The organism is Actinomycetospora callitridis (assembly GCF_028737265.1).
Classification (GTDB): Bacteria; Actinomycetota; Actinomycetes; order Mycobacteriales; family Pseudonocardiaceae; genus Actinomycetospora; species Actinomycetospora callitridis.
In genome coordinates, this window is record NZ_JAQZAK010000007.1 from 115,343 (window position 1) to 172,695 (window position 57,353).

52 protein-coding genes and 1 pseudogene (2 of these 53 running past the window's edge) are annotated in these 57,353 nt (G+C 71.5%); 18 read left to right on the plus strand and 35 right to left on the minus strand.

The genetic code is table 11. The features are described from left to right. The 8 genes from PH191_RS21020 to PH191_RS21055 form a co-directional block, all read right to left on the minus strand. Positions 1-1,808, minus strand: the 5' portion of a protein-coding gene (locus tag PH191_RS21020) for a helix-turn-helix domain-containing protein (protein WP_274196580.1). It extends 301 nt beyond the left edge of the window; 1,808 of the gene's 2,109 nt are visible here — the first part of the coding sequence; its start codon is at positions 1,806-1,808; the stop codon falls past the left edge of the window. Between the two features lie 25 nt (positions 1,809-1,833). Further along, positions 1,834-2,877, minus strand: a complete 1,044-nt coding sequence (locus PH191_RS21025; RefSeq protein ID WP_274196581.1) for an alcohol dehydrogenase catalytic domain-containing protein — start codon at positions 2,875-2,877, stop codon at positions 1,834-1,836. Beyond that, positions 2,874-4,214: a malate dehydrogenase gene (locus PH191_RS21030; protein WP_274196582.1), complete on the minus strand. Its 1,341-nt coding sequence runs from the start codon at positions 4,212-4,214 to the stop codon at positions 2,874-2,876. Before PH191_RS21030 ends, PH191_RS21025 begins: the two co-directional genes overlap by 4 nt. Further along, the gene (locus PH191_RS21035; RefSeq protein WP_274196583.1) at positions 4,211-4,849 is read right to left on the minus strand and encodes a BMC domain-containing protein; all 639 of its coding nucleotides are present in this window, start codon (positions 4,847-4,849) and stop codon (positions 4,211-4,213) included. Before PH191_RS21035 ends, PH191_RS21030 begins: the two co-directional genes overlap by 4 nt. Next, the gene (gene eutJ, locus PH191_RS21040) at positions 4,846-5,733 is read right to left on the minus strand and encodes an ethanolamine utilization protein EutJ (RefSeq protein ID WP_274196584.1); all 888 of its coding nucleotides are present in this window, start codon (positions 5,731-5,733) and stop codon (positions 4,846-4,848) included. Before eutJ ends, PH191_RS21035 begins: the two co-directional genes overlap by 4 nt. Next, entirely contained in the window at positions 5,700-7,112 is a 1,413-nt protein-coding gene (locus tag PH191_RS21045) for an aldehyde dehydrogenase family protein (protein WP_274196585.1), read from the minus strand. The genes eutJ and PH191_RS21045 overlap by 34 nt, the downstream gene beginning before the upstream one ends. A 42-nt stretch (positions 7,113-7,154) precedes the next feature. Next, a complete protein-coding gene (locus PH191_RS21050; protein WP_116708163.1) occupies positions 7,155-7,442 on the minus strand; it encodes a BMC domain-containing protein in 288 nt (95 codons plus the stop codon). 96 nt (positions 7,443-7,538) lie between these two features. Further along, positions 7,539-7,823: a EutN/CcmL family microcompartment protein gene (locus tag PH191_RS21055; RefSeq protein ID WP_274196586.1), complete on the minus strand. Its 285-nt coding sequence runs from the start codon at positions 7,821-7,823 to the stop codon at positions 7,539-7,541. A 215-nt stretch (positions 7,824-8,038) separates the two neighbouring features. On the opposite strand from PH191_RS21055, the gene PH191_RS21060 reads away from it, so the two are divergent. Genes PH191_RS21060 through PH191_RS21070 form a run of 3 tightly spaced genes read left to right on the plus strand, consistent with a single transcriptional unit; the run spans position 8,039 to position 10,170 of the window. Continuing rightward, positions 8,039-9,031 carry a DUF7064 domain-containing protein gene (locus PH191_RS21060; protein WP_274196587.1) on the plus strand — a complete coding sequence of 331 codons (993 nt, stop codon included), beginning with the start codon at positions 8,039-8,041 and terminating at the stop codon, positions 9,029-9,031. Then, on the plus strand, positions 9,028-9,999 hold the full coding sequence (locus PH191_RS21065) for an HAD family hydrolase (protein WP_274196588.1): 972 nt from the start codon (positions 9,028-9,030) through the stop codon (positions 9,997-9,999). Before PH191_RS21060 ends, PH191_RS21065 begins: the two co-directional genes overlap by 4 nt. A gap of 21 nt (positions 10,000-10,020) precedes the next feature. Beyond that, on the plus strand, positions 10,021-10,170 hold the full coding sequence (locus PH191_RS21070) for a tyrosine-protein phosphatase (protein ID WP_274196750.1): 150 nt from the start codon (positions 10,021-10,023) through the stop codon (positions 10,168-10,170). A 3-nt stretch (positions 10,171-10,173) separates the two neighbouring features. On the opposite strand, the gene PH191_RS21075 is transcribed toward PH191_RS21070, so the two are convergent. From PH191_RS21075 to PH191_RS21100, 6 genes are all read right to left on the minus strand, one after another. Continuing rightward, on the minus strand, positions 10,174-12,639 hold the full coding sequence (locus PH191_RS21075; protein ID WP_274196589.1) for a pyruvate, phosphate dikinase: 2,466 nt from the start codon (positions 12,637-12,639) through the stop codon (positions 10,174-10,176). After that, positions 12,636-13,256 carry a hypothetical protein gene (locus PH191_RS21080; protein WP_274196590.1) on the minus strand — a complete coding sequence of 207 codons (621 nt, stop codon included), beginning with the start codon at positions 13,254-13,256 and terminating at the stop codon, positions 12,636-12,638. Before PH191_RS21080 ends, PH191_RS21075 begins: the two co-directional genes overlap by 4 nt. Positions 13,257-13,342: 86 nt before the next feature. Further along, positions 13,343-14,776, minus strand: a complete 1,434-nt coding sequence (locus PH191_RS21085) for a hypothetical protein (protein ID WP_274196591.1) — start codon at positions 14,774-14,776, stop codon at positions 13,343-13,345. 76 nt (positions 14,777-14,852) lie between these two features. Further along, on the minus strand, positions 14,853-15,269 hold the full coding sequence (locus PH191_RS21090; protein WP_274196592.1) for a PEP-utilizing enzyme: 417 nt from the start codon (positions 15,267-15,269) through the stop codon (positions 14,853-14,855). Between the two features lie 644 nt (positions 15,270-15,913). Beyond that, positions 15,914-16,618: a DUF4386 family protein gene (locus PH191_RS21095; protein ID WP_274196593.1), complete on the minus strand. Its 705-nt coding sequence runs from the start codon at positions 16,616-16,618 to the stop codon at positions 15,914-15,916. A gap of 16 nt (positions 16,619-16,634) precedes the next feature. Beyond that, on the minus strand, positions 16,635-16,964 hold the full coding sequence (locus PH191_RS21100) for a hypothetical protein (protein WP_274196594.1): 330 nt from the start codon (positions 16,962-16,964) through the stop codon (positions 16,635-16,637). Between the two features lie 67 nt (positions 16,965-17,031). Between PH191_RS21100 and PH191_RS21105 the strand changes: the two genes are divergently transcribed. Next, a complete protein-coding gene (locus PH191_RS21105; RefSeq protein ID WP_274196595.1) occupies positions 17,032-19,857 on the plus strand; it encodes an AfsR/SARP family transcriptional regulator in 2,826 nt (941 codons plus the stop codon). A 123-nt stretch (positions 19,858-19,980) separates the two neighbouring features. Here PH191_RS21105 and PH191_RS21110 read toward each other — a convergent pair whose 3' ends face one another. The 3 genes from PH191_RS21110 to PH191_RS21120 all read right to left on the minus strand — a co-directional run bounded on the left by PH191_RS21110 (position 19,981) and on the right by PH191_RS21120 (position 22,897). After that, the gene (locus PH191_RS21110) at positions 19,981-20,664 is read right to left on the minus strand and encodes a hypothetical protein (RefSeq protein ID WP_274196596.1); all 684 of its coding nucleotides are present in this window, start codon (positions 20,662-20,664) and stop codon (positions 19,981-19,983) included. Beyond that, on the minus strand, positions 20,661-21,188 hold the full coding sequence (locus tag PH191_RS21115) for a TetR/AcrR family transcriptional regulator (protein ID WP_274196597.1): 528 nt from the start codon (positions 21,186-21,188) through the stop codon (positions 20,661-20,663). Before PH191_RS21115 ends, PH191_RS21110 begins: the two co-directional genes overlap by 4 nt. A 74-nt stretch (positions 21,189-21,262) precedes the next feature. Then, a complete protein-coding gene (locus PH191_RS21120; RefSeq protein ID WP_274196598.1) occupies positions 21,263-22,897 on the minus strand; it encodes an FAD-dependent oxidoreductase in 1,635 nt (544 codons plus the stop codon). 59 nt (positions 22,898-22,956) lie between these two features. Between PH191_RS21120 and PH191_RS21125 the strand changes: the two genes are divergently transcribed. From PH191_RS21125 to PH191_RS21145, 5 genes are all read left to right on the plus strand, one after another. Then, complete coding sequence (locus tag PH191_RS21125; protein ID WP_274196599.1) at positions 22,957-23,454, plus strand: MarR family transcriptional regulator; 498 nt, start codon at positions 22,957-22,959, stop codon at positions 23,452-23,454. Between the two features lie 205 nt (positions 23,455-23,659). After that, positions 23,660-24,370 carry a DUF3159 domain-containing protein gene (locus PH191_RS21130; protein ID WP_274196600.1) on the plus strand — a complete coding sequence of 237 codons (711 nt, stop codon included), beginning with the start codon at positions 23,660-23,662 and terminating at the stop codon, positions 24,368-24,370. A 44-nt stretch (positions 24,371-24,414) separates the two neighbouring features. Further along, positions 24,415-24,705 (plus strand): SDR family NAD(P)-dependent oxidoreductase, encoded by a 291-nt coding sequence (locus PH191_RS21135; protein WP_274196601.1) that lies wholly within the window; start codon positions 24,415-24,417, stop codon positions 24,703-24,705. Beyond that, entirely contained in the window at positions 24,612-25,454 is an 843-nt protein-coding gene (locus PH191_RS21140; protein WP_274196602.1) for an SDR family oxidoreductase, read from the plus strand. Before PH191_RS21135 ends, PH191_RS21140 begins: the two co-directional genes overlap by 94 nt. Beyond that, positions 25,451-26,206, plus strand: a complete 756-nt coding sequence (locus tag PH191_RS21145; protein ID WP_274196603.1) for an SDR family NAD(P)-dependent oxidoreductase — start codon at positions 25,451-25,453, stop codon at positions 26,204-26,206. Before PH191_RS21140 ends, PH191_RS21145 begins: the two co-directional genes overlap by 4 nt. A 71-nt stretch (positions 26,207-26,277) precedes the next feature. Here PH191_RS21145 and PH191_RS21150 read toward each other — a convergent pair whose 3' ends face one another. The 4 genes and pseudogenes from PH191_RS21150 to PH191_RS21165 form a co-directional block, all read right to left on the minus strand. Next, positions 26,278-26,712, minus strand: coding sequence for a TIGR03618 family F420-dependent PPOX class oxidoreductase (locus PH191_RS21150; protein WP_274196604.1), 435 nt, complete (start codon positions 26,710-26,712; stop codon positions 26,278-26,280). Positions 26,713-26,899: 187 nt separating this feature from the next. After that, the gene (locus PH191_RS21155) at positions 26,900-27,349 is read right to left on the minus strand and encodes a hypothetical protein (RefSeq protein WP_274196605.1); all 450 of its coding nucleotides are present in this window, start codon (positions 27,347-27,349) and stop codon (positions 26,900-26,902) included. A gap of 269 nt (positions 27,350-27,618) precedes the next feature. Continuing rightward, a complete protein-coding gene (locus tag PH191_RS21160; protein ID WP_274196606.1) occupies positions 27,619-28,491 on the minus strand; it encodes a mechanosensitive ion channel family protein in 873 nt (290 codons plus the stop codon). 222 nt (positions 28,492-28,713) lie between these two features. Then, a pseudogene (locus tag PH191_RS21165) lies at positions 28,714-29,392 on the minus strand (MIP/aquaporin family protein). A 327-nt stretch (positions 29,393-29,719) separates the two neighbouring features. On the opposite strand from PH191_RS21165, the gene PH191_RS21170 reads away from it, so the two are divergent. The 6 genes from PH191_RS21170 to PH191_RS21195 all read left to right on the plus strand — a co-directional run bounded on the left by PH191_RS21170 (position 29,720) and on the right by PH191_RS21195 (position 36,224). Continuing rightward, on the plus strand, positions 29,720-30,397 hold the full coding sequence (locus PH191_RS21170) for an OmpA family protein (RefSeq protein ID WP_274196607.1): 678 nt from the start codon (positions 29,720-29,722) through the stop codon (positions 30,395-30,397). Between the two features lie 211 nt (positions 30,398-30,608). After that, positions 30,609-31,055: a phage holin family protein gene (locus PH191_RS21175; protein ID WP_274196608.1), complete on the plus strand. Its 447-nt coding sequence runs from the start codon at positions 30,609-30,611 to the stop codon at positions 31,053-31,055. Continuing rightward, the gene (locus PH191_RS21180) at positions 31,033-31,410 is read left to right on the plus strand and encodes a DUF3618 domain-containing protein (RefSeq protein ID WP_274196609.1); all 378 of its coding nucleotides are present in this window, start codon (positions 31,033-31,035) and stop codon (positions 31,408-31,410) included. The genes PH191_RS21175 and PH191_RS21180 overlap by 23 nt, the downstream gene beginning before the upstream one ends. Beyond that, positions 31,407-31,712, plus strand: a complete 306-nt coding sequence (locus tag PH191_RS21185; protein WP_274196610.1) for a DUF4235 domain-containing protein — start codon at positions 31,407-31,409, stop codon at positions 31,710-31,712. The genes PH191_RS21180 and PH191_RS21185 overlap by 4 nt, the downstream gene beginning before the upstream one ends. A gap of 1,481 nt (positions 31,713-33,193) precedes the next feature. Then, positions 33,194-34,027 carry a hypothetical protein gene (locus tag PH191_RS21190; RefSeq protein ID WP_274196611.1) on the plus strand — a complete coding sequence of 278 codons (834 nt, stop codon included), beginning with the start codon at positions 33,194-33,196 and terminating at the stop codon, positions 34,025-34,027. Positions 34,028-35,486: 1,459 nt separating this feature from the next. Further along, entirely contained in the window at positions 35,487-36,224 is a 738-nt protein-coding gene (locus tag PH191_RS21195; protein WP_274196612.1) for a class I SAM-dependent methyltransferase, read from the plus strand. A 57-nt stretch (positions 36,225-36,281) separates the two neighbouring features. Here the strand turns inward: PH191_RS21195 and PH191_RS21200 are convergent, their stop codons facing one another. Further along, a complete protein-coding gene (locus PH191_RS21200) occupies positions 36,282-38,309 on the minus strand; it encodes a DUF6541 family protein (RefSeq protein WP_274196613.1) in 2,028 nt (675 codons plus the stop codon). Positions 38,310-38,630: 321 nt separating this feature from the next. Then, a complete protein-coding gene (locus PH191_RS21205; RefSeq protein WP_274196614.1) occupies positions 38,631-39,923 on the minus strand; it encodes a lipopolysaccharide biosynthesis protein in 1,293 nt (430 codons plus the stop codon). 144 nt (positions 39,924-40,067) lie between these two features. On the opposite strand from PH191_RS21205, the gene PH191_RS21210 reads away from it, so the two are divergent. Next, entirely contained in the window at positions 40,068-41,195 is a 1,128-nt protein-coding gene (locus PH191_RS21210) for a glycosyltransferase (RefSeq protein ID WP_274196615.1), read from the plus strand. A 1-nt stretch (position 41,196) separates the two neighbouring features. Here the strand turns inward: PH191_RS21210 and PH191_RS21215 are convergent, their stop codons facing one another. The 7 genes from PH191_RS21215 to PH191_RS21245 form a co-directional block, all read right to left on the minus strand. Continuing rightward, positions 41,197-41,718, minus strand: a complete 522-nt coding sequence (locus PH191_RS21215; protein WP_274196616.1) for a DUF2304 domain-containing protein — start codon at positions 41,716-41,718, stop codon at positions 41,197-41,199. Position 41,719: 1 nt separating this feature from the next. Continuing rightward, positions 41,720-42,496 carry a glycosyltransferase family 2 protein gene (locus PH191_RS21220; RefSeq protein WP_274196617.1) on the minus strand — a complete coding sequence of 259 codons (777 nt, stop codon included), beginning with the start codon at positions 42,494-42,496 and terminating at the stop codon, positions 41,720-41,722. Between the two features lie 442 nt (positions 42,497-42,938). Further along, complete coding sequence (locus PH191_RS21225) at positions 42,939-44,018, minus strand: sulfite oxidase (protein WP_274196618.1); 1,080 nt, start codon at positions 44,016-44,018, stop codon at positions 42,939-42,941. Between the two features lie 45 nt (positions 44,019-44,063). Beyond that, positions 44,064-44,924 (minus strand): enoyl-CoA hydratase/isomerase family protein, encoded by an 861-nt coding sequence (locus PH191_RS21230; RefSeq protein ID WP_274196619.1) that lies wholly within the window; start codon positions 44,922-44,924, stop codon positions 44,064-44,066. A 47-nt stretch (positions 44,925-44,971) separates the two neighbouring features. Further along, the gene (locus PH191_RS21235) at positions 44,972-46,309 is read right to left on the minus strand and encodes a Dyp-type peroxidase (RefSeq protein WP_274196620.1); all 1,338 of its coding nucleotides are present in this window, start codon (positions 46,307-46,309) and stop codon (positions 44,972-44,974) included. A gap of 23 nt (positions 46,310-46,332) precedes the next feature. Next, positions 46,333-47,454: a DUF4331 family protein gene (locus tag PH191_RS21240; protein WP_274196621.1), complete on the minus strand. Its 1,122-nt coding sequence runs from the start codon at positions 47,452-47,454 to the stop codon at positions 46,333-46,335. Positions 47,455-47,488: 34 nt separating this feature from the next. Continuing rightward, positions 47,489-48,037 (minus strand): hypothetical protein, encoded by a 549-nt coding sequence (locus PH191_RS21245; protein ID WP_274196622.1) that lies wholly within the window; start codon positions 48,035-48,037, stop codon positions 47,489-47,491. 432 nt (positions 48,038-48,469) lie between these two features. Here PH191_RS21245 and PH191_RS21250 point away from each other — a divergent pair, with 432 nt between their 5' ends. Then, positions 48,470-49,522 carry an AI-2E family transporter gene (locus tag PH191_RS21250; RefSeq protein WP_274196623.1) on the plus strand — a complete coding sequence of 351 codons (1,053 nt, stop codon included), beginning with the start codon at positions 48,470-48,472 and terminating at the stop codon, positions 49,520-49,522. Positions 49,523-49,785: 263 nt separating this feature from the next. Here the strand turns inward: PH191_RS21250 and PH191_RS21255 are convergent, their stop codons facing one another. The 3 genes from PH191_RS21255 to PH191_RS21265 form a co-directional block, all read right to left on the minus strand. Next, entirely contained in the window at positions 49,786-52,578 is a 2,793-nt protein-coding gene (locus PH191_RS21255; RefSeq protein WP_274196624.1) for a cation-translocating P-type ATPase, read from the minus strand. 111 nt (positions 52,579-52,689) lie between these two features. After that, positions 52,690-53,082: a SpoIIAA family protein gene (locus tag PH191_RS21260; RefSeq protein WP_274196625.1), complete on the minus strand. Its 393-nt coding sequence runs from the start codon at positions 53,080-53,082 to the stop codon at positions 52,690-52,692. Positions 53,083-53,117: 35 nt separating this feature from the next. Continuing rightward, positions 53,118-53,396 (minus strand): hypothetical protein, encoded by a 279-nt coding sequence (locus tag PH191_RS21265; RefSeq protein ID WP_274196626.1) that lies wholly within the window; start codon positions 53,394-53,396, stop codon positions 53,118-53,120. Positions 53,397-53,700: 304 nt separating this feature from the next. Here PH191_RS21265 and PH191_RS21270 point away from each other — a divergent pair, with 304 nt between their 5' ends. Then, positions 53,701-54,993 (plus strand): cation:proton antiporter domain-containing protein, encoded by a 1,293-nt coding sequence (locus tag PH191_RS21270; protein WP_274196627.1) that lies wholly within the window; start codon positions 53,701-53,703, stop codon positions 54,991-54,993. A gap of 217 nt (positions 54,994-55,210) precedes the next feature. On the opposite strand, the gene asnB is transcribed toward PH191_RS21270, so the two are convergent. Both asnB and PH191_RS21280 read right to left on the minus strand, forming a co-directional pair. Beyond that, complete coding sequence (asnB, locus tag PH191_RS21275) at positions 55,211-56,752, minus strand: asparagine synthase (glutamine-hydrolyzing) (RefSeq protein WP_274196628.1); 1,542 nt, start codon at positions 56,750-56,752, stop codon at positions 55,211-55,213. 185 nt (positions 56,753-56,937) lie between these two features. Further along, positions 56,938-57,353, minus strand: the 3' portion of a protein-coding gene (locus PH191_RS21280) for a hypothetical protein (protein WP_274196629.1). Its footprint extends 112 nt past the window's final position; the window shows 416 of its 528 coding nt (coding positions 113-528); the start codon falls outside the window, past its right edge; its stop codon occupies positions 56,938-56,940.

Here is a 57,353-nt window from a genome sequence, read left to right on the forward strand (position 1 = left end):
AGCAGCAGCCTCACCACCCCGAGCTCCTCGTAGAGCGAGACGTTGTCCCCGCCGAGACGGTGGGAGGCCGAGAGCGCGGTCTGCGCCTCGTTGAACGCCGCCGGGAGAGCATCCACCTCGTTGTGCGCACGACTCACGCCCCAGGACGACCGCAGTTCCGGCACCTCACGGCGAACCGTGTCGACGATGTCCTGCACCAACCTCTTGGCGGCGGCCGAGTCGAGGCCCTCGGCGACCGCGACGACGAGGTCCCCCCGGAGCGCGACCAGCGCGAGCCGGGGGCCTTCCTCACGATCCCGCAGGGCACGCACCAGGTCGCGCCGGAGCCGGTCGCTACGCGAGGTCTCCCACCCGTGTCGGGTCGCGAGCTCCTCCACGTTGTCCAGGTGCCCGTGCACGACCCGCATCCGGCACCCGAGTGACACGCCCATCTGCTGCGCGCGCGCCCGCGCGGCCGTCCGGTGCTCGGGCGCGCCCTGCACGAGGTCCCAGAGCACCTCGCTGAGCGCCTCGTGCCGCGCGCGGCTGGCGGCACGTTCGCGCAGGAGCGAGAGGGAGCAGGCCATCGCAATCTGTGCGACGACCGCGTCGAGGATCTCCTCCCCGGTCTGCGCGTCGTCGTCGGCCGGGAGCAGGCACACCCATCCGACCTCGTCGCCGTCGGCGTACACCCGTTGGAGGCGGGCGGCGGGCGGGAGGCCCGCCGCCCGACGCAGGGCCCGTCCCTTCCCTGAACGCGTAGGAAGCCGCAAGGGCAGTGTCGGTCCCCCGTGCGCGGCGAGCACGGCTCCGGCTCCGTCGTAGATGCCCACCTGGCACCCGAGCTCGGTCGCGACCCGCCGCGCGAGCGCGGGCAGACCGCCGCCCTCGAGCACGGTGGTGAGCAGGGCGTGCTGGAGTTCGGCGGTCCTCCCGAGCACGCCGACCTGGTGCTTGAGCGCGGTGTGGGCCTTCTCGAGGTCGATGTTGGCGCGGACCTGCTCGTCGTGCAGGCGGGCGCTCCGCAGGGCGATCGTGGCGAAGTTCGCCAGGGTGACCATCCGGCGGACGTCCTGGTCGGTGAACACCGAGGGGCGTCGGCGCCACACCTCGAGCACCCCGAGGAACTCACCGGGCAGCGCCAGCGGAACGGCCAGGGCCGATTCGGTCTGCTCGCGCTCGGCGAGGCCGACGAAGTCGCGGCTGATCGTCCGGTCCTCGACGTAGCGATCGACCTTGGCCGGCTCTCCGGTCTCGAACACGAGCCCCGCGACCCCCATCCCCCGTTTCATGCGCAGGCGAGCCGTGTCGATGACACGGTGCCCGACGCAGGACCGCATCGCGACCTCGTCGCCCTCGCGCAGGAGCACTCCGCAGATGTCGGCGTCCAGGAGACCCAAGGTCCGGGTCGCGATCGAGAGCAGGAGCTGGTCGACGTCGTGCACCGACAGCAGGCGCTCGACGACCTCGGTGACGATCACCGTCTCCTGCGCGGCGTCGTCGCCGGCGCGGACCGCGTCGCCGCGCTCGAGCACGAGCGTCGCCCACGCGCAGCCCTGGGCGACCAGGGCGCGCAGCTCGTCGGGCACCCGAGGGCACTCGATGGTCCAGCAGACGGTGACCCGCCCGACCTGCACCGCGCGACCCGCCGGAGGCGGTGTGCCGGGGTCGACGTCGACGGTCACCTCGCTCCCCAGGGCGGCGGCGACCATGCGCTCCAGGTCATCGAGGGCCTCTTCGGCACACGTCGGCAGCGTCGTCAGCAGATCGCGCAGGCGCTGCGTCCCGTCGGCGGCCGCGGGAGCACGACCCGCATCGACCGGCTCCATCGGATCCACCTCCGCCACCGACCGTCTACGGGCGGATCAGCGTCTTGAGCGTAAGGCGGTCGGCCGTGCGCCGATACGCCTCGACGGCCCCGTCGAGACCGACCCGATCGGTGGCGACGACGCTCGGGTCGAGCACTCCGGCCCGCACCAGGGCCAGGAGGGGTCCGGCGTCGCGCATGAGGTCACCGATGGTGAACGAGAACGCCAGCTCGTCGCTGAACGCACGCGCGGCCGGTAGCTCGACCGTCTCCCCCGGCACGCCGACCGAGGCGACGCGGCCGCGGCGACGCACGAGGTCGAGGGCCAGCGCGAGACCCCGCTCGCCGCCCACCGCGTCGACGACGACATCGGCGCCACGTCCGTCCGTCGCCGCGTCGACGACCTTGCGGGCGTCGTCGGGGCTCGCCGTCAGGGCGCCCTCGCGCGCTGCGGCGTCCCGGCGGTCCGCGACGGGCTCCACCACGACGACGACCCCGGCGCCGACCGCCTGGGCCACCAGGCTGGCGACCTGCCCGACCGGTCCCCCGCCGAGCACCGCGACGGTGTCCCCCGGCTCGGTGCCGGCCCGGCGCAGCGCCGCGTACCCGGTGGCCGCGGTGTCGCCGAGGAAGACGGCGGCGTCGAGATCGATGCCGGGGGGCAGCGGGACGAGGACCGTGTCGGCGTGCGGGACGCGCACCAGCTCGGCCTGGGACCCGGCCAGCGGCGGGCCGAACACCGAGCCGGTGCCGAAGAATCGGCGGTCGGAGCACTGCCAGTGATCGCCGCGGCGGCACCACCAGCACCGGCCGCAGGCGGTGTAGTCGGCGCCGACCACCATGTCGCCGAGCGCGTGCTCGCGCACCTGGTCGCCGCGCTCGACGACCTCGCCGGCGAACTCGTGGCCCAGGACGAAGCCGCGCGGGAGCTGGTCGGGGTGGGCAGCAGCGCGGGACAGGACGTGGAGGTCGGTCCCGCACACCGCGGCCCGCCGCACCCGCACGATCGCATCGGTGGGCGCACACAGGCGGGGATCGGCCACGTCCTCGACGCGGACCTGCCCGTGCCCGGCGTGCACCACGGCCTTCACGATGCCTCCGGCACGGCCGTGAGTCGCCGGCGGATGCGCTCCCCCGCCTCCCGGAGTGCGGCCAGTTCCTCGGGCGTCAGGGGGATCGTGACGATCTCGCGGAGCCCGCTGCGGCCGAGCCGCACGGGCAGGCCGAGGTAGACGTCGCGGATGCCGTAGCTGCCGTCGGCGAGGACAGCCGCCGACATCACCTCGTCGCTGTCGCGCACCATCGCGAGCACCATCCGGGCGGCGGATGTGCCGGGCGCCATGAACGCGCTGCCGGTCTTGAGCAGTCCCACCACCTCGGCACCCGACCCGCGGGCCCGGTCCACCGCCGCATTCAGCCGGCCCGGGGACACCAGCGCATCGAGCGACCGACCGTCATGAGTCGCGCGGGACAGTGGGATGACCATCTCCTCGCCGTGGCTGCCCAGCGCGATGGCGTCGACCGCCGGGGCACGTACCCCGCCGTCCAGCGCGATCAGGGCCTGGAAGCGAGCGGTATCGAGGACACCGGCCATCCCCAGCACACGTGAGGACGGGAAACCCGAGCTCGTCCAGGCGTGCTGGGTCATCTCGTCGAGCGGGTTGGTGACGACGACGATCACCGCATGCGGCGAGGTGGCCGCGACACGCCACGCCAGGTCGCCGACGATCTCGGCGTTGGTGCCGGCGAGGTCGGCGCGCGACATGCCGGGCTGTCGCGGCCGGCCCGCGGTGATCACGACGTAGTCCGCCGGACCGGCGTCCTCCACGCTGCCAACACCCCGCACGCACGTGGCGAAGTCCGAGAGCGGCGCGGTGTGCTGCAGGTCCAGGGCGATGCCCGCCGCCCGGCCCTCATCGATGTCGACGAGCACCACCTCGCCGAAGACGTCGGCGTCGGCCAGGCGCATCCCGGCGATCATCCCGACGTGGCCGGCGCCGACGACCACGGCGCGTCCGGTGCGGCTCGGGCCGCTGCCGAGGCCGCCCGGCAGGGGCGCACCCCGGCGGAAGAGCGCCGGTGACGGCGGGCGCATGGACCGCACCGGGCCGCCGGTGCCCGGCGAGCCGACCGACCCCGGAGGCAGGGGGGTCGCCGGCGACGGAGCACGCTGCGGGGAACCGTTGCGCCGGATGCCGGCCGTCGCCCCTGAGCCGCTCGTCGACGACGACCGGTCCGTCGTCGCGGAGGAGACCGAAGGCGCGGAGGACGGCGGCCGGTCGAGGGCGTCGGCGGACGTGATGGCGACCCCGAGCTCCTGGGCGCGGTCGCGGGCGAGCGGGGTCACGACGTCACCGGGCGACGTCCGCAGCGCGACGCCACGGGTCGCGGCCGCGTCGACGTCCGAGGTCCCCCACACCGTGCTCACCGAGTGGCCTCCTGCCCCTTCATCTCCTCGAGCGCGGCCACCGCGGCGTCGCGGGCGGACTGGACCTCGCTCTCGGTGCCGGAGAGGAACATCCGTCCGAAGCGGCCGACGGCGCGGAGCTCGATGACGGTGATCGACGCGGCCTTCTCGGCCTCGTTGGCGGCGACCGAGATGTAGGCGGCCGGGGCGACCTCCATGATGAACAGGCTCTGCCCCGGCATGAGCATGCTGCCCTTGCGCCACTTGTTGAGCAGCTGCGCCTGGTAGGGGTGCACGTTGGTGATGAACTGCGTCGACGCGATGGCGGGCCGGAGGCGGTCGCTCTCGAGGAGCCCGTACTCGTCGAGGATCGCCTGCCCGGACGCGAGCACCTCGGCCTGTTGCTCCGAGTGGATCTCGAGCAGGCCGAACTCGCGCTCGATGATCTGCAGAGCCGGTCGGACTCCGGCGGCCTTGAGGGCGATGTCGGCGGCCCGGAACACCTCGTTGCCGGGAGCCATCTCGATGTAGAGCTCGGCCATGCCGGCGAGGGGTACGTCGCCGGGGCTGGTCGCCGCGATGTGGGCCGCGCACTGCGGCTGCATGCGGTCGACGAACGCGTAGGTACGCAGGGACGGGGTGCTCGCTGACGTCACGGCGCCGACCTCGCGATCCCCAGCGGGGTGATGAGCAGGGCGTGCGGATGGGTCACGACGGTCCTCTGCAGGTACTGCGCCAGCACGTCGCCGGCGCGGGGGATCATCAGGGCGCCGCCCGCCAGGTGGAGCGGGAGGTCGGCATCGGTGCCGTGGGTCATGGCGCGGATCGACTCGGCGATGCGGTGCAGGCCGGGGACGAGGATCGGCAGCGCGTCGGCGGGTCTCTCCCGCTTGAAACGCTCGGCCTCGGCGACGTCGACGCCGAGGGCGCCGGCCAGCACGAGGTCGAGGTGGTGACCGCCGCCGGGACGGTCGTCCAGTCGCTCCAGCCGCCCGTCGCGGAAGACGCCGACGCCGGTGGAGCCGCCGCCGACGTCGACCACGGCGCCCTCGCTGATCTCGAGGGTCCGCTGGGCGGCGGTGACCTCGTCGACCAGCGTGACCTCGTCGAAGCCGGCCGCCTCGCAGACGTACGTGCAGGCTCGGGCGTCGGCCACCGGGATGCACGGCGGGTGGGCGGTGGCCGCCCTGGTCAGCTCCGTCCCGAGGGCATCGCAGGCGCGTTCGCGCAGCTCACGGACCGTCGCGACCGCTCGGGCGAAGTCGACGACCACGCCGTCGTGGAGGGCCCCCGAGCCGGCCGACTCGACCCATACGGGCCGGTCGGTGCGGTCGGCGCTGTCGAGGACGACGAGCACACAGCTCGCGGTCCCCAGGTCCACCCCGACGCGGGGCCGCACCGGTGTGCCTCCAGGCGGGGCCCCGATCCGTTCCGCAGCGGCGGCGAGCAGCTCGTGGGAGCCCGCAGAGCGTCCGTCCCCGTCGCTCCGCTCGCCCCCCACAGGGCTCAGACCTCGACGCGGTCGTAGACGCTGCGCCATGGCCGGACCTCGTGGGCGACTCGTTTGATGTTGATCAGATGGAGGGGCGTGACGTTGTCCGAGCAGATCGAGCCGCTCCACGTTCCCGTGCCGAGCTGGAAGGACGGGTCGACGTCGGTCGAGTAGCCCATCCCGCCGAAGAGCGCGGGTGTGTTGACGACGATCCGCCCGGCGGGCAGGGCGGCGAACGGCGCGAGTTCGGCGGGGTCGGCAGCGTGCACCGCGGTCGTGTGGCCCTCGCCCCCGAGGGCGAGGATCTCCCGGCAGCGGGCGAGTCCGGCCCGGGGGTCGCGGGCGCGGTAGACCGAGAGGACAGGGCCGAGGATCTCGCGCGAGAGGGGGGTCGTCTCACCGACGGTGTCGAGCTCACAGGCGAGCACACGGGTGGAGTCCGCCACGACGAACCCTGCGAGCTCGGCGAGCCGGCGGGCGCTCTGGCCCACGGCCGCCGGGCGCACGGCGCCGCGATCGTCGAACAGCACCTCGACCAGCGCCGCTTGCTGGGCCGCGTCCATCCAGTGGGCGCCGCCCCGGGCGAAGGCGCTCAGGAAGGCGTCGGCGACCGCGTCGACGACGACGACCGACTGCTCGGCGACGCAGGCCGTGCCGTTGTCGAAGGACTTCGAGGTGATGATCATCTCCGCCGCTTCGGCGACGTCGGGCACGCTCGCGCCGACGTAGGCCGGCACGTTCCCGGCACCCACGGCGATGGTCGGCTTGCCGCTGGAGTAGGCGGCGCGCACCATGCCCGGTCCGCCGGTCGCGAGGACGAGGGCGATCTCGTCGCGGCGCATCAGCTCGGCGGTCGCCGCGAGCGTGGGCGCCTCCAGACAGGAGACGACGCCCTCCGGCGCACCGGCGTCGACCGCGGCCTCAGCCATGATCTCGGCGGCACGCAGGGTGCAGCGCGCGGCGCGGGGGTGCGGTGCGTGGACGACCGCGTTGCCCGACTTCACTGCCGCGAGGCTCTTGAACAGCGCCGTCGACGTCGGGTTGGTGACCGGGATGATCGCCGCGATCACGCCCATGGGGCTACCGATCGCGGTGACCCGGGACGCCTCGTCGGTCCAGAGCACGCCCACGGCGCGGCGCTCGAGCATCCAGCGCGCGACGAACCCGGTGTTGTACCGGTTCTTGTGGATCTTGTGCTCGTAGACGCCGTAGCCCGTCTCGTCGACGGCGAGGCGGGCCAGCTCCTCGGCGGCCTTCGTACCGGCCCGCGCCATGGCCCGCACGTAGCCGTCCAGGGTCTCCTGGTCGACGCCCTCGAGCCGGCGCACGGCCTCGCGCGCCGCCCGGGCCTTGGCGCGGACGTCGGCCAGCCCGGCGAGGTCCGCGTCGAGTCCGCCCGACGGACCCCGGTCCAGGGTCGCGGTCATCTCCCCACCTCTCTCCGTGCTCGGTCCTGACGGTGGCGGGGATCAGCCCTTCGGGCGGGCGAGGACGGTGAGGATGCCCTCGGTCTCGTCGTGCGGGCGGGGGATGACGTGCACCGAGACGACCTCGCCGGCCTTGCCGGCGGCGACCGCCCCGGCGTCGGTGGCCGCCTTCACCGCGCCGACGTCCCCGCGCACCATCACGGTCACGAGGCCGCCCCCGATCTCGCGGTGCCCGAGGACCTGCACGTTGGCCGCCTTCACCATCGCGTCGGCCGCCTCGATCGCGCCGACGAGACCCTTCGTCTCGATCAGCCCGAGGGCGCCGCGCATCGCGACCGCACCGTTCGTGCTCGACCCGGCCGAGGTCGCCGCCGTGGATGTCATGTCGTCCTCCGTGTCGTGTGGTGCTGGGTCTGGAGCGCGGGCCTATGCGGTCCGGTGGATCGCGCTTCTGTGCCGGATGACCGAGTCGGCGATCGCGACGACGGCCCGGTCGGTGGGGGTGCTGTCCCCGGCGGCGACTCGGGCGGCGCTCCCCGTCGTCATCAGGACGACGTCGCCCTCCCCCGCCCCGATCAGGTCGACCGCGACGCAGGTCGGCCCGGCCTCGTCGTCCTCGGTGACGTCCTGCACGAGCAGGAGCGAGACGTTCTGGAAGCCGGGCGAGCGGACGGTGGCCACGACCTGGCCCACCACTCGACCGAGCTGCATCTCCGCGCCTCCCGACCTCGTCGTCCGCACGACCCTGTGAGCCAGGTCTCGTACCGTGGTCGGGACGGTAGGGCGCCGGGACGGTCGTGGGCCCTATCCCCGTCGGACAACGTGAGCGGGCGCCGCTGTCCCGGGTCGCCCTGGCTCGCCCTGTCGCGACGGCGGAGGCTTCTCGTGATCCACGACACAACCGTGCCGCGCCCTGGAGGTCATCGGTGATCCGCGACGAGGACGCCCAGTTCCACCCGCCGACCGGCGACGACCCCGCCCAAGATCAAAGACTCTGGGCCGAGACCAACTACTTCGGCCTCTACGCCGGGCAGGACACCGAGCGTCCGGTGAACATCGGGCTCTACGCACTGCACCGCAAGACGATGGGCATGGTCGGGACCACCGTGTCGATCAACTCCCGCCGCGTGCGCGAGCCCTGGGCCGCGGAGTACTGGGACGCCCAGAACCTGCCGGCGCCGGACAGCCTGCTCGACTACGAGCTGCTCAACGGGCTCAAGGTCGTCTCCACGAAGCCGAACCAGGTCTGGGACGTCGACTACTCCGACCCTGCCACCGGCGTCGAGATCCACTTCCGTTACACGGCGATCATGCCGGCCTACGACATCAACGACCCCGACCAGGACCCGCTCGCGGCCGACCGCGACATGGCCAAGACGTGGGGCCACGCCTACGCCGGGCACTTCGACCAATCCGGGCGGTACGAGGGCGAGGTCTCCGTCCGTGGACGCACCCTGCCGATCGACTGCGTCGCGACGATGGACCACAGCTGGGGAGTCCGCGCGGAGCGGCAGACGTCCCGTCTGTCCTGGATGCACGCCCACTTCGGCGAGGACCTCGTCGTCCACGGCCTCTTCGACTTCGACACCTCGAACGGCCCCGACGGCGAGTCGGCGCTGCGCCTCACGCACGGCTACCTCGTGGAGAGCGGGCAGCTGCACGGCCTCACGGGCGGCCACGGGTCGACACGACGCCGAGGCCTCTACCCGGAGCGCATCGAGATCGAGGTGAGCGCCGGCGACCGGACGATCACGGTCGCGGGGGACGCACTCACGACGTTCCCGTGGCAGTCGCAGCCCGGCGTGGTCGGGCACAACGTCCTGCTGCGCTGGACGAACGACCGCGATGAGCGCGTCGGTTTCGGCGAGTGCATGGACTTCATCGGACTCGGTGAGCTCGGGGAGATCCACAGCCGATGACGAGCCCTGTGCGTGCGGTCGTCTTCGACCTCGACGGGACGCTCGTGCAGACCCGTGTCGCCTCCTGGGAGGTCTTCGAGCCGATCAGCCGACGTCACGGGCTGGGGGTGGACACCCCCGCGCAGTACTTCGAGCTCTTCCGGGGCAACGTGTTCACCTCGATCCGCGGGCTGTGCTCCGACGACGGGCAGGCCCGGGCGGCCACCGAGGACTTCCTGGCCGCACTCAGAGCGGACTACACCCCGCCGCTGGTGCCCGGGATGCATGCCGTCGTCCGTCGGCTCGCGTCGGACCGGACCCTCGCGGTGATGTCGTCGAACGCGATGGAGGTCCTGCGCCGCGTCCTGGTCGACAACGAGCTCGCGTACTGCTTCGCGCACGTCTTCGGTGGTGACGTGGCTCCGGACAAGCGCGCGGCGCTGCGGGCCTTCCTGGCCGACGCCGGCAGCGGATACGGCCGACGGTGCTCGGCCGACTACGACGAGGCGGGCGAGGCGGAGCGACCCGACCCGGCCACGACGGTGCTGGTCACCGACACCGCAGGCGACGTCCGCGACGCCCGCGAGGTCGGGGTCCGCGTCATCGGCGTCAGCTGGGGCATGCACACGGCAGCCGAGCTCACCGAGGCCGGCGCGGAGTTCGTCGCGCTGTGGCCCCAGGAAATCCTCTCCCACCTTCTCGGCGACGACGCCGCCCGCGGGCCGACCGGTGCCTGCGCGGTGCCGGGCTCTGCGGTCCCTGCCACGCGCACCGGAAGCGCGGGGTGCGGCTGCGGGTGCAGCACCGGGACCGAGGAGCCCCCGGAGGACCCGGGCGGACGCCGACGCCGACGCCGACGCGACGCGACGGTGGCCCTGCAGGGCAGCGCTGCAGAGCTCGCGGTGGAGGCGCACCGACCGAACGGCCACCGTCCGGGCGCGTCCGACGACGTGCTCGAGGCGATGCGCCGGATCTGCCGTGCCCGATGAGTTCCTCACCCGACCGGCACGCTGAGCTTCCGTGATCTCGGCGGCCTGCCCGCCGGTGCGGGGCGCCGCACCCGGCGGGGGCTGCCGTTCCGCAGCGACACCCTCCAGGAGGCATCGACGCCGCCCTGCTCGCCCGCTTCCCGGACCTCCTCACCGAAGACCGCGGCCTGATACCTACCGGGACAGCGCCGCCCGACCGAGCCCCAGCAACAGGGGACGGACCTCGGGCAGGTCGACCGCGTAGCGCCGGAACCCGAGCCGGTGCAACGTCGCCGCGACCTCGTCGGAGACCGTCCCGCTGAGGCGCACCCCGGTACCCGGAGGAACGTCCTGGAGGAGGTGCACCACCACGGGATCGAGCTCGTGGCGGGGGTCGACGGCGAGGAGCCCCCGCGCGACGTAGGCGTCGAGGGGCTCGGCGGTGAGGAACTGCCGGGCCGGGATCCCGAACATGGCCGCTTGCAACGCGCGGACCTCGAGCCACACGACGCCGCTGTGGGCCGCCAGCTCGGTCGCGCCCAGCACGGCACGAGGGCTCGTCAGGTAGGTCCCGACGGCCGGTGCGTCGGGACCGTCATCGAGCGCGGCGAGAGCCCGCGCCTCCGCGGGGTCGGACACGTGGCGCACGGCCAGGCGCAGCCGGCCTGCGTAACCGGCGACACCCGCGGCGCGGACGAGGCCTCCGCGCTGCGCGCGGATCAGGTCGGGCACCCCGAGCGGCAGCGCCAGCTCCGGGTGGCGCGTCGTCACCGCGGTCTGCTGGAGCAGCTCGCGGGACTCGTCAGCGAGCAGGTCGATCGCCCGGACGTCGACGTCCTCCACCCCGCCGTCGCGCGCCGCGGCGAGCAGCGGCGCCAGGTGCTCGGCCACGGCATCGCGCACCTCGGAGAGCGCCCCGACCCCGTTGAGGCCCTTCTCCAGCAGCATCTCGACCAACCGATCGAGGTCGCCGGACGCCGCGAGCACGTCGTCGATCGCGGTGACCACCCCGATCGCGCCCGCCCCGCGGGCGGTGTCGACGTCGCCGGGCAAGGTCACGCGTGCCAGCACCTCGCTGCCGGCGGCGTCCGCGGCCGCGGCCAGCAGGGTGTCCATGGCCTCGTTGGCCGCCGCCGGCGTCGTCGTCGGGAGGGCGCCGGCGAACAGTTCCCCCGACCCGCCATCGAGCGAGACGGGGTCGCCCTCCGCCAGGGTTCGCGCACCGGTGTGGACCGTGCGCGCCGCGTCGTCGATCTCGAGGTCCGCAGCGCCGACCACGCAGGCGGTGCCCAACGCGCGGGCGACGACGGCGGCGTGGCTGGTGGAGCCCCCGGTGGCGGTGACGATCCCGGAAGCCGCGATCATGCCGTGGAGATCGGCAGGACTGGTGACCGATCGTCCGAGGATGACCGAGGCCCCGGCGTCGGCGCGTTCCCGGGCCCGGTCCGGGTCCAGCACGAGCTCGCCCGACACCTGGCCCGGGCAGGCACCGATACCGGTGAGCAGCAGCCGGCCGTCGTCGCGGGCCGCAGCGAGGGCGCTCGGGTCGAACCCGGGGCGTTGCGCCTGGCGGAGCTGGGCAGCGGTCACCAGCTCCAGCGCGCGTGCGGCGCCGGCCGTGCCGTCGGCGAGGAGGTCGGCCGCGATCCGTACCGCAGCCTCGGGGGTGCGCTTGGCGCTGCGGACCTGCAGGAAGTACAGGACGCCGTGCTCCACGGTGAACTCGATGTCGAGCACGTCGCCGTGCCGCGCCTCGAGCTCCGCGCCCGTGCGCTCCAGTTCGGCCAGCAGGTCCGCCGACAGCGCCTCCTGCACGCGGTCGGGCGTCCGGACGCCCGCGACGACGTCCTCGCCCTGGCTGTGCGCGAGGTACTCGCCGTAGAGCCCGGGTGCACCGGTGATGGGGTCGCGGGTGAACGCGACACCGGACCCGGACGTGTCGTCGAGATTGCCGAAGACCATGGATTGCACGACGACCGCGGTGCCCATGTCGTGCGGGATGCCGTGGTGCTCGCGGTAGGTGCGGGCTCGGCGGGTGTTCCACGAGCGGAAGACCGCCTCGACCGCGTGCAGGAGCTGGTGCCACGGCGTCGACGGCACGCTCTCTCCGAGCTCGTCGTCCAGCGCCTCCTCGGCCGCTGCCCAGATGCGGTCGAACGCCGCGCCCGGCTCTTCTCCGGGATCGGCCTCGGCAACGAGCGCATCGACCGTCGGACGGTCGTCGAGGGCGCCGAGGACGATCTCGGAGTACATCGCGTGGAAGCGGGCGACGAGATCGGCAATGAAGTGCGTGTCGGTGGACCGTTGCGCGAGCGCGACCGCCGCCTCGCGCGAAAGGCCGAGGTCGAGGACGGTGTCCATCATTCCCGGCATCGACACCGGCGCGCCGGAGCGCACCGAGAGCAGGAGCGGCTCGGGACCGATGCCGAAGGTCTTCCCCGTCGCCGCCTCGAGCTCCGCGAGGCGGTGCCGGATCTCGTCCTCCAGACCGTCGGGCAGCGCGCCACGGTCGAGGTAGACGTGGCAGGCGCCGGTGGTGATGACGTAGCCGGGCGGCACCCGCAGGCCGTCGTGGGTCATGCGCACCAGGCCCGAGCCCTTGCCGCCGAGCTCACCGGCGTCGACCGGGCCGTCGTCGGTGAACGCGCGCGTCCAGGTCACTCGGCGCGCTCCCGACCCAGGGTGCGCAGCAGGTCCTCGTGGAACTCGAACCAGATGGTGTGCACGGAGTCCCGCGTCGGGGACGAGATGAGGTCGTGGTCGCCGGCGTCGACGGCCTCGAGCGCGGAGGCGAAACGGGTGGAGTAGGTCGAGAATCGGGCGTCGTGCTCGGCCAGGGCATCGAGAAGCGCCTCGAGCCGCCCGACGAGGCGCTCGATCTTGGTGATGACCTTCTCGTCGTAGCCCGCGTCCGAGTGGTCGTTGGTCACCTTCCGGCCACCGACCTCGACCTGCTGCCAGGAGGACATGGCGACGAGGAACTGGGAGTTGGTGGTCTCGAAGCGCCCGACCAGGGCCAGGACGTCGTCGTCGGCACGGATCGGGGCATAGATCCCGGCCGCGGTCGCCGCGAGGGCGGGCTCGGCCTCGTCGGTGGGGAGAGCGGAGCCTCCTGCGACGACGGCGAGTCCGTTGTTCGCCAGGTCCTCCAACCGCCCCTCGACGTCTCCGGCCTCCATCCCGGTGACCGTCGCGATCGCGGCGGCACCGGCCATCTTCTTCAGGGCCAGGACGTTGAGCACGTCGTAGTCGGGTTTGGCCAGGGTCGTGACGGCCATCGGCGTCCCTCCTCGCTCGGGCACCGGTGTGGCGCCCCGCCCTCGCGGGACACCACACCGGCCGCTGGTCATGGTCGCGGCGCGGCCTACAGCCAGCGATACTTCGAGCGGGTGGGGCTGATGCCGTCGGGGAAGGGCAGGTAACCGGCACCCGAGAAGATCTTGCTCGGGACGGTCTCCTGCGCGAATCCTCGCTTGGTGATGTCGTAGTAGTAGTTCGCGACCCGCTGGTCGATCTCCCAGAGGTCGTAGTCGCGGCAGGCCTTCTCGTAGGTCCCGGCCGCGCGCATGTGCGGCAGGATCATGTCGATGTAGTAGACGTACTGGCCGTTCCAGATCAGGTCGCGGCGGCACATCTTCGACGTCTTGGTGTAGAGCTTGAGCGTCGCGGTCTGGACCCGGCCCAGGTGGTCGTCGAGGTCGTCGATGGCGATCGGGTAGACCTCACCCATCGGCGTGTCCCACTTCTCGCGAGCGAACACGGCACCGCCGACGACGGCCTGGAGGTAGTTCTTCGGGCGCGTGAACGTCGTGGAGATGTCGTTCACCCGGATCTCGTCCAGGCCCATGATCTCGGGGTCGATGGTCAGCGCGAGCGTGTAGGCGTGCGGGAGACCTGCGTCCTCGCAGACGTCGCTCCAGTGGAACACCTCCTCGTTCACGAAGAGGTCGCGCAGGATGAGCAGCTTGCCGTCGGGCAGCTCGTACGGGCCGGTGTCGCCGAGCCCGAGGCGGCAGTCGTAGTGGTCGAGGAACGCCAGCAGCTCTGCGGCCGCGTTGAACCGGGTGAACTTCTGGTGCTTCGGACTGTCCGGTTCGAGCTCCTCGACCTGGTTGACGATCGAGTCCAGGAAGTCCTGGTCGTGGATGCGGCAGCGGTAGCGGTCCTGCGAGTTGAGGATGTAGCCGTCCTGACGCTTGCCCCACAGGACGCGCTGCATGAACTTGAGGATCTCGTTGGACTCCTCGACGTACTCGTCGGGCTTGATCGCCTCGAGGGCGAGGAGGCCACAGCGCCCCATGCCGAAGCCGACCGCACCGATGCACCAGTCGTGCACCGCGTTGATCTTGGTGCCGATCTGGCGCTTGGCGGTCGCGCCGATGTCCATGATCCCCTGGGCCCCGCCGGCGGCCTCCGTCGTCATCGCGAGGAGCTCGGGCCACCGGTAGAACTCGTGCATGAAGGCCAGGATCTCGTACTCCTGGCGGGGGATCATGCCCGAGACGCCCTCGGTGGCCCGCATGACGAGCACGTCCCAGATGTTCCACGCCAGGTAGTTGTTGAGGTCGTTGAGCTCGTCGATCGTGAAGCGGTCGCGGAGGACGTCCTCCTTCGACACCCTCTCGAGCACCCCGCTCTTCGCCCGCGACTTCATCATCTTGTCGCCGAGGATGCCGTCGGTGACGGGATCCATCCCGACGAAGTTGCCGGTGTAGGTCAGGTCCTGGAAGCGGAGGCCGTCGTCGCCCTCCTCGTAGCGCTGGCGGAAGTTCGCCTGCTTGCCCGCGGTCGTGGTCATTCGGGTGTCAGCTCCTGGCTCGGTGGTCGGCGGCTCGGTGGTCGGCTGCTCGTGGTCGGCTGGTCGCGTTCGCCCGTCAGACCTCCACCACCCGGCCGACCTCGTTGTCGGTGCAGTCGAGCCGGACCTGCTTGCCGTCGAGCTCGCGGGCGATCTCCTCGAAGTGCGACTCGTCGGTCGAACCCACGACGTAGCGCGAGTCGCTCCCCGTCAGGTGGGCCGTCATGACGCACGGGGTCTGGAACTCCCGCGAGAGGATGCCGAGGTGCGACTCGGGCGCCCCCGACATCGTGATCACCCCGATGGCGCCCATGCTCAGTGCAGGCGCGAGGAAGGTCGTCGTGCCGCCGCGGACCAGGAGGATGTGCTCCTGGAGCTTCCCCGACTGGATGAGCTGGATGACGTCGGACGGCGCCGACAGGTACTTCACCGTCCCGAACGGGGACTTGGACGTGTCGAAGACGTTGTAGCCCTCGGCGAGGACGTCGGCCATGGAGTTCCTCCTCGAACTGCTCGGTGTGCGCGCGGAGCCGGCTCGCCCGGAGGCCTCCGTCGTGCGGCGTTGCCCACGTCACAGTGCCTTGGATCACTCTCGGCGCCGAGGGAGAGCGTGGACAAAAGACGTTCGGCGGGTTGTCTGGCTCGGATAGGAGGCCGGGATCGACATGCGCGGCTCGCACTCCGGCGATCCCGCCACCTCCTGAGCCGCCACGGCCTCGAGCAGCGGGCGGCAGCCGCGCCGACGATCTCGCCGACGAACTGGCGCTCCCGTCGGCAGCGAAATCGCCGAGGAGCAGGGGCGCGCCGACGGGGGGCCACCGGAACGCTCACGAGCGGGGCGGACGAGGCTGGTTCCTGCTCGCGGCATCCCGTATTCCTGCGGGACGACCCGCGAATCCCGTCGACCGGCGCACGCCTCCCGGGCCGCGGCCCTGCTCCCCCACCGTGGCGGCGGACTGGCCGAACGAGTCCTAGCGGAGCAGGACCGAGCCGCCCGGGTGCCCGACGAGGTCACGGCCCCGGACGCGGCCGCAGTCGCCCTCGCCGGGCTGACGGCTCTGCAGGGGCTGCACCGCTGGGGACGGCTGCGCGCCCGGCGACGCGCACAGCAGGCCGGGGCGGGTGACGGGGTGGTGGTCATCGGACGGCGCTCTTCGCCTCGACGCGGACGGCGGTCCGACGACGCTGCTGCGCGACGATGACCCCGGCGAAGCCCACCAGCCAGATGCTCCACAGGACGTAGCCGACGAAGTTGGCGGTGTCGACGAGCGGGAGGCCCAGCGGGGTGAGGACGCCGGCGAGGACCAGGACCGCGGAGACCGCCCCGAGGACGACGAACCACCGCCCCGCGAACGCCGTACCGAGAGCGGCGAGGACGAGCACGGTCCACCCGGCGGTCAGGAGGTAGCCACCGGTCTCGCCGACGAGGGTGCCGAGCACCCGGTGGGCGGTGCCGAACGCGTCACGGGCGGCGGCCGCCGCGGCCGGGTCGTCGCCGGCGGCGGCCGCAGCCCATCCGGGCACCAGCAGCGGCCAGCGCAGCAGGCCCACGACCTGGACGACCGCGGCCGCGACACCCACGGGGACGGCCCACCGCATCGCCCGGGAGTCCGACAACCGGCCCACACCGATCGCGACGGGTGCCAGCATCGCGGCCCCGAGGGCGAGGGCCAGGAAACCCGCGATGACCGCGGTCTGCGAGGCGCGGAAGCCGGCGAGGACGGTCTCGGCGGGCTGCGCGAGGACGTCGGGGTAATCGAACACGGCGCCGAGGCCGGCGAAGGCCACGTTGACGAGTACGGCGGCCGCGAGCATGAGCGCGGCGGTGCGTCGGGGTGTCATGGTTCCTCTTCTCTCCTCAGGTCCGCCGGACCGATGCCGCGGCGATGTGGGCGACGAGCAGGCTCTCGGGGTGCTCGGCCAGGTGATCGCGGGCCAGGACGAGGGCGCGGTCGATCTCCCCGCGCCGGAAGGCGGCCGCGAGGGCGACGATCTGGCGCTCGCGCGCGCCCTCGGCGACCTGCGCCGCACGGGCGAGCACGCCCTGCCACGCCGGGACGACGAGTGCCGCGGCGACGAGCGTCGCCGGGTCGTCGCCGGCGCGGGCGCGTTCGATGAGCGCTTCGGTCGCCGTCCTGTCACCGGCGATGAAGCGCCGGATCAGCCGGTCCGTGCTGCTCGGGTCCACGTCGCCGAGCATTTGCGCGACCGCTGACGGGACGCTGACGACCGGCTGACGGGCCTAGGCTCGCCCCGTGCTCACGGTCGCGGTGCTCGGACGCGTCGAGGCGCGGCGCGACGGTGTCCCGACGTCGATCCCCGGCGGCCTGACCACTGAACTGCTGGTGCGGCTCGCGCTCGACGCCGGGCGTCCGGTGCGGGCCGAGCGTCTCGTCGAGGATCTGTGGCCCGACCCGGCCGGCGTCCGCCCCAACACCCTGCAGGCGAAGATCTCGCAGCTACGGCGCGCCCTGGGCGATCCCGCTCTGGTCGACGGCGGGCCCGCCGGCTACACCCTCGGCGTCGAGCCCGGCGACGTCGATGCGCTCGAGGCACTACGGCTGGCCGAGGCGGGCGCGACCCAGCTCGTGTCGGGCGACCCGGCCGGTGCCGCCGCCACCTGCCGCGCCGGACTGGCGCTCTTCGGCTCCGAGGTCCTCTCGGCCGCAGGGACGGCGGAGTGGGTGCTGCCTCATCGGCTAAGGCTCGAGGAGGCCCGCGCGAGGCTGACCGAGGACGAGCTCGCCGCGCGCCTCGCCCTGGGCGCGACCGGCGAGATCGTCGGGGAGCTGGAGTCGCTCGTCGCGGTCCTTCCCCTGCGCGAGCAGCTGTGGTCGCTGCTGATCACGGCCCTCTACCGTTCCGGTCGCCAGGCCGACGCGCTCGACGCCCTCCGAAGGGTGACGGCACTGCTCGTCGAAGAGCTCGGCGTCGACCCCGGCCCGGAGCTGCGGGCGCTGGAACGCCAGGTGCTGACCCACGACCAGGCGCTTCGACCGGCCGCGGCCGAGCGCCACCGCGGGAACCTCCCCGCACCGACCACGCCCCTGGTCGGCCGCACCGCCGACCTGGACGGCCGGCTGGCGGACCTCGACGCCCACCGGCTCGTCACGCTCGTGGGCCCGGCCGGCGTGGGCAAGACCCGGTTGGCCATCGAGGTCGCCCGCCGCAGCGCGGCACCAGGTGGGTCCTGGCTGGTGCGGCTCGAGGGGGTACGGACCGCGGCGGAGCTGCCCTCGGCACTCGCGGAGGCGGTCCCGGGAGCGGACGGGATCGAGGGGCTGCTGGGCGCCCAGCTGCTCATCGTGCTCGACAATTGCGAGCACCTGGTCGAGCCGGTGCGCGAACTCGTCGTCGCGGTGCTCGACACCGCCCCAGGGGTCCGCGTCCTCGCGACCAGCCAGAGGCCGCTCGGGCTGGACGGGGAGGTGGCGCGGGAGCTGCCCCCGCTCCCCGAGCCGGACGCCGTGGCGCTGTTCGCGCAGTCCGCCGCCGCGCGCCGGCCGTCGTTCGCACTCACCGCCGACATCACATCGGCCGTGTCCCAGGTCTGCCGGGCGCTGGACTGCCTGCCGCTCGCGATCGAGCTCGCCGCCGCCAGGACCCGGATCCTGACCGTGCCCGAGATCGCCCAACGACTCGACGACCGCTTCACCCTGCTCGCCGACCCCACCTCGACCCGACCCGAGCGTCGCCGCACGCTCGCCGCTGCCCTGTCCTGGAGCTATGACCTGCTCTTCCCCGACGACCATCGCGGCCTGTGGGCGCTCGCCCCGTTCCCCGGTGGCGCCACGATGCCGGCCGTCGAGCACGTGCTGGTCGCGCTCGGCGTCCCGGCCGCCGCGGCGCTCGACGTGGTGGAACGCCTGGTCGACCGCTCGCTGGTCACGGCGGACCCGAGCGGCGGCGACGCCACCCGCTTCCGACTGCTCGACAGCGTTCGGGCGTTCGCCGCCGACCGTGCCGCTGAGGCCGGGGCGGCCGACGTCGCCGCGGACGCCCTCGTCGGCTGGATCGCAGATCTCGCCGACGAGGTCGAGGCGGGAATCCGAGGGCACGGCCAGGCCGGGCACGCGACCACCACCGCCGCCGAACGCGCGACGATCGACGCAGCGCTGGACCGCGCCCGGGTTCACGACCCGGAGACCGGACTGCGCATCGCGGTCGGCTTCGGCTGGGCCTGGGTGCTGCTCGACGACGCGGCGGCGGCGGGGCGGCTACGGACCGCACGGAGCGCCGCGCCCGGTGCACCTCACGGCCTCCGGGTCACGGCACTGCTGCTGGAGAGCTGGCACGAGGCCATGTCGGGTGACCTGCTCCGCGCCCGCGCCGCGCTCGACGCCGCGACCGCCCTCGCCGGCGACGACGCGACGCTCGTCGAACTCGCCCGCTGGCACGGGGGCTTCGTCCAGCTCCAGGAGGGCCGGCCCGCGCAGGCCCTCGCCGACCTGCAGCGCTGCCGCGCCGACTTCGCCTGCCGTGGACGCGCCTGGGAGGAAGGTGCCTCCGCGCTGCTCGCGGCGTTCGCGCACCTCGCCCTCGGCGACACCGCGGCCGCTCGGGCCGCGGGCCAGGACGCCATCGGCATCGTCGGACCGCTGGGCGACGCGTGGGGCCTCCAGCACGCCCAGGGCCTGCTCGGAGGGATCGCCCGGGCCGAGCAGCACTTCGACGCCGCCGCCCGCCACCATGCGCACGCCGCCGACGCCGCCACCGCCCTCGGCTTCGGCGGAGCAGCCGCGCTGCACCTGGCCGACCTCGGCCGTGCCCAGCATCAGGGTGACGACCCGGCCGCGGCGGACACGCTCCGCCGGGCCGCGGACGCCGCGGAGTTCGAGGGCGATCTCCGGTTGCTCGCCGACACCCGCGTATCCCTGGCCGAGGTCCTCCTGGCAGTCGGTGACCGGACGACCGCTCACGACCTGCTCGTCGCCGCCGACCGCTGGTACACCGAGGCCGGAGCGGGCGACGGGGGCTCGCTCGCTTCCCGACTCCTGGCCACCCTGCGCGCCGAGGACGGCGAGCACGACGTCGACCCGACGCTGCGCGCGGTCCACGTCGCGGCGCCGGAGCCCGGGTGAGCGTCGCCGCTCCGGTCCTCGGGTCACCGGCCACCAGGGCGCGGTCGCCACGGTCCTCCCAGCAGCAGTTCCGCGATCTGCCGCACGCCGACCGGCAGTGGCCCGCCCGCTCGACTGCTCCTGTCAGACGCTCGCCGCGAGTGCGGTGAGTGCGACGGCGCCCACGCCGTAGGTCAGCGCGAGGCCGACGCTGCGAGGTACCTCGCGGGCCGCACCGAAGCGGCGGTAGATCCCTGCGAGTCGATCCCGGACCTCCTGGCCCCACAGCTGCCCGACCAGCAGCAGGATGAGACAGGGCAGGCAGTACACCACGGCGTAGCCGATCAGGAGCACGATCGCCCAGCTCAGCCCGACACCCGCGGCGGCCATGCGTTCAATGGCGATGAAGTAGGGGAAGGCATTGGGGAGATCCGCGCCGGTCACGACCACCCCGGTCGGCGCCGCGGTCCACACCGAGAACCAGGTCGGCAGCGAGATCGCCGCCACTCGCCGCGCCCGCAAGCGTCGGAGGCCCGTCACCAGCAGCGCGACGGCTGCCGCGCCGAAGGCGAGCCGGCGCACCCAGATCAGCCCGCCGGCGACCGCGGCGGCATCGGCCGCCAGGTAGACCGCGAGGCCGACCGCGAACACCGTGGCCGCCGCCCCGGCGGCCACGCACAGCCCCAGCACCACCGGCGAGGTGCTGCGGCCGGCTCCCGACGGGGTCACGGGCAGGAGCAGGATCAGTGCGACCAGCCCGATCGTGGCCGGGTTCAACGAGTCCAGCAGCGCCAGCGCGGCCACCGTCCCCACCAGCGCGAAGCTCATCGGACCGGCCGGTCGGCCCTGCCCGGCAGCACCTCGGCGAGGACGGCCTCGAACTCCTCCTGGGTCAACGCCTGGCCGGTGAGCGTGGCCAGGAACAACCCGTCACCGACCAGCCGCACCACCAGCGCGCGCACCGGGTCGGAGAGCTCCGACTCGATGACCTGCTGCCACCGCGCGATCGCCGCGGCGACGTCGCCGGGCATCTCGATCCGGCCGCTCGCCCCGAGCCGCATCAGCGAGAGCAGGGCACGCGCGGTCCGGTGGTCCGGGCCCTCCACCACGGACAACCGGAGCCAGGTCGCCGCAGCTTCCCCTCGCTCCGCAGCGTCGAGCATGCGGTGATCGGTCTCGGCGACCACCCGTCGCAACAGACCCTCGACCAGTGCCGAGCGGTCGGGGAAGTGATGGAGCAAGCCGCCCTTGCTCACCCCGGCCCGGGCTGCGACCGCATCGAACGTCGGCTCCGGATCCCCTGCGAGCACCAGCTCCTCGAGGGCCTGCAACACCTTCTCGCGAACTCCCACGCCTCCTCACGCTACCCGACCGTCCAGACGGTCCGGCGGGTAGAGAGATAGGGACGCACCCGCTGGAGCACTCCCTAGACACGCACCGGGTCGATCCACAGGTCCCGGAGGGCCGACTCGACGTCGGCGCCGCGGTGTGCCGCGGCGACGAGCGCGACGTGAGCGTCGGGACGGACGACCACGGCGGCGGGGGTGGCGACCCCGAAGCGGCGGTGCACTGTCCCGCCTGCATCGATCAGCGTGGTGACGCCGGCATCGGTGCCGGCGACCCCGTCGTCGGCCGTGATCACCCGGAGCACCGGGACACCGAGGCCGGCGGCGCGCGTCGCCGGTCCGTCGAGTGCGGTCCGGTCGTCGCGGGTCGGTGGCGCGCCGTGGAGCAGGACCAGGGCGGGGCGCGGACCGCGGAGGTGCTCGTGCAGCCACGTCGGGCGACCGTCGGGCCGGCGGCGCACGGGTCCGTCGGGCACGCGGTCGCCGACGCCCACTCCCCGCTGCCACGGCCACCGGCGGGCGGTCGCGTAGGTGATGTCGAGCTGGGCGGCACGGAGGAAGAAGGCCCGGCGGAGCGGACCGAGGTCCAGCAGCGTCCGCAAGGTCGCGTCGCGAGCACGCTGCACCCGACGGTCGCGGATCCCGTAGAGGCGCTGGAGGCCACCCGTGCTGGTCAGCAGGCCCTCCGCGATCGGCCGGCGCTCACGCTCGTAGTCGTCGACCACGCGGTCGTCCCCACCGGTGAGCGCCAGCGCCAGTCGCCAACCGAGGCTGTAGGCGTCCTGGATGCCGGTGTTCATCCCGAGGCCCCCGGCGGGCGTGTGGACGTGGGCGGCGTCCCCGGCCAGCACGACCCGGCCACGGCGGTAGTGGTCGACGACCCGCTGGTTCACCCGGTACACCGAGAACCCCTGCATGTCGGAGAGCCGGGTCTCGTCGTCGCCGGTGCGACGGCGGTAGAGCTCGGTGAAGCGGCCGAGGGAGTCCTTGGTGAAACGTCCGGTCGCCATCTCCTCGGGGCTGAGGGCGGCGGTGACGCGCCACCGGCCCGATTCGGAGAAGGGGAACGCGAGCAGGGCCCCATCCTCGTTGAACCACGAGTAGATGCGATCGGGCGCAAGGTCCCGGTCGAGCAGCACGTCCGCGAGGACGATGGTCTCCTCGAGGTCGGCACCGGTGCCCCGGAACGGCAGGCCGAGGGTGCGGCGCACGGTGCTGCGGCCGCCGTCCGCGCCCACCACCCAGCCCGCCCGGATCTCCTCGCTCACCCGCGGACCGGCGACCTGGACGACGACACCGTCACGCTCCTGGCGGAAGCCGATGAGGCGCCGGTCCCGTTCGACGCACCCGCCCGACGTGGCGACGAGGTCGGTGAGGACCTCCTCGGTGCGGCGTTGCGAGGTGTTGAGCAGGAACGGGAAGCGCGTCGTGTCCGTCGGCGGGAACGAGATGCGGAACGTGAGGCTCGCCCCGGCGTACGCCTCGGTGTCGGTGATGCGGACCCCGGTGTCCACCAGGGCGCCGGCGACACCGAGGTCGTCGAGGACCTCGAGGGTCCGCGGGGTGATGCTCGTGGCCCGGGACGTGCTGGCCGGCCCGGGGGCCTGGTCGATCACCCGCACATCGACGCCGCGGCGCAGGAGGTCCGCGGCCAGCGTGAGGCCCACGGGGCCGGCCCCCACGACGAGGACGTCGGTCGCGGTCACCGTGGTCATCAGATACCTCCGTTGCCATGTAGCTCCGTAACGGAGCCAACGTCGGCTATAGTGCCTCCATGTCGGAGCGAGGGCAAGACGAGGCCGTCGAACGCCGGGAGCGCGGCTATGTCGACGCGTCGGAGGTGTCGTGGGCCGTGCGCGCGTTGCAGCGGGCCCAGATCGAGCTCGACCGAGCTTTGGCCGACCAGATGGGGCTGCGGGCACTCGATTACGCCGCGATGATCTTCCTCCTGCAGTCCACGCGCCCGCCCGGGCCGGTCGAGCTCGCCACGTGGCTCGGCATCTCCACCGGTTCGGGGACCGAGCTCGCCGACCGGCTGGAGCACAGCGGGCACCTGCACCGGCGCCGCGCCGTGGACGATCGCCGCCGTATCGTCCTCGAGCTCGACCACGACGCCGTCGCGGCGATGGTCGACCGCCTCCGGCCGCTGTTCGCCGACCTCGAACGCGTCGCCGACACGTTCACCGAGGACGAGCGCGCCGTCATCGCCCGCTACCTCGATGCCGTCACCGATCGCACCCGCGCCCACGCGGCCTCACTGCGGCCGGGGTGACCGACGACGCGCCGGCGAGACCTCTCGTGCACCACGCAGCCGTGCCTGCCCGGCCGGGGTACCGGGGCCCGCTCAGCGACCGTCGATCCGCCCCAGAGCGCGACCAGGGGGGGTCCGCTCAGCCCCGGATCGGGAGGCCGTGGTTGTCCGCCCGCCGACCCGCGAACGTCATCGGCACACAGCCACCGACCCGCCGGAGCTCCCCGTGCCGAACGACCTCACTCCCGCCGCGTCACTCGACCCGACCGCGGCCGTCCCGCTCGACCGCCACTCCGACGGGTCGACCGCCGACGACGGACCGACGACGCTCGGTGCGGCGTGGCGCAGGAGCCTGGCCCGCTCCGGGGGCGTCACGGGCATCCTCGTCGCCGCCGCACCGGCCGTCACCTTCGTGGTCGCCGACGCCCTCGGCGGCCTGACCTGGGCGTTCGTCGCCCTCGCCGTCGCCGCGCCCGTGGTGTTCGGGGTGCGCCTGGTCCGGCGGGAGTCCCTGCGCGGCGCGCTGATCGGCCTCGCCGTCGCCGGCGTCTGCGCCGCCGTCGCCGCCTTCTCCGGCGAGGCCCGCGCCTTCTTCCTGCTCCCTACCCTGATCCCCGCCGTGCTCGGCGTGGTCTTCCTCGGCTCGGTGCTCCTACGCCGACCGGTCACCGGGATGCTGCTCAACCGCCTCGCCGGCGGCCCCGCCGACTGGCGAGACCACGCCCGACTGCTGCGCGTCTACACCCTCACCACCCTCGCCGCGGTCGGTCTCCACATCCTCAACCTCGTCCTGCGCGGCGTGGCCTACCTCGCCGACCAGCCCGCCGTCCTGGCCGCCCTCGGCGTCGCCGCCGCGCCCGCGTTCGCCGCCCTCGCCGCCCTCACCCTCGTCACCGCCCGCCGCGCGATCACAGCCGGCACCCCCACCGCCGCCTGACCGCGCCACCCGACCACCGAACACCTCACGAGCCAGGAGCAACCATGTCCCGCACCCCTGACATCACCGTTCCCGACCTCACCGGCAAGCGCGCCGTGGCCACCGGAGCCAGCGACGGCATCGGGCTCGGGATCGCCCGCAGGCTCGCGGCTGCCGGCGCCGAGGTGATCCTGCCCGTCCGCAACCCGCGCAAGGGCCAGGCGGCGATCGCGGCGATCCGCGAGCAGACCCCGGGGCGACCGTGTCGCTGCGGGAGCTCGACCTGTCCAGCCTCGACTCCGTCGCCACGCTCGGCGCGACCCTGCGGAGCGAAGGCCGCCCGATCCACGTCCTGATCAACAACGCCGGCGTCATGACCCCACCCGAGCGGCAGACCACCGTCGACGGGTTCGAGCTGCAGTTCGGCACCAATCACCTCGGCCACGTCGCCCTCGTCGCGCACCTGCTGCCCCTGCTGCAGGCCGGCCGCGCGCGGGTGACCTCCCAGATCAGCATCGCCGCCCGCTTCGGAGCGATCAACTGGGACGACCTGCAGTGGCAGGATTCCTACGGTGACGGGATGGCCGCCTACAGCCAGTCGAAGATCGCGTTCGGGCTCTTCGCCCTCGAGCTCGACCGCCGCAGCCGTGCCGCAGGCTGGGGAATCACCAGCACCCTCGCCCACCCGGGGCTCGCGCCGACCAGCCTGCTCGCCCCCCGCGCCGAGCTCGGCCGCGACCAGCCGGCCGGGAACCGGCGGTTGATCGGTGTGCTGTCGGCCCGCGGCATCCTCGTCGGGACCGCCGAGAGCGCCGGGCTCCCCGCCCTGCTCGCCGCCACCTCCCCGGAGGCACACGGTGGGCACTTCTACGGGCCCCGCGGGCTCGGGAGCTTCGGCGGCGCCCCCGCCGAGCAGCGCCTCTACCGTCCGCTGCGCAACATCGACGACGCCGAACGCATCTGGCAGATCTCTCAAGAGCTCATCGGCGTCCCGTTCGGCAATGCCGCCGCCACCGCGGCCCACAGTGCGATGGGCGGCCGCGCGTCAGCAGCGGTGCACAGCGTTCGTTCCTCCATCGTCACCAGAACGGGAGAACCCTTGTGAAGACCACTCGCGTCGCCCTGGTCACCGGAGCCAACCAGGGCATGGGCAAGCAGCTCGCCGCAGAGCTGGTCTCCGACGGGACCACCGTGTTCGTCGGGGCCCGCAACCTTGATCGTGGCGAGGCAGCCGCCGCGGAGATCGGCGACGGCGCCACCGCGCTCCACCTCGACGTCACCGATGCGACCTCGATCGCGGCGGCCGCCCAACGCATCCGTGAGGACGCCGGCCGACTCGACCTCCTCGTCAACAACGCGGGCGCCGCCACCGTCGGCACCGACGTCCGCGACCTGGCCGAGTTCCGCGCCGTCTCGAAGGCGAGCACGGTGCCCCTCGAGGAGGTGCGAGCCGTGTGGGAGGTCAACGTCTTCGGACCCCTGGCGGTGTACCAGGCCATGCTGCCGCTGCTCCGCGCATCGTCGGACGCGCGAATCGTGAACGTGACCAGCGCCCTCGGCTCCCTGGCCACAGTCGCTGACCCGGCCTCCGTCTACCACTGGACGTTCGACCCGACCTACGCCGCATCGAAGGCCGCGCTGAACGCCCTCACGCTGACGATGATGATCGAGCTGGAAGCCAGCGACATCAAGGTCAACCTGGTCTCGCCAGGCTTCGCGAACACCGCGCTGGTCAACTTCGAGGGGACGGACACGGTCGAGGACGCGGCCCGTGAGGTGGTGCGCGTCGCCCGCTTCGGACCGCACGAGCCGTCCGGCACCTTCACCAGCTGGGAAGGCGCAGTCGTGCCGTGGTGACACGTCGCGCGAGGAGGGCTCAGGCCATCAGGAATGGTCCACAGCTGAACCGGCTCGGCGTGGTGCGGAGTTCAGTCGCTGGTGTCCTTGTTCTGATCGATGATCGTCTGGCGTTGCGGGGTGATCCAGAGGATGACCCGCTCGGACTTGATGCCCTCGGGTGGGTAGTCGGTGCCGAGGTAGCGGTGGGCCAGCTCGTCGATGTGTTCGCGGGCCTGGTCCCCGGTGGTGGTGCGGGTGACCGTCCCACGGACCTCGGCGTAGCGGTACGGGTCCTTCTCGTCGCGGATCAACACCGTGATCCGCGGGTCGGCCTCGACGTTCTCGTAGCGCTTGCGGTGGGTCTCGGTGTTGAGGACCAGAGAGCCATCCTTGATCCCGACCCACAGCATCTGGTTCTGCAGCAGGCCGCTGGGCAGCACCGTGGCCACGGCCGCGAAGTTCTCACCGGTCGCGAGCTCTTCGGTCACCGGGTGCAGTTCCGGCCCGTTCTTCGTGTCCGCCATCTGAGAGCCTTCCTCGGTCGTGCGGTGATCTTCTGGGCAGCGTCGGTCCAGGGGTGCCCGGCCGGGGTCGGGGCGGAAGCTCGCTGAGGGCAGCACGAACCCTCGTGTGTCGTCGGGGGGTCTCCCGCAGTTCAGGACGTACGAGCGGCGTCTCGGGGTCCGCCTCGACGCCTCCCGGGATCGTCTCTCAACGGGGCCCGCTGGTGGAGCCGAGCCCGTCGTCGGCCCGTGGGGCCAGGAGGCCCCGCACCGACTCACGTGCACTGATCTTCTTGCTGTGCAGCAGCGCCGCCTCGATACCGCGATGAACGTGCTGAGGCGCCCCGACGTCCACGACGATCCGGTGGAACGGGCGCCCCGAGAGATAGACGACCAGGACGTCGGCGCCCCGGCGAACGCCCCAGAGCTGTCGGCGTTCACCGATCCCCCAGGAGCCCGCGCGGAGTCTCCGGGGCCACCAGGAACCGGGGCAGGGGAATCGCGGGCTCGAGGCGACGGCGTCGCCCCGCGTCATCACCCGCGTCCCGATGATCCGCTCGAAGGGCACGTCGAGCCCCCGCGAGCCCGCCGCGAGTCGATCGGTCCCCGAGAACCGGACCCGGAGCCCGGTCGGTAGGACGACGAGGTCAATGGCCATCGGCCCTCAGCTCTGTACGAGAGCAGGCAGACCGCCCGCCCTTTCCGCGCCACCCCCGGGGGCTGGAGGGCGAACAGGATCGTCACCCTGTCGCCTGCGGACTCCTCGGAGTTACCGGCGTGGAGTCCCCGGGGCACAAGTTCGTTCCTGCGTCGGTGTCTCCGTCGTCAACCGGACGCACCAGTACCTCCAGCCGTCGAGCGCGAGGAGGGCCGGCAGGTCGTCGTGACCCGCCGGCCCTCGGCGCCGAGTCCCGCGCGTGGATGTGGTCAGCGCGGCCCGAAGGACTGCGTCGACCCCGGCTGTGGCGCGGCACCGTTGTCGTGGTGCGCCGGTGTCACGGGCTGGGTGGCCTGCGGCGGGCGCGTCGCCTGCGTCGGCTGGTCGGTCGGGGCGTACTGCTGCGTGTACTGCTGGGCCTCGGCCTGGCCACGCTCGCGGCCGGTCCGCACATCGGCGCGGACCTGGTCGGACTGCTGCTGGGCCTTGCGGTAGCCGGAGTTGATCAGGTCCGCAGCGGCGTCACGACCGCCGAGCCCGAACGCGAGCGCCGAACCCAGGGCGACCGCGCCGATCAGGGCGATGTAGGTCGTGTTCACGATCGTCTCGGCGATCCCGAGCTGGTTGAGGATCATGAACACCGCGATCGCCATGACCAGCGTCGGCGCAGCGCTGCGCGCGACGCGGCCGGTGGGGGTCTCGCCCATGGTGCGGTGCACCAGCCCGCCGACGGCGGCGGCGATCGCGGCCGCCACCAGGAAGATCAGCAGCGCGGCCAGGACGTTGGGCAGGTAGGCCAGCACCAGGTTCACGAACCCGGTCACCGCCGGGATGTTCAGCGTGCCGACCGCGGACACGATCACGAACACCATCAGCACGTACTGCACGACCAGCCCGACCAGCTGGCTGGGCTTGCCCTGCGGCGAGAAGCGCGCGACGTACTCACCGCCGGAGCCGTGGGTGAGCTTCTCGTCGACGCGGACCTTCCGCAGCAGGCGGCTGATGCCGGCCCGGATCAGGCGCGCGATGATGTAGCCGATGATCAGTACGAGCAGCGCACCGATGACGTTCGGTACGTAGTTCAGGAAGGTCGTGAACGCACTCTGCAGTGACTGCAGAATGTCGAAGCCTCCACCATTCATGAGAATCGTCCTGTCCCCCCGGCCCGTCGCTCGACGGGTCCGGACACGGTCGCATGGATGTGCGCAGGCCCTCGGCTCGAACCGCGCGAATGTTCAGCCCGGGGCTCACCGATCCCGGCGCCCACGAAACCCCGGAAGCGACCGGAACCACCTTCCCCCGGAGATCTCTGATCATGAGTCAGAGAAACGATCGCGGAGAGCGGCTGCGATCGCCGCCGCGACTCAGGGGCTGTCGGCCTTCCGGACGAAGCGGTCGTAGACCACCGCGGCCACGACGCCCCCGACGACCGGTCCGACCAGGTACACCCACCAGGCGGCGAAGGAGCCGGACACCAGCATCGGGCCCAGGGCGCGGACGGGGTTGACCGCGCCCCCGGTGACCGGGCCCGCCACGAACACCCCGACCGCCAGCGCGGCGCCGACGGCGATCGGGGCCACGGCGCCCTCGACCCGCTCGTCGGTCGCCACCGAGATCACCACGAACACCAGCACGAACGTCACCACGGCCTCGACCACGAGCGCCTGCAGCGAACCCACCCCCGCCGCCGGCGCCGTGGCCGCCAAGGACGCCTGGTCACGGCCGCGCGCACCGAACGCCGCCCAGGTCCCCAGGGCGCCGAGCACCGCTCCGGCGAGCTGGGCGACGAGATAGGTAGCGCCACGGGAACTTGCCGGTCGCGGCCAGACCCAGCGTCACCGCCGGGTTCACGTGCGCGCCCGAGACGTGACCGATGGCGGCCACCACCGCCAGCAGGGCCACCCCGAACGCCAACGGTGTCGCCAGCGAGTCGTAGCCAGGCCCGGCCACCGGCTCGGACAGCGTCGCCGCCGTTGCCACGCCGGTCCCGGCGAACACCAGGACCGCCGTGCCGATCAGCTCGGCCGCTCCCGCGGCGGCCATGTTCGTGCCCACCGAGCTCCCGTAGAGCCCCGTCCCCGGGCCCCGCTCCTGCGTCTGTCGCTGCGAGGTATCCACCGATCATTCCCCCTCGTTTCCTGTCCCGCTTCCCGTTGCGGGCCGAGCGCGCGGCTACCCCTGTCGCGACGCGATCTACCTCGGACGCAGGAATGTCCCAGTCACCCCGGGAACAGTTCGTGGCGTTTCGGGACGGGGAGTAGGTGGGCACTACGAGTCGCGCCGTGACGACGATGGGCTCGAGACGGGGGCCTCACGAGACGTCGTGCATGTGATCACGCAGATTCATTCTTTCGTCGGAAGGCCCCTCTGATGAGCAACCTCGATCAGCGTTCCGGTTCCGGGAGCACGGCCGCCCCGCCGCGGCGCCGCCGTCCCGTGTGGGCCTGGCTGTTGTTGGCCCTGGTCGCGATCGCCATCGTGATCGCGATCCTCCTGCTGACCGGGCGCTGCGGTTCGGGCAGCACCGCCGGCGCTCCCCCGGCCACCCCGGCCGCGGGCGCACCCACGGGCGCCGCGAACGGCGCGGTGCCCCCCGGTGCGCCGGGCGCCGGAACGGCCGCGCCACCGTCGGGCGCTCCCGCCACCGGCGCGGCGAACGGAAGTGGCTCGAGCACCGCGCCCGGAGCCCCCGCCGACGCCGCCGCGCTGCAGAGCAGCGTCGACCGGATCGTGGCCGCCGCCCCGATCACCTTCCGACCGAACAGCGCCGAGCTCACCGACTCCGGCGCCGCGAGCCTCGCACGCGTGGCCGAGGAGCTCGCCGCCGTGCCCACCGCCCGAGTGGTCGTCACCGGCTACGCCGCGCCCGCCGGCGCGTCCGGGACCCCGAACCCCCAGCAGCTCTCGGAGCAGCGCGCGACCACCGTCGCCGGCGAGCTGGCCGAGGACGGCGTCGCCCCCGACCGGCTGCAGACACGAGGGGCGGCCGACACCAACCCGCGTCCCGATCTCGCCGCGAGCCGCCGCGCCGAGATCACGGTCTCCTAATGCCGGTGCCTCCGGGTCATGCGCGTAGTTCGGCCGGACGACGGGCATCCCGCGCTGCCGCCGCCGACCTCGGCGCGCAGAGCCGGACCTCGAACAGCGGGGTCGCGCCCGCAACGTCCTGGCTCCGTCGGTCGTCGGGTGACGACCGACGGCATGCGGCCGTCACCGAACGGAGCGTTCACGGGAGCGCCAACACTGCAGGAGTGAGCTGATGACCAGTCGCGTCCCCGACCGAGCATCACCGCCGCCCGCGCCGCCGGACGAGGCATCCGTGGGCGAGCTGATGACCCGCCTCTCCGAGCAGACCTCACGACTGGTCCGCGACGAACTGGCACTCGCCCAGGTCGAGCTCAAGAACACCGCCCAGCAGGCCGGGAAGGGCGCAGGCCTGCTCAGCGGCGCCGGCGTTCTCGCCCTCTACGGCCTCGGCGCCGCGATCGCGACCGCGATCATCGCCCTGGGCCTGGTGCTGCCGCTCTGGCTCTCGGCCCTGATCGTCACCGCGATCCTGTTCGTGGCCGCGGGTGTGGCAGGACTGCTGGGCAAGAAGGAAGTCGAGCAGGTCTCGCCGACCCCGCAGCGCACCGTCGAGAACGTCACCCGCGACGTCGAACAGGTACAGGAGGCCCGCCACCGTGACCACACCCACCGGTCCTGAGACTCCCACCGGCCCCCGGGTTCCTCCCCCGGGCCCCGACGCGACACCCGAAGAGTTGATCGCCGACATCGAGGCGACCCGCGCTGAACTCGGCGACACCGTCGAGGCCCTGAGTCAGAAGTTCGACGTCAAGGCCCAGGCGCGCAACTCCCTCGACGACGCCAGACAGCGGGCAGCCGCCCAGGCGCGCGTCGCGCAGGCCCGGGGCACCGAGGTGTTCCACCAGGCCAAGGACGCCGCGACCGACGGCCACGGCAACCTCACACCACAGGCCCGCTCGATCGCGATCAAGGTCGCCGCCTCCGTCGCCGCCGTGGTCGTCCTCCGGACGGTGTGGACGAAGGTGCGCGGATGAGCCGGCCCTCGACAGAGTCGACGAGCACCAGCGCGAAGATTCTCTACCGCCCCGTCGGCATCGTCAGCTCGGTGCTCGGCGGACTCGTCGCCAACCTGATCTTCAAGAAGGTGTGGCAGCGTGCCGCCCCTCCTCAGGCACCGTCCGACCCTCCCAACGCTCTGGACAGCGGAACCGACCTCAAGACCATCCTGCTGGCCGCGGGCCTCCAGGGAGCCATCTTCGCCGTCGTGAAGGTCCTCATCGACCGCGGCGGTGCCCGAGCATTCCAGCAGTGGAGCGGCGAGTGGCCCGGAGACTGACTCCGGGCACCTGAGCCGATGAGTCCGACCCCCTCACGAGGACGGCGACGGCTACGGAGGGCCAGGACCACGGCCCCAAGACCCGGATGACCCTCAGCGACGGGCCCTACCCCGCCCACGGCCGCGGCGGCGCCGAGGCCGGCTGGATGACCGCCTTCGAAAAGCTCGAGGCGCAGCTGGCCGAGTGAGCAACAGCAACAACCGCAGGCCCGAAGGCCTCGTTCGCATCCGTCACGACGCCAGGACCGAGCTCCGTCACGGTGCAGACGTCGACGATCGCCCGCCCGATGCCGCGTCCTCCGCCGGTCACGACCGCGGCGTGCGTGCTCATCAGGTCATCCCTGTCGCTCAGGCGTCGCGCCAGAAGAGCTGGGTCAGTCGCTCGACGATGCGTTGCATGGCCTGCAGCGCTTCGGGGATCTGTCCGCATCGAGGTGACTCCTCGGCGGCTCCACCGGCAGTTTCATTTCGCCGCATCGGCCATAAGCAGGTCACCGTTGCCGCCTGTTCTCCTCAACAGACCCTCGTCTGACAGTCCCGCCACGCTTGCACCCACGCCTCCGACGCCCGCCTGCGGCGCCACGGCGCACGAGGGCGGTGACTCACCGTGATGGGAAGCTCGCTGAGGAGATCGCCGACAGCCCGAAATCGCGGTGCGCCTCCACACGGAGGTCGTCGGCGCCCACGGGAGCGGCCGGGTCGAGTCGCTCGACTGCGCGACCTTCGAGACGGGAGGTCGAGACGATCAACGCCTAGCATGCCCGAGCGTGTTCGCAATCGGCGACGTCCAGCAGTGCTCCACCAAGCGGCTCGCGACCTCGGGTGGGGGCGGGCGCCGTCGGCGCCCCGACGGCGCCCCGACGACGCGGTCACCACGGCGTGGTGTCGTGACGTGACGCTGGTGCCACGACACGGTGACGGTCATGGCTTCTCCTTCTGACGAGCTGTTCCCATCGGTCCAGTTCCTCACCGAGCTCGGTGCGCTACTAGGGCGTCACGGTTACACGCCCGCCCACGTACCGGTGGCCCGTGCGGTCGGGCAGGCAATCTCCGAGCTCGTGGCGTTCCTGTCCGCTTACCGAAGCGCTCCGCCTACCCGCGCTCAGTGATGCTGTGACGTGATTACCCCACTCCGGCCGAACTCGTCCGAGGTCATCAGAGAACGACTGCGGAGGACGACTCTGGGTGCGGCTGTCGTCAGGGGTTCCCAACAGCGGCCCCCCCTGTCCGAGGGCGACCTGTTCGGGCCAGTAATCGGGGCCGCGAGGCGATGGCCAACACCCGGCTCATCGGGCCGGAGCCCGCGGTGACTGGCCGTACTCGTGCTGACGAGTGGCCGAACTTGCACAACCAGCCACTCAGCAGCGTAACCCGGGCGTGACGTAGGGCGATGAGGTCACCACTCGCTCGCCCTCCAGCCCGGGGGGGTGACCAATGAAGGGGAGTCGCCCTGGCTGCCCTGTCACCGTTGTGAGGTGTGAATGGCGGTCAACCTCGACGTCACCGCGACCGGGCTGCGGGTACGGTTCTCCGGAGCCGACCTGATCGCCGCGTGCTCGCGGGGGCTCTGCCTCCCGTTCAACCGGATCCTCGGGATACGGGTGATGACACGCTCCGAGGCCGTCGCGTCGAGCCCCGGGCTTCCCTGTCCGGGCTTCTCGTGGCCGCAGCACCACCGCGCCGGCTGCTGGGGCATCGGTCAACGCCGACAGCTCTGGAGCGCCCGCCGCGGGTCACACGTCGTGGTCATCTACCTCACCGGACGCCCGTTCCACCGTGTCGTCGTTGAGGTCGACGAGCCCGAACAGACCCATCGACGGATCGATGCGGCGCTGCTCGACAGCAAGAAGTCGAGCGCTCGGCGGTCGCTCCGCAATCACCGACCATCCTCCACCGATCGCCCCGACCCCGATTTGTCCACCGCCAGGGAGCGCCCGCAACGGCACCGCCCACCGAGCTGCGACCTCGGCCGCGTACCCGCGCGTGCGGCGCAGCCGCGCCGAACAGACACGGGCGACCAGGCACGCCACGCATTCCGCGGAACGACGTCGGCAGAGCCTCTGACGATGGGCCTGCAAGGTCCGTCCGGAGTCGGGACCCGATCCGGCGAACCTGTCCACCGTGTCGGCGACCCGGCAGAGCACGGTCGAGCTCAGCGGCGGGCAGCCCCAGATGCTGATGACGCTACGGCCACCGGGGCCTCACCGTCGGGCGAGATCGACCCGATCGTCGCCGCGCGGCTGCGCCTGTACGAGTACCGCGCACGCGAGAGCGCCCGGCACCGAGGCGGCCCGGGGCAGCCCTACGGCGCCTGACTTTCTCGCTGCCCTGCCGCTCCTTCCACGGGTGGCTCAACGCCTACGGGGCCTGCCGGAACGTGAGACCTGCGGCAACCGTGCCCGGCGTGTGGCGATCTTCGTGGACCTCCGGCCCGAGCTCCTCGTCCTGCTGCCGTAGGGCGTGCCGCCCGCCCGCCTCCGATGGCGAGGCCAGCGGCCGGCGCCGGCGCTCCGCACGACGTGTCAGCTCGTCCTCGGGCGAGCCGCCCCGTGGCGGTGGTGGCGGCACCACACCCGCCGGCGCAAGATCGCGCGATCCGCCCGGGTCCCGCGGTCGCTGGACCGGCACCGGACCCGTTCCCGAACGCGGCTTGGGCACCGCCGCAGCCTGAGCCCTCCCGGCAACCGACGCGACGCCGGTCCGATGGCGGGCGATGTCGTCGTGCCGCCCGTCGGCCGGGGGTGGTGGCGGCACCACACCCACCGGGGCGAGCTCGCGCGGGCCGGTCGGGTCCCGCGGTCGCTGGACCGGCACCGGACCCGTTGCCGAACGCGGGTCGGACACCGCCGCCCGGCGGCCACTCCCCGCGGGTGTCTCGAACCCAGGGCGGTCGGCGACACGCTCGTCCTGCCGCCGGTGTTCCCAGCCCGACGCCACCGCGTCGAAGATTGGCGTCGGCGCATCGCCGCGCGGCGGGCCGGGGAGGGCCGTCGGCCGTGGGGCGACGTCGGACGCGCGCTCACCGCGCGGCCCCATCGGCAGAGTCGCCGTCGCCGTCCCTGGCGCGTCACCGTCGAGGTTCGCCCATGGCGAACCGGCCTCCGACGTCCTGGTGCTGGCCGCGTATCGGCACCACCCCCCGAGCGCTCCGCCCTCTCGCGACTCCGCCATATCCAGCCTCCCTGTTCACCGCACGGGCGGAGACGCCACACGGACCCCGACCATCCGCGCCCCGCCATCGACTGCGAACCATAAAGCTCGAGATGACCTTGAGGTGGCCGGGGTCCGGTCCGTCGACGATGTCGAGAAAGCGCGAGGCCGTGGTGACGTTGGCCGCCACGCCAGGCCGGCGGCCACGGTTCCCCCACTCTCTCAACGGGATTACACCGAACGTCTCGCCACTGAACGGCGTGGTACCGGGTTTCAGCACCGCTGCGGGTATTGTCCGACCCTTGTCATCATCGCACTGCGGAAGTGAGTCGCCGCCTCGAAAAGTGCACAGCATCCACTCGCCGAGGGCCGGTCCGGGTGATCTCCGCGCGGAGAGGACAGGGAGCGCGGCATGGCTCCGATGAGCGCCTGTTTCCCACCGTCTCGATCGCCCGGTCCTGGGTTCGGGGACCATGAGACCCGGAATATCGAGGTCCCCCTGCTGCCCGGAACGCGACTGCGCCCCGCCGGTCAACACGACGCCATGGCCGTCGTGCTCGGCGCCATCGCGATCGCCACGGGAGGGTTCGCACGCGCGGGCCCCAGGCGTGTCAAACTAGTCGGATGGTGAACGTGGGCATGGTCCAGATCGAGGCGGAGCGAGTCGCCGCGCGGACCAAGAAGATGCTTCGCGAGGACGGCATTCGGGCGACCAGCAGCTTTTTCGCACTGCAAGCCTGGGAGCACGCCACCCTGCCACTCCTTCGGCGTCGCCGAGCCGACGAGCGATTTTCCTACGATGGCGCCGATCTGCGATACGACTATTCGTTCTATGGCCAGACCTGGCGTAACGAGCGCACTATCGAGATCGCCATCGCTCGACACTTTCTCGCTGATGCGCCCGGTCGGATACTTGAGGTCGGAAACGTGCTGAGCCACTACGGGATGCGCGGACACGACGTTCTCGACCGGTACGAGCGGGGACTTCCCGGGGTTCTGAACGAGGATGTCCTGACCTTCAACCCGGACTCACGCTACGACACCATCGTCTCCATCTCGACCTTGGAACATGTGCGATGTGACGAGGAGGAGAAAGATCCGCGAGGGTCGACGAAGGCTCTTCGCAATCTCCGACGATTGCTGGCACCCGGCGGCCGGATGCTGGTAACCGTTCCCATCGACTGGCATCCGGGCCTCGACGAAGACATCGCGGCGGGTCGATTCACACTCGGACGCGACACCTTCTATCGGCGCGACTCCCGGTACGACTGGTCGAGGACTGATCGCGATGAAGCCCTCGAGAACCGTTACGGCTCTCCTTACGAGGCCGCGAACGCCCTACTCGTCACAACGACGCATTGAGCTGGAGGCCCTCGGCGGAGTCAGAAGCTCCGCGTGGGGGAAGTCAGCCGGTCGCCCTCAGAGGCTGGCAAGCACGACGGGGTCGAGGCGGTAGACAGTCACCGTCCCGGCGCGGAACACCGGGGTGAGACCGGGAAGTCCCGTGAGGCCCTCGAAGCCGCGGGGCACCGTCAACCGGTCGGTCACAGGCCATCCCGATGGGGCTCCGCCGACCCCGATGGGGGGTGCCTCGGAGTCGACGTACAGCCAAGCGACACGCAGATCGAGAAGGTCGCGTCGCATCACGGGATCCGTCGGATAAGTTCGGAACCCGGCCAGTAACCGGTAGGTGTACGGCGCCGCGGCGCTCCCGAGGCTCGCCAGATTGACGACCGGCAGACCGTACTCGGTGTAGAGGATCGTCGACCCGTCGTTCGCCGAGTTCAGGACGCGCTGCCCGTGCTGCACATGGCCGGCGAGCCACGCGGCCGCGGCCTCGTCGTCCCCGTTCACTCGTGTGAAGTCGGGCGTCGCGAACCGGGAGGCGATGGCGTTCTCGTTGACGCGCGCGTAGTCACCCCCAGGCCCACCGAGATATGCGGCGACGACGAGGAACAGCAGGCCCGCAGTGGCCCACGGCACGGCCCGGCGACCCACGTACGGGAGCCGACGTGCCGCCCAACGCGCCGCGAGCGCGATACCCAATGCTCCCGCCGGAACCCCGACCAGGGACAGATGCGACCACACTCGCGGCTCGGAGTTGTAGAACAGGGACGTGATCACCCCGGAGATACCTCGTCCCGGTGCGATGAAGTAGGAGATCACGATCGCGAACCACACGGCGACGGTCGCCAGAAGAGGTAGGCATCGCCGAGCCGCCACGAGCACGATGAGCCCACCGATGATCAGAACCGCGGCGTCGACCTGCGCGCGAGTGCTCTCCGGGTCGAGGTAACCCCCGTAGGCGAACGTCAGGGCCTTACCGACCCCCTGCGCGATGGGCCGGATCGGGGTCTCCGAGTCGAAGGATGTCGTCGTGGCCACCGCGCCGGAACCGATGAGCAGGGTGGGGAGGGCGATCAGGACAGCGAGACCCGCCGCGGTCGCGAAGGCACGAACGACGCGAAGAAGGTCGCGCCGACCACGCCGTAGCACGTCGACGAAGAGATAGACGAGGGCGGTCACGCCGAGCGTCACCACGGCACTCGGGTGGACGATGACCGCTCCGGCGGTGGCGAGTCCGGCCGACATCAGAACTGCGCGAGACGCCCGACGCCAGGAGACCAGCGCAGCGAGGATGCACGCGGAGAGCGAGAGGGCCACCGAGTTCGGCAGGACGCCGCCGTCGTGCACAAGTTGCACTCCGGGTCGGTAGAGGGTGGCCATGAGGACCGTGGCGACGCCGGCCGCTCCCACGGTGGTGTCGGGCGCGAAGCCGTTCGCGCGTGCGAGCGCGGCCGCAAGACAAGCGGCACCGAGCGGCATCCCGATGCCCACCAACACGATCGCGAGCGCATTGACCGAGACCACAACATTCCCGGTGACCTGTGCAGCGGCACCCGCGAGGAGGTGGAAACCAGCCGGGTAGAAATTCGTGCCGGAGCCTGAGAGGACATCGGTCGGCGCCAGCGCCCATGGCGCGCCGATCCCTGTGCGTGCGACGTAGGACGACACGGCGAGGTGGTAGATCATGTCGTGTTCCTGCGGATAGGTCCGTAACGACCAACCCATGCCGCCCACCCAGGTAAGAACGCTCACGCCGAGCCCGCCGACGATCGCGACCAGTCCTGCGAGCGCGGGCAGACTCCGCACGGACGGCGCGCGAGGTGTTCTGCTCGGTACCACTCGACCTCGACGCTGAAGTGTCCGGCGCGCCACCGCGGCTCCTGCGAGTACGACGCTCGCGATGGCGATCGCGACGATCCCGTAGGACGCGCCGACCGCTGCGGTGACCACGCCCGTGAGTGACGCGACGGCAACCGAGCATGGCGCCGAGAGAGCCAGGTACCACCACGGTCCCCGGACGCCGATCAACAGCATGGCGCACGCGCCTGGAATGAGGGCCACGCAGACTCCGACGACGAACCCCGCCACGTCGAGGAGCACGGCGCCCTCCTTCCCCGAACCACGGGTGTAGCGGTAGTGCTCACGGCGGTTGTTGACTGCGTGGTGCCTCGAGCCCCCGGGAGACAACCCGGACGGGTGGTGAGTTGCTGATGCTCATGGCCTGGTCCGAGGTCTCAGTCGCCCAACGTAGTGCCGGCCCCACGCCGCACGGTGATTGCTGCTGGTCAGGCGTGTCGTGAACCTACGGCGGTCGCCAGGGGCGCCGTCGGCACTGCGACGCTGAGTTCGGTCACTTCCGGCTGCTGTCGAGGGCGCCATCGCCGGCCACCGACAGCAGGCCGTCCACGTCCGCCGCCCCGTTCACCGCCGGGCGTGGGGGCGCCAGGTCCGCCCGTGTTCCTGGCCGACCCTGCTGTCGGCGATGAGCACCCCCATCAGGACGACGACGGCCGCAGCGAGCTGCGCGAGAGCACCCCACAGACGAGGATCGCCCGGCACTGCAGACACGAGTCCGAGCACGCACAGGCCGGAAAGCCAGGCGAGACCAACATCGCGGTGACGACGGAAGGCCAACACACGCGTCTGCAGGACGAAGGCAGCGGCCCCGATGAGGGTCGACGCCGCGAGCGCGGTCGTGGCCGGCCACGGAGGAACGTCCCTGACCGCGAACACCGTTCGGGCCATCCAGGGCACGACGAGCGTGGCCGCGAGCAGCCACGGGATCGAGACCGCGCCCAGCAGAAACAGCGGGGGGCGCAGAGCCCGCCTCGTCCCGTCCCGGTCATTGTGCTGAGCCGCAGCCGAGACCGACGGCAGGAGGACCGCTTGGATCGCGGGGAAGACGAACACCGGCGCTCGGAGAATCACCGCGACCGCGACGAACCCAGCTGCTTCAGACGGGACCATCGCCAACGCCGACGTCACCGAGACCGGGGCCAGGTTCCACACTCCCTGAGAGGAGAGATAGAAGAGCGACGTCCAGATCACGGCGGTCATGACGATCTGGTGCTCGTTTCCGTGAGCGGCGTCGCGGTCTCTCGAGGACCACAGGGTGCGCATCCGCGCGAACAGCCCGACTCGTGACGTCCGGAATACGACGAGGACCGCTGCGACGCCGGGGGACAGGACCAGCACGGCAGCCCACCCCACCATCGTGTTCACGCCCGCGAGCGTTAGCGCCACCGCGCCGAGCAGGGTGAAGGCTGCCTCGAGAAGGAACGTGAGGCTGTAGGCACGAAACCGGCGCCGCGCCGCGAGCGGACCACGGACGCAGTAGGAGACCGCCATCGTGCACGAGCCGACTGCGAGCGCAACCGCGACGTCGAAGCCGGGGAGCAGAGGTGTCGCCGCGAGCGACAGCGCGATGGCGACAACGAGGAGTACAGCCGCGTGACGCATTGCGGTCGCGAGGACCGGACGCCCGTTCCTGCCGGTTGCGTCGGCGGCGGCGAGAACTCGACTGGTCTCGAGCTCGACGGACGCGAAAACTCCTCGGCCGATGGTGTTCAGCAACAGGTAGAAGGCACTGATGACCGCGAAATCCGCAGCAGGCATGGTGCGTGCCGCCAGTGCGAGCAGCAGGTATCCCGCAACGGCGACGAGGACCTGGCTGACCGGCACTCCCGCCGCAGCGCGAAGCGGAGCATCGCTCACGCGCCCGAGACGGACAGATACCACACGGAGGGAGGTTACGGCGCTCATGGCAGGGCACTTGCTCCAGCCCTTCTCGACACGCCGAAGTCGATCGCGACCCGGTCGTTGCTACGTTGTCCGGCGATCGTCCTCGGGGAGGGGTATGTGACCGAGCTACGGATCCTCGCGTTGACCAGTTACGGCGAGCACACCGCCATGACCGGCGGACGACTCCGACGCGACAACCTGCTGTCTTCGCTCGCAGCGCGCGGGCATCACGTCGCCCGATTCGACGTACCGAGCAAGCCAGGTCCCAGGTCGGCCGTCCGCGCCGTCCGTGTGGCGGCTCAGCGCGCGTTCCGCGAGGCTCTCGCCGAATCCGACGTCGTCCTCCTCGGTGATGTCTTCTGCTTGCCGGCCGTCCCGCTGATTCGACGTTCGGGGGTCCCGATCATCCTCGATCTCGTCGACAGCCCTTATCGGCTCGTCGGCTCCGCCCCGCGCCGCACGTTCGCGGAGAAGTTCTCCGCGCTCGTCGGCGCCGCACAGCTGCTGCCCGTGATGCAGCTGCTCTACCCACTCGTGGCCGCCGTCACCTACATCTCCGATGAGGATGTGTCATCGGATGCGGCACGTGTGCGTCGTGGCCCCCGCACCCATGTCGTTCCGAATGGGATCGCAGCGTCCCTGTTCGAACTGGAGCTGTCTCCGCCCCCGAACGACGGATACGTTGCATGGCTGGCCGACTGGACGTACGCCCCCAACCGGGACTCACTCCGCTGGTTCGTGGAGGAAGTGGCACCGCACGTCCCCGATATCGTCCTGGAGCGGATCACCCTGTTCGGCGCCGGAGACCCGTGGACCATCCATGCCGATGGCGCAGCGCTCGAACGTTCACGCTCACACATGTCGTTCGCCGGCTTCGTCGACCGGCTCGCGGACGTCTACCGCGGAGCTCGGGTCGTGGCAGCGCCGGTCACCAGGGGCGCAGGGGTCAACAACAAGGTTCTCGAGCCGCTCGCGGCCGGACGCCCGTTGGTGACGACCGGAGTCGGCACACGCGGGCTGCCTCCGTCCGTCCTGGTGAACATCCGGTACGCGACGGACGGAGCAGGATTCGCGGCCGAACTCTGCGCTCTCCTCTCCGCGACCTGGGAGCTCGAATCCTCCCGTGCGGCACGTGCCTCGGTCCACTCGCTGAGCTGGGGCCGAGCTGGCTCTCTCATGGAGGACGTTCTGACGAGCGTTGCCTTGCGACACGGCAGCAGGGCGAGGCACAAACCGGCGCGTTAGATCAGGCCCCTCCCGCGGCGGCCTGGCCTCGAGGCTGTCGCCTGAGCAGCAACTGTTGGTCGACCACGGGCTGCGGGAGCCCGACCTCCCGACCCCGACCCACCCCGGTCTCGTCGAGATCTGCCTCCGACGAGCTCGCTGTCCCGGCACCCATCTGCATCTGGGGCTCCGCCCGGGCGCGCCACTCGACATCCTCGAGGCGCAGCCGCATGGCACCGACCTCCTCAGCCAGCCGCCGTGCCTGCTCCTCCAGCACCCCGACCTCGATCGAGAGCTGCAGGGAGACCCCGAAGAGGATCAACAGGGAAACGAGGAAGAGAAGATTGCTCGGCACCGCGATGCCCAGGAGCGCCGAGGCGCGCTGGAGCAACGCGGGAAAGATGGAGATCACCGCGGCCACCCCCGCGACGACCACCCACAGGAACGCGTACTTCTGGCGCAGCCTTCGTCCGCGCAAGAGCTCGAAGACCAGCAGGATCGCGGCGACCGCCACGACGATCGTGACGATCGTGACGCGAGCCATCTCAGGCGACCTCGACGGTCGAGCCGGGGCGCATGATCGGTGCGCGTCGAGCGATCGCGAGCACGACCGCCGTCACGACCCGCAGGAGGTAGGCCGACGAGCGAAAAGCGTTCTGGCTCGGCGTCCCTGCGGTCCGCTCACGCATCGCGACCGGGACCTGCGTGATCCGCAGGTTCGCCCGGCTCGCCAGGACAAGTGCCTCGACGGTGTCCCCGAGGTACTCCTCCGGGAAGTCGAACGCGTACAACGACAGCGCACGCCTGTTCACCATCCGGAATCCGGAGGTCGGATCGGTGAGCGGAGTTCCGACCAGGCGGGACAGGGTCGCGGCAAGCAAGCACATCGCCCAGCGCCGAGGACCGCGGACGGCGTAGTCGCCCAAGCCCGCGAATCGAGCCCCGACGACGATGTCAGCCTCATCGAGAGCGCAGTGCAGGCGTGCGATGTCTGCTGGGTCGTGCTGGCCGTCCGCGTCGACCTGGACGACACATTCGTAGCCCTCGTCATAGGCGAATCGGTACGCGGCTCGCATCGCACCGCCGACCCCGAGGTTGAACGGCAGGGACATGACCCGGGCACCGGCGGCACGGGCCACCTCTGCGGTGCGGTCGGTCGAGCCGTCGTCCACGACGAGGAGGTCCGCCAAGGGCTGGCGCGACAGGACCTCCGCCACCACTCGAGCGACCGACTCGGCCTCGTTGAGAGCAGGCAGGACGACGAGCAACGAAGCCGCGCGCGATTCCCGATAGGCCCCCTGCGCGGGCGCCGCGAGCGTCATGATCGGCCGCGTCCGCCGGGGCGGGCGACCTCGATGGCCACAATCCGCCATTTAGCGCAACTACTGTTGATTACCACCGTGCCCAACGCCACGATTCAAGGCTAGTGCGGCGGATCTCCCCGACGAGTCTGCGACACCCCGGAGGAATCACGCGGTCGACCAATGTCTCCCCGAAGACTTCGTCGATCTTGATCCACCCGGGGTCGGTTGAGATCGCCGTGACTCGCCGCCCCGGGCGCCGGTGCCCGTCCGCGAATGCGGATCGATTCGAGGCGGAGCTTCGTCGCCCCGGTGCCGCCAGCGGGGACGCCTGGCAGCCGGCCGTCCAGGCCCTCGACCCTGCGCCGCACGTCCGCAGGGCGGGGTGACCCCGGCACCACCGCGACATCCACCGGCAGTGCTTGACGATCTTGCTTCGGTGCCTCGCGGGCACCCATCGGGATCAGTGTCGATCGACGTAGAGGACTTCGATGGCGTTGTTCCCGTAGCCCAGCCGGTTCCAGGGTGGGACATCGGGCTGGACGTTGCCGGCGGCATCGGTTGCCCGTGCGCGCAGGGTGTGGCGTCCGACCTGGCCGTCCACCCAGGAGAACGACCAGTCCTGCCACTGGAAGGGACCCTTCGGCGGTTCCAGCTGCGCCGGGTGCCATTCACCTTCTCCGGTCAGGCTGACCTCGACCTGCGTGACGGGCCCGTTTCCCGACCAGGCCTTCCCGCGAACCGTGTACGGCCCGAGCGGGAGGGTGGCTCCGGGGAACGGGTCGGTGATGCGGGCGCGCACGCGCATCAGGCTCACGGCCTCGTGCGGGCGGTCGGGCCACTGATAGATGTAGTGGCCGGTCTGGAACTCCCCGGTGAAGGGCTCGGTGAGAACGTCGATCCGCTTGAGCCACTTCACCGAGGCAACGGCGTACCAATGCGGAACGACGAGCCGGAACGGCGCGCCGTGATCGGGCCTCAGCGGTTCGCCGTTCATCTCGTACGCGACGAGGATCGCCGCCGCCGGGTCGGCGGCCTCGGCGAGAGGCAACGCCCGCACGAACGTGAGGTCGTCCTGGTCCGTGTCCGGGAGGATGGCCTGCAGGTGGTACGGGCCGCGGTCGGCACCTTCGAACCGGACGTCGACCCCCTCGGCCGTCGGCCGGGCCAGCGCGAGAACGTCGCTGAGCCGCGCGCCGGTCCACCGTGCCGTCGACACGGCGTAGTCGCCCCACGGTTCCCCGGTGGGGAGCGGCCTCATGTCCAGGCGCCCGTTGCCCGCACACTCCAGGGTGACGGCCTCGTGGTGGACGGGGAGCGCGCGTAGATCGTCGAGGGTGAGGGCCGTCGGACGGTCGACGGCGCCACCGATCTCCAGCGTGCCGTTGTGCGTGGGCAACGGGAAGTTGCTGCGGACGTAGTGGAGCTCGGTGGGGGTGATGTCCCCGACCAGGGCTTCAGGCGGTGCCTCGGCGTTGTACGGGGCGGGATTGATCATTTCCAGAGCGGCGCGCGCCGACTCCAGATCGTCTGCGACAGTCATGATCTGGTTCCTCTCGGTGGGTCGTGGACGCGGGCGCGCCTCGTCTCAGAAGTCGGCGTCGTCGAAGGTCGGGTCACGGCCGTCGTTGAAGGCGCCGATCCCCTCGACGCGGTCGGGGTGGACGGCCGAGCGCCAGTGGGCGTCCATCATGATCGCGATCGCCTGTTCGATCGGCTGCCCCTCGCCGAGGTGGACGGCGCGCTTCACCGACTGCACGGCCGTGGGTGAGTTGCTCGCGATCGTGTCCGCGATACGGCGGGCGGCGGACATCAGGTCGTCGGGCGCATGGAGCTCGTTGACCATCCCGAGGCGGTGGGCCTCCTGGGCTGTGACCGGGTCACCGGTCATGAGCATCTGCAGTGCCTTGCCGCGCGGCAGCAGACGGGGCAGCAGGGCGGGCGAGCCGCCACCGGCAGCGAGGCCGAGCATGGCCTCGGGCTGACCGAACGTCGCCGTCTCGGACGCGATGATGAAGTCGGTGCTCTGGGCCAGCTCGCAGCCACCGCCGTAGGCGATGCCGTTGACGGCGGCGAAGATCGGCTTGCGCAGCTGACGCACGGTGTAGAGCGTGCGGTCGAAGGCCTGGCGCTGTCGCAGCCAGTCCTCCTTGGTCATCGACTTCCGCTGCCGCAGGTCGCTGCCCACGGAGAAGGCCCGATCACCGGCTCCGGTCAGGACCACGACCCGGATGGCGGTCTGCACCGCGATGGTCTCGACGGTCTCGGTCAGCAGGGCGCCCATCCCGGTGGTGATCGCGTTGTCGGCGTGGGGTCGGTTGAGCGTGATCACGGCGACCCGGCCGTCGGCGACGTAGTCCAGGAGTACCGGAGCTTCGGTCTCGACGACGTCCGGCGCGGGCGGCCCGAAGTCGAGGGCGTCCCATCGATCCGTGCGGGAAGAGCTCATCGCGAGAAGGTCCTCTCCGGTCGGCACCGGCCCGTTCCTCTGTCCGGTCATGGGGTCAGCTCCGCCAGCCAGCGCATGGCGTTCAGGCCGGGCGCGAAGAAGTACTCGCCGCCCCGCGTCACCACGAAGGGCGGCAGGTCATGCAGCTTGCGTCGGATCGGGCGCCGAGGGACGGTGAATCCGGTGGTGCCGTCGTTCGGCCCGACGAGCGGGTCCTTCTCGGCCGGAGCCCCGATGAAGATGCCGTCGTTGAGCCACTGCGTCTTGACGAACTCGAACTGGCGCTTGAGGTGCGCGCCGGCGAAGACGAAGAGGATCCCGCGGTCGGCGCCGTCGTCCTCGAGGACACCCCGAGGCAGCATCGGTCCGTAGCTCGTGCCGCGCCGGATCATGCGGTGCAGCCGGACGTCCACGCTGCCGTCGTGATCCAGGGCATCGCGCGGGTTGGCGCGTCGGGCGTGTGCCCCCACCGGGCACTTGAAGCCACGGGGGTCGTCGGCGAAGCCGAAGTCGTTGTTGCGCCGGGCATCGCCACCGAGCCCGGGGTCGTCGCGATCCGGCGTGAGGGCGAGCGGGGCCCCGCTCTGCCAGCGGCCGACCATCTTCGCTCCGAGCAGCTCCTCCTCGTCGTGGGTCCGCGCACGTTCCCGCAGATAGCGCCGGTAGGCCGCCACCTTGGTGTGCAGCTTCCGGAAGACGACGTAGGTGCCGTTGCGACCCAGGACCTGCGGCGTCGGCATCGGCGGCAACTCACCCGTCTCGTCGGGGTAGCCCAGGAGGATCTCGCCCGCCTTGAGAGGTTGCTCCTGAGGCCTGGTCGACGGCCTGCCACTTCCCTCGACCGCGGGCTGGCCGATGCCGTCCTTGAAGCCGAACGAGGTCCGACCTGTCGGGAGCTGGTAACAGTCCTGACGCCAGACCACCTGCAGCCCCGGCAGCTCGGCGTGCGCCTGTCGCGCCTTCTCGGCCGCTTCCTCGAGCCCGGCGGGGTCACGGGAGAGCACCGCGACCGCCACGTGCACCTCGGCGCTGCCGAGCGGCCGCTCCCAGTGTTCGGGGCTGCTCTCCCCCACGTCTCCCAGCACGGCGGCGCGCGCGGCCATCCCTTCGCGGAACTCGGGAGCGAAGCTGTCCAGTGATTCCTGCGGCACCCCCAGGGCCCGGAGGCCGTGGTAGCTGAACGCCACCGTGAGTGTGGTGCCCGTCCGGTCGGATGTCTGCGAGTCGCTCACGATCCGATGCAGCCTGCGCACGAGCTCGCGACCGTCCGCCGAGTCGGTGATGTGCAGCAACAGGTACGTGCCGACGTACGGCGAAGGGCGTTCGAACAGCGCTCCGGCCTGGATGTCGTCGAGTTCGAGGTGAGGGCTGGCCACATCGGTCATGGTGTCGCGGCGCCTTCCGTCACTTAGTGGTGCTCAGGTGGGTCGGGCGGGTGCGGGTTGGGGGGCGCCAGGTAGGGGAACGTGCCGCCGGCCGGGCGGGTGGCGGCGTCGACGCCGTCCCGGATCGCGGGGCCGTGGCCGCCGTTGACGAGCTGGGTGAAGATCGTGTCCATCACGTCGTCGTTCAAGGTCCGCCCGCCGCACGTCCGGTGTGGGTGACCGCCTCGGGCTGCGAGCTCGATCTCGAGGAACGAGCCGTGCTCGAGAAAGGGCTTGGTGACGTCGACGACGAGGAAGTCGGCGAGGACCAGATCCGTCAAGGGGTGGTCGCCGTGCTCGTTCGCGGGCCAGTCCACCGCGCCGTCCAGCCCGTCCCAGAAGGCCAGGTTGGCGTTCAGCCGCGCGCGGTACGCGGCGCGGTAGGTGTCACCGAGGTGGAAGGCGTCCTCCATGTTGTACAGATCGCGGATCTCCAGGTCGCGATTGAGCGGGTCGAACTCCTTCGAGGCGAGCATCATGTTCTTCACCTCGGGTCTGCCCACCCGTTCGATCCGCACGTTGTGCGTCCCGCGGGTCAGCGTCTCCGCGACGACGCCCACCAGGTCTGCGCCGCCCAGCAGCCGCGTGTCCATCTCGATGACGAGGCTGAGGACGTTCTTTCCGTCCAGGAAGATCGATCCGGAATCGGTGAACGCCAGCTCGTGGGTCGCAAGCGTCGTCAAGGCGGCCCGCGCGTCCATGATGAACGGATCCCAGCGGATGCCGGCGAAGACCCGCACGCCGTCGGCTGCACCACCGTCCGGCTCGTTCACGCGGAACGAGACCGACCCTCCGCCCGTGAACGTGCAGACGCCGTCTTGGACGGCACCGGAGTTCGGGGCGGAGAAGACACAGTCGAGGACGTATTCCTCAGCGGAGAGCACGAATTGCCAGCCGGGACCATCTGGTGTCGCCCGGGTCAGTGGCCGCAGCCTGAAGCGGTACAAGAGCCCGTCCGAGAACAGGTCGGACGGTTTGGCCATCGGCAGCGTGTTGGCGACGAGCACGAGACGGTCCGCCTGCTCCGGGCTCGGGAAGGCGTACACGTCGGTGATGTCCGCGATCGGGTCCGCGAGGGCCCGGGGCCCTGAGATGTGGTCCGACATCGCGCGCCGCTCCTCGTCCTCCCGGTCGACCGCGCTAGTCGCCGGCCTCGTCGAGCAGCGGCTGCATGGCCGGGTGCTCGAGGAGCTCGGCGGCCGCGGGATGGTCGAGCACCTGCTGGAACGCCGCGTTCACCCGCTCCGCTTTCCGGATCTCCTTGACGGTGCCGCCGTAGTTGCGGGCGTAGGCCGCGGCCGCCTGCTCCGCGCTCAGGACGAACGCCTTCACGGCCGCGAGGTCCGGGAGTCCGTCGTAGCCCTCCACGTGGCGGAAGATGACGTCGAACAGCGCCAACGTCGGCCCCGACGTGAAGAAGTCCTCCATGTAGGCGTCCCACGGCCCGTCGAAGCTGGTGATGAAGGCGAGCCGGGTGTCCTCGTCGAAGAGCACGAAGCGCGCCTCGTGAATCGTCTGGATCGCCATCCCGTAGTCGCCGGGCCGGTACCCCTCGGTGTTCTGCAGTTCCTCGAGCGCGCTACGCAGCGACGGCCCCTGACCCGGCTTCACGCGGAAGAACAGGCTGAACTCGCTCGTCGGGCCGACGCTGATGCCCGGGTGCGACGAAGCAGTGCTGGATGTCGTCATCGGTACCCCCACGGCTGGGTCAGGTGCCCGCTCCGGGCCCCGTACGGCTCCCGAGTGAATCGGGGCCCTGCTCGCCGGAACGCCCTCCAGCCTCTGCGGACACTAGGAGTCGCCCGATCGCCGCCCATCACCCCGGAAGGATGAGTCGGGTCGCATCGAATCCCCGCATTCGCGAGAACTCGATCTCTGAGCAGGTGCGACGATGGGTCCTGCGTGGCATTCACGCCGCAGGTGCGAGGACGAACGGGGCAGGGCCCCGTCGTGGCCGGCGTCACCCGCATCGGATGACGACGGCGGAGCCGCGCTCTCCGAGGCTGAAGGACCGCTTCTCCGGGAGACGACGTGATCGACAAGCAGCGCCGCGCCCCCGAGGACGCGGAACGGCCGGACAGACCCGCGCCACCGGACCGCTCTGCCACCGACGGGCCCCCGGTGAGGACCGATGGGCCGTCGCTGGGCCGGGTGGCCGCCATCGTCCTCGTCGGCGCTCTGGTCGTCGTCGCGGTCGTCGTCCTGGCCCTCCTGGCCTACCGCGCACGGCAGGCGCTGCTGCTCGCCTTCACCGGCTTCTTCCTGGCCGTGGGTTTCGAGCCGGGGGTCGGCTGGCTGATCCGTCACGGGGTGCGGCGCGGGTTCGGGGTGGCACTCACAGCGCTGGGTCTGGTCGTGGTCGGGGCCGTGCTGACGGCGGTGCTGATCGTGCCCGGCCTCCGCCAGCTCGGGACGCTCGTCCAGGAGGCTCCCCAGGTGCTGGACCGGCTCTCCGAGAGGTTCGGTGGACCGGCGACGAGCGCCGGTGCAGCGCTGGCCGACCCCGTGACCCACGCCCAGGTCTCCCAGGTGAGTGAGCAGCTCGGCCAGGTCCTGGTCTCGACACTGACGGCCATGTTCAGCGCCCTGGGTCTGCTGCTGGGCGGTGCCGCGGCGGCGCTCACCACGCTGGTCCTGATGGTCTACTTCGGGCTCGCGATGCCCCGCATCCGAGCGAGCCTGGCTCGCCTGCTGGCCCGTTCGGATCGCGTCCAGACCCTCGACCAGGCGCTCGGCCGGGTCGGCGGCTACATCTCCGGTCAGATCCTCGTCTCGCTCATCGCCGGGGCGGTGTCGTTCGTCTTCTTCCTCGTCGGCGGGGTGCCTTATCCGGCGCTGCTCGCCGTGGTCGTCGCCCTGTTCGACGCGCTGCCCCAGGTCGGCGCCTTCCTCGCCTCGCTCATCGGTACAGCAGTCGCCCTCTCGCAGAGCTGGGGACTCGCGGTCGCGACGCTCGCGTTCTTCTGCGCCTATCAGGCGGTCGAGAACTATGTGGTCGCCCCGCGCGTCTTCTCGCGCACCATCGACCTGTCCCCGCTCGCGGCATTCATCGCAGTCCTGGTCGGTGCCTCGCTCGGCGGTCTGCTCGGTGCCCTCGTCGCCCTCCCCGTCACCGCCGCCGGCAAGATCGTCCTGGCGCGTCAGCTCATCGGACGTCCCGACCGGACCTCGTGACGGTGCCCGTGTACTGATCACTCCAGGTGAGGGTGAGGCGCCCGGAGCACGAGCACGGCCAGGCCGACCATGAGGATCCGACCACACCGGCTGCGCGGGCAGCCACGCCAGTCGGACGACCATGCACAGCCCGACGACGAGGTGCACCCGACCCCACACCACGACGTCGATCGCGATCACGGCGCCGTTCACGGGATCGACACGTCGTCGGAGCGAACAGCGCCAGCAGGCCCTCGAGGACGGAGAACCGGAGTTCTCGAATGTCACCGGACCGCGAGGGCCCGGGCGGGGGCGACCGCCTTCCGCGCGTCGTCAGGTGGCGGTTGCGGTGCTCGGCGTCGACGGATCCACTTGCCGGCTTCGACCACGACGGGGAGCACCAGTGCGAGGCCGATGCAGGTCAGCCATTGGGTGCCGGTCAGTTCCCGGGTCAGGAGGCTGCGTTGCAGGAAGGCGGTCTCGGTGGCCAGCACGAGGAGCACGACCGGAGCGACCGAGATGGCGACCGCCTGGAGCAGCGGCGGCGTGAGCCCGCTCGCCAGGTCGCGGCGGTTGGTCAGGGCGTTGAAGACGGTGCCTAGCCCCATCACCACGAAGGTCATGGTCAGGGACGCGCTGGGCCGCTCCGGGCTGGGCTGGTCGGGGCCCGCGACGAGGGGCGTCAGCACGGCAAGGAAGAGAACCACGGCGTACAGAACCCAGAACCCGACCGCGGTGCGGTTGGTGATCGGCACGTTCGGGTCCCGAGGTGGGCGGTGCATGACGTCCGGGTCGCCGGGATCCACGGCGATGACCACCACCCCGGCCACGGTGACGAAGAACAACAGGTAGAGCACCATCGACGGGGTGAGCGCCACCCCTTGATTGATGTTGAACGCGGTCGCGGTGACGAACAGCAACACCAGGGCGAGGAGTTGGGTCATCTGGTAGCGCACGTAGGCCACGACCTTGTCGTACACGCGTCGGCCGATCTCGACCGCGTGGACGAGGGTGCCGAAGTTGTCGTCGGTGAGGATCATGCGGGCGGCCTGCTTCGAGACCTCGCTGCCGCTGCCCATCGCGACCCCGATGTCGGCCTGCTTGAGCGCGGCGGCGTCGTTCACCGCGTCACCGGTCATCGCGACGATCAGTCCCTGGTGCTGCATCGTGCGGGCCAGACGCAGCTTGTCCTCCGGTGCGACCCGACCGAAGACATGCAGTCGCGGTAGCCGTCGGGTCAGCTCCTCGTCGGACAACGCCTGCAGCTCGCGACCGCTGATCGCACCTGGTCCGAGTCCGAGCTGCTCGCCGATGGCCTCGGCGGTGACAGCGTGATCACCGGTGATCATCCGGACGTCGATGCCGGCCCTCAGAGCGATGCGCACCGCGCTCCTGGCCTCGGCGCGCAGTGGGTCGATGATCCCCGCGAGCCCCACGAAGGCCAGGTCCCGGGTCAGGATCATCGGGTCGGTCCTCATCGACGCGAGCTCGCTGTCCGCGACGAGCCGGGCGGCGAACGCGAGCACCCGCAGGCCGCTGCTCCCCATCCGTTCGTTGGCGGCCTCGATGTCCGCCCGGACCTCGTCGATGGACACCTGCGAACCGCTCAGCGGACCGCCGGCGTGGCTGCACCGTGCCAGCACGACGTCCGGGGCGCCCTTGACCAATTCGATGACGTGGTCGATCCCGTCGGCGGTGAAGTGATGGAAGGTGGCCATGAACTTGTACTCGGAGTCGAAGGGCACCTCGGCGATGCGCGGGTAGCTCCGACGGGTCTCCTCGGCATCGACGCCGAGCTTGGCGGCGAGCACGACCAGCGCCGCCTCGGTCGGGTCGCCGATGACGTCGCCGTCGTCGCCGACCGTGGCGTCGGTGTCCAGGGCCAGACCCAGCGCCAGCCGTGTGAAGTCGGGCGTGTCCGCACCGGCGACACCCCTGATCGCTCCGGACTTGCGGTAGCCCTCGCCGTCGACCGCGAACCAGGTGCCCCCGGCGTAAAGGGTCGAGACCATCATCTCGTTCATCGTCAGGGTGCCGGTCTTGTCGGTGTTGACGGCGCTGGTCGAGCCCAGGGTCTCCACGTCGGTGAGGTTCTTGACGATCGCCTTCGCCTGGGCGAGCTGCTTCGCACCGGACGACAGCAAGGCCGAGACGAACGCCGGCATCCCGGTGGGGATCGCAGAGATCGCCATCGCGGTACCCAGCAGCAACAGCTGGTCCAGGGCCATCCCGCGGAGCGCGCCGACGACCACGATCAGCGCCACGGCGGTCCACGCGACGAGACCGAGGACCTTGGTCAGCGACCCGAGCTCGATCTGCATCGGTGATCGGGTCCGGGTCACCGAGGTCAACATGGAGGCGATCTGCCCCATCTGGGTCTGCATCCCGGTCTCGGTCGCGACCACCGTCGCAGTACCCCTGGTCACCGAGGTGTTCTGGAACAGCACATTCGCCCTGTCGCCGACTGCAATGTCCTCGTCGGGAAGGGTGCCGGCGGCCTTGGCCACGGGCGCGCTCTCCCCGGTGAGCGCGGCCTCCTGGACCTCCAGGGACGACGACCGGACGATCCGCCCGTCGACCGGGACGATGTCGCCGGCCTCGAGCGCGACGATGTCGCCGGGGACGAGCTCGGACGCCGGGACCTGGACGACCTCGCCGTCGCGGAGCGCCCTCGCCCGGGGCACCTGCAACGTCGAGAGTGCGTCGACGCTGGCCCTGGCCTTCAGCTCCTGCCGGGCTCCGAGCACGATATTGACGACCACCAGCGAGCCCACGATGGTCGCGGTCGAGAGCTCCCCGATGAGAACGCTCACCGCGACCACCGCGACCAGCATGAGGTTCATCGGGTCGCGGAGCTGCTGCAGCGAAACCGCCCACACCGACGGCGGCTTCTCGGCAGCGATCTGGTTCGGTCCGTACCGGGACAGACGAGCCGCCGCGTCGGCCTGGGTCAAGCCGTGCTCGACGTCGCTGCCCATGGCATCGATCACGCGGTCGGGGTCCCGAGCGAACCAACGCTCGAGCGGCACCGCTGCTGCGGATCCGCTCGCCGGGACGGCCTGCGTCGTGCGGACCATCGAGCTCCTCCCGTCGCTGCTGTGCCGGTCAGAGCTGCCGGGCCGGGTCCCAGAGACGCCGCGAGGCCGCGGACGTGGGCCCACCCGACGTCGGTGACGCGCCGGCGAAGGTCACGCTTCGTGCTCTCGTCCGCCCGCCACCCACGCCTTGGCCTGCGGAAGCTCGGCGAGCGGGAACGCGCGTAGCTGTCCCGGCACGAGGGCGGAGAACACGCGGAGCGCCGGCCTGAGCCAGTCCTGATCGCTGACGACCGCGACGCGCTCGTAGGACGACGCGTGGCGCGCCGCGAACTTCAGCTCCTCGGCCAGCGCGTCACCCTCGTACTCGAGCAGCTCGGAACCGAGGACGTAGAGCAAACGGATCGTTCTCCCGGCGGCGATCTCCCGGCGGAGGACGGGCTCGACGGCTTCCTCGAAGTCGTCGTCGTCGAACTTGCCCACCGCCTCGAAACCGATCGCTCCCGGGGGCATGTCCGCTATCGGCTTGAGCATCGCTCTCCTCACCCTGCGATCGTCGGCACACCGTGGCCGTATGGAGATCAGCCGACCACCTTGAGACCGGTGCCGATCTCACTGACCACTCGGTTGTCGCGGTTGCGGGCCATGATGTGGCCCAGCCCGAGCACGCCCGCGACGGCCCAGGGGACGACGTCGAACGCGGCGAGGGCGCTGACCGTGATCAGGTAGCTGAGACTGCCGGTCAGCGGCCAGCCCACCGGGCCGACGTAGGGGATTTCGACATGCCACTCCCAGCCGGCAGGCTCATCCCGTTCGTCAGTCGAGGCCAGCGAGACGGGTGGATCGTCGTCGGGCGTCATCGGTCGCTCCCACGTGCTCGGGTCTCGATGCGCACACCCTGCGCCGACCGCACCGGACCGGCCTCATCCGCAATGGGTGATCTCGGAGCGCCTCACGTGAACGGGTCGATCCGGGCCCGGGCGTGCTCGGCGTGCCGGTGGGGCCGACCACGGTGGTCGCGAAGGCGTGGGAACACATCGCCGCGATCGGGCGCCGCACCTTCTCTGCTTCACGGACCGTGGTGGTGGCGGGCACACGGCGGGAGGGACCCTGAACCCGGACGTCCGGCCTGACCAGCACGGACAACGAACGCAGGAGGCCGGTATGGACGTCTCGGCGGTGACCGTGATCGCCGCGGCGATCTTCGTGTGGGGGATCGTCTCGGCCCGGCTCGAACGGGCGGACCTCACCGCGCCGATCGTCTTCGTGGCGGTCGGCGTGGCTCTCGCCGCGCTGGGGACGATCGATACGCCCTCGGCGCCGGAGAGTCTCAAGCCGCTGGTCGAGGTGACCCTCGTGTGGGTCCTCTTCTCCGACGCGGCCCGCATCCGTGTCTCCGAGCTCCGTCACGACCTCGGCCGATTCGTCCGGCTGCTCGGCTTCGGTCTCCCCCTCACGATCCTGCTGGGGTGGGCCCTGGCGGTCTGGCTCCTCCCGGGCCTCGACCTCTGGCTCGCACTCCTCGTCGCCGCGGCACTCGCACCCACCGATGCGGCGCTGGGCGTCCCGGTGGTGACGAACAGGGCGGTCCCGTCCCGCATCCGTCGGCTGATCACCGTGGAGAGCGGTCTCAACGACGGGATCGCCACGCCCGTCGTCGTGCTGGCGATCGCCGGGGCGGCCTCGGTCGAGGGACTGGGCGACGTCGGCCCGGGACAGGCGCTGCTCGAGCTGGCGATCGGGGTGGTCGTCGGGGTCGCGGTGGGCGCCGGGGGAGGTGGCCTGCTGCGGTGGGCGCGTCGCGAGGGGTGGGCCGCCGAGGGGTTCGTCGGCATCGCGGTCCTCGCCCTCGCTCTCGGCGCCTACTCCGGCGCACTCCTCGTGCACGGGAACGGCTTCGTCGCCGCGTTCTGCGGCGGGCTGGCGTTCGCGGCCGCGGCGGGTCCGCGAGGGCCCGCGGAGGTCGGCTTCCTGGAGCAGGCGAGTGGCCTGGTCTCCCTGCTCGTGTGGCTGGCGTTCGGGGCCGTGGCCGTACCGATCATGCTCGAGAGCATCGACCTGGCCGTGGTGCTCTACGCCGTGCTGAGCCTGACCGTGGTCCGCATGCTCCCGGTCGCGCTCGTCATGATCGGTGCCGGGGTCGACCGGGCCACGGTGCTGTTCGTGGGCTGGTTCGGCCCGCGCGGTCTCGCCTCGCTCGTGTTCGCCCTGCTCGCGCTGGAGGAACTCGGTCCGGGCGCCGACCATGCCGTGGCCGCCATCGCGGTGACCGTGCTGCTGAGCGTCGTCGCGCACGGCGCCAGCGCCGCTCCCCTCGCCGCTCGGTACAGCGCGTCCGTTGCCCGCGAGGCCGAGCCCGGTGTGCCCGACGCGCCCGATGTACCCGTTCGCGGGTTACCCGGCCGGCGAAGCCCGGAGCCGCCGTCCGACGACGGCTCCGGGACTGCCGATCGGTGAGCCTCGCCCGCCCGTGACTCACCTCGCGATCGACAACCGCACCGAGGGCCCCGAGGATCGGGCGGGGTGGGCTCGAGGGTGACCCGCAGGATGCTACGACAACCGAAGCGTCTCGCGGCGGGGTCGACCTGCTGCCGGCCGACGCCCCGGGGCGACCGAGGAGGCCGGGACGCCCGACTCAGGGCCGGGTGGGGCCGAGAGTCACCAGCCGGATGCTTTATGCCGTGGCGAAGGCTCCGAGGGTGGCGTTGGGGCGGACGCCGGAGAACGAGCGGTGCCAGGTGCGGTAGTAGGCGATCTCCTCGTCGCTGCGCAGCTCCCAGCCGTGCTCGACCGTCGGTGCCGCCGCGTCCTGCGCGTCCTCCTTGGCCTTCTCCTTCTCCACGAGCTTGGCCAGCACATCACCGGCGCCGGAGCCGTCGCCGAACTGCTCCTTGCCGCGCCAGATGATGTCGTAGGGCACCATCCCGTCGAACGCCTCGCGCAGCAGCTGCTTCTCGGTCCGCTCGTGGATCTTCAGTTTCCACTCCGCGGGCAGCGCGAGCATCTCGCGCATCACCGTGGCGTCGAGGAACGGCACCCGCGCCTCGAGCCCGTAGTTCATCGTCGCCCGGTCACAGCGCTGCAGGTTGAGCTCGTGCAGGCTCTCGATGGAGCGCACCAGCTCGGCCTGCAGGGTGTCCGGGGTCGAGAACTCCTCGCTGTGCACGTACTCGTAACCGGCGAACAGCTCGTCGGCGCCCTCGCCGGTGAGCACCACCTTGACGTGCTTGACCGCTTCGCGGGCCAGCAGCAGGTTCGGCACCGCCGAGCGCACCAGCGCCGGGTCGAAGTGCTCGATGACCGTGACCGCCTCGTCGAGGGCCTCCTCGAGGTCCTCGGGGGTCGGGACGATCTCGTGGTGCTCGGTGCCCAGGTACTCGGCGACCGCGCGGGCGGCCAGCAGATCCGCCGAGCCCTCGGTGCCGACCGCGAAGGTCGGCAGCCGCTCGCCCTTCTCGGCCGCGACCTTGGCCGCGATCGCCGCGACGATCGCCGAATCGAGCCCGCCGGAGAGGAACACCCCGACCGGGACGTCGCTCATCATGTGGCGGCGGATCGAGTCCGAGAGCACGTCGCGGATGTGGCCGAGGTCCTGCTCGGTCCACTGCTTGTCCGGGGCCAGCCGGGCCGGGCGGACCTCGACCGGCACCGCGTCGGCGAAGCGGACCATCGCGCCCTCGGCGACGTCGTGCCCGGCGATGCCCGGGGTCCACACGTGTCCGGGCGGGAACGCCTCCACGTAGGGCTGGTCCTCGGGGTCGAACGCGCGCAGCTCACTGGCGAAGATCGTGGTCCCGCCCAGCCGCGCCCAGTACAGCGGCTTGATCCCGATCGGGTCGCGCGCCACCGCGCCGCGCCCGTCGGTGTGGGCCATCGCCAACGCGAACATCCCCCGCACCTCGTGCAGCGCCGCCGAACCGTCGCGCAGCACCAGCCGGAACGCCGACTCGGTATCGGAGTCGGTGGCGAACCGGACCTCCGAGAGCACGTCCCGGATGTCCTCGTGGTTGTAGATCTCGCCGTTGCCGACCACGTAGGCCGAGTCCGTGTCATCGGCGATCGGCTGCTTCCCGCCCGCCACATCCATGATCGACAGACGCTGGTGGCCCAGCCACGCGTTCTCCAACTGGATCCGGCCGGTGTCGTCAGGCCCTCGGTGGTGGATTCGAGCGAGCATCCGCTCGCACTTCTCCGGGTCGATGGTTCCGTACGCCACGACAATTCCGCACACGGGGCGGGTTCACATCCTTGATCGGGATTTCTGATCGCGGTCGGGACACGCCGTCCATCGAGCCTCGCGATCGATCAGCTATCCGATGAGCTGAGATTCAATGGTCCCACGAATCGTGACGTGGTGACTGGGGGTTCGGTCACACGCCCCGGGGTGCCGATCATCCGGCGTCAGTGGAGCTGGGCCTTGAGCACGATGATCCCGACGCCGAGCACGACCGACACCGCCACCGAGCCCACACGGAACAGGGGCGATCGGTGTGATCCCCGGGCTTCGACCACGCTGCAGGCCACCAACGTCAGGACTCCCAACCACAGGGCGACGTCGATGGCGGTCGGCACGGCGAGTCCGAGTACGTCGGCGATCAGGAGGAAGCCGCCGGCGAGGACACCGGGCGCGGCGGCCATCGAGCAGGCGCTCAGCTCGTGGCGGACCTCGGCGGCCGGCAGCGCACGGACCGAGGCCAGGGCCATCGAGAAGAGGCCCGCGTAAGCCTCACCGAAGAAGATCACGAGTCCGGTCCCGACGACGGTCAGGACCGCCTTCGACAGGGTCGTCTCGTGGTCGCCGAGGTAGGCCAGGACCG

Bases quoted from the DNA above. Each gene is read 5' to 3' on its own strand.
- eutJ (WP_274196584.1), bottom strand. From the start codon at position 5,733: ATGGCGCAGCGTCTACGACCGCGTCGAGGTCTGAGCCCTGTGGGGGGC.
- PH191_RS21045 (WP_274196585.1), bottom strand. From the start codon at position 7,112: ATGACCGCGACCCTGGACCGGGGTCCGTCGGGCGGACTCGACGCGGAC.
- PH191_RS21050 (WP_116708163.1), bottom strand. From the start codon at position 7,442: ATGCGCGGCGCCCTCGGGCTGATCGAGACGAAGGGTCTCGTCGGCGCG.
- PH191_RS21055 (WP_274196586.1), bottom strand. From the start codon at position 7,823: ATGCAGCTCGGTCGAGTGGTGGGCCAGGTCGTGGCCACCGTCCGCTCG.
- PH191_RS21065 (WP_274196588.1), top strand. From the start codon at position 9,028: ATGACGAGCCCTGTGCGTGCGGTCGTCTTCGACCTCGACGGGACGCTC.
- PH191_RS21080 (WP_274196590.1), bottom strand. From the start codon at position 13,256: ATGGCCGTCACGACCCTGGCCAAACCCGACTACGACGTGCTCAACGTC.
- PH191_RS21085 (WP_274196591.1), bottom strand. From the start codon at position 14,776: ATGACCACGACCGCGGGCAAGCAGGCGAACTTCCGCCAGCGCTACGAG.
- PH191_RS21090 (WP_274196592.1), bottom strand. From the start codon at position 15,269: ATGGCCGACGTCCTCGCCGAGGGCTACAACGTCTTCGACACGTCCAAG.
- PH191_RS21095 (WP_274196593.1), bottom strand. From the start codon at position 16,618: ATGACACCCCGACGCACCGCCGCGCTCATGCTCGCGGCCGCCGTACTC.
- PH191_RS21110 (WP_274196596.1), bottom strand. From the start codon at position 20,664: ATGAGCTTCGCGCTGGTGGGGACGGTGGCCGCGCTGGCGCTGCTGGAC.
- PH191_RS21120 (WP_274196598.1), bottom strand. From the start codon at position 22,897: ATGACCACGGTGACCGCGACCGACGTCCTCGTCGTGGGGGCCGGCCCC.
- PH191_RS21125 (WP_274196599.1), top strand. From the start codon at position 22,957: ATGTCGGAGCGAGGGCAAGACGAGGCCGTCGAACGCCGGGAGCGCGGC.
- PH191_RS21135 (WP_274196601.1), top strand. From the start codon at position 24,415: ATGTCCCGCACCCCTGACATCACCGTTCCCGACCTCACCGGCAAGCGC.
- PH191_RS21150 (WP_274196604.1), bottom strand. From the start codon at position 26,712: ATGGCGGACACGAAGAACGGGCCGGAACTGCACCCGGTGACCGAAGAG.
- PH191_RS21155 (WP_274196605.1), bottom strand. From the start codon at position 27,349: ATGGCCATTGACCTCGTCGTCCTACCGACCGGGCTCCGGGTCCGGTTC.
- PH191_RS21160 (WP_274196606.1), bottom strand. From the start codon at position 28,491: ATGAATGGTGGAGGCTTCGACATTCTGCAGTCACTGCAGAGTGCGTTC.
- PH191_RS21170 (WP_274196607.1), top strand. From the start codon at position 29,720: ATGAGCAACCTCGATCAGCGTTCCGGTTCCGGGAGCACGGCCGCCCCG.
- PH191_RS21175 (WP_274196608.1), top strand. From the start codon at position 30,609: ATGACCAGTCGCGTCCCCGACCGAGCATCACCGCCGCCCGCGCCGCCG.
- PH191_RS21185 (WP_274196610.1), top strand. From the start codon at position 31,407: ATGAGCCGGCCCTCGACAGAGTCGACGAGCACCAGCGCGAAGATTCTC.
- PH191_RS21190 (WP_274196611.1), top strand. From the start codon at position 33,194: ATGGCGGTCAACCTCGACGTCACCGCGACCGGGCTGCGGGTACGGTTC.
- PH191_RS21195 (WP_274196612.1), top strand. From the start codon at position 35,487: ATGGTGAACGTGGGCATGGTCCAGATCGAGGCGGAGCGAGTCGCCGCG.
- PH191_RS21215 (WP_274196616.1), bottom strand. From the start codon at position 41,718: ATGGCTCGCGTCACGATCGTCACGATCGTCGTGGCGGTCGCCGCGATC.
- PH191_RS21220 (WP_274196617.1), bottom strand. From the start codon at position 42,496: ATGACGCTCGCGGCGCCCGCGCAGGGGGCCTATCGGGAATCGCGCGCG.
- PH191_RS21225 (WP_274196618.1), bottom strand. From the start codon at position 44,018: ATGACTGTCGCAGACGATCTGGAGTCGGCGCGCGCCGCTCTGGAAATG.
- PH191_RS21230 (WP_274196619.1), bottom strand. From the start codon at position 44,924: ATGAGCTCTTCCCGCACGGATCGATGGGACGCCCTCGACTTCGGGCCG.
- PH191_RS21235 (WP_274196620.1), bottom strand. From the start codon at position 46,309: ATGACCGATGTGGCCAGCCCTCACCTCGAACTCGACGACATCCAGGCC.
- PH191_RS21240 (WP_274196621.1), bottom strand. From the start codon at position 47,454: ATGTCGGACCACATCTCAGGGCCCCGGGCCCTCGCGGACCCGATCGCG.
- PH191_RS21245 (WP_274196622.1), bottom strand. From the start codon at position 48,037: ATGACGACATCCAGCACTGCTTCGTCGCACCCGGGCATCAGCGTCGGC.
- PH191_RS21255 (WP_274196624.1), bottom strand. From the start codon at position 52,578: ATGGTCCGCACGACGCAGGCCGTCCCGGCGAGCGGATCCGCAGCAGCG.
- PH191_RS21265 (WP_274196626.1), bottom strand. From the start codon at position 53,396: ATGACGCCCGACGACGATCCACCCGTCTCGCTGGCCTCGACTGACGAA.
- PH191_RS21270 (WP_274196627.1), top strand. From the start codon at position 53,701: ATGGACGTCTCGGCGGTGACCGTGATCGCCGCGGCGATCTTCGTGTGG.